This is a genomic window from Draconibacterium mangrovi (genome assembly GCF_010586825.1).
In the GTDB taxonomy this organism is placed as follows: Bacteria; Bacteroidota; Bacteroidia; order Bacteroidales; family Prolixibacteraceae; genus Draconibacterium; species Draconibacterium mangrovi.
Genome location: NZ_JAAAGB010000016.1, coordinates 1 through 57671 on the forward strand (window position 1 = coordinate 1; position 57671 = coordinate 57671).

Genomic DNA, 57671 nt, shown 5'->3' on the forward strand with positions numbered 1-57671 from the left:
TTTTTGCAGTTGTTAAAAGAAAGACTCCATTTGTCCCTTTACACCAACATCTGTAATTTTTTATAATTCTGTTGTTTTTATCTTAGAATTCGGCAGGCAGAAAGTTCAATCGATTTGGAGGCGTTTCAAAATTATAATCCACCTGATTTTCCTATGGGGGTAAAATTCGTGAACTCTCCTTAGTCCAACCAGAACGACGGGGTGAAAAGTACCAGTACCGAATAAATTTCCAAACGGCCAATTACCATTAGCGCGGTTAAGAAATATTTGGCTCCGGCAGGTAAATGCAGGAAGTTGCTTACCGGGCCAACGGTGCCAAATCCCGGACCTATGCCAGCCATACTGGTTGCTACGGCACCAAACGAGGTTTTCAGGTCGTTGGTCCACAACATCATAATCATGGTGCCAATTATCAGGATGAGGTAGTAAAAAAGAACAAAAGTGAATACCCGATTTATAAGCTCGGGGCGTACCACATTTTTGTTGTAATGCACCACACGCACTACGGTGTTTGACGCAAAATATTCTTTATACAGGGTACGTATATGCCTAAAAACAACCAGGTGACGAATAACTTTTACGCCTCCACCGGTTGATCCCGACGATGCCCCGATCAACATCAGAATGGCAATTATGCCAATGGATTGTAATGGCCATTGCAAATAATCGGCTGTGGCAAAACCTGTTGCTGTTATAATGGAAATCACCTGGAAAAAGGCATGACGGAAAGCCGGCTCAAATCCCATATCCTGGTGATGGAAGAAAAGTGACAGGGTAATGATTGTTCCGGCAACCAATATAATTTTTAAATACAATCGCAGTTCTTCATTTTTAAAAGCGGTTTTAAAATCGCCGCGCAACCAAAAAACGTGAACTACAAAGTTGATTCCCGAAAGCAGCATAAAAATGGTGACTGTGTATTGGATAAATGGCGAGAAGCTGGCCAGACTGTCGTTTTTGGTGGAGAAACCGCCGGTGGCAATGGTTGCAAACGAATGGCAAATCGCATCGAAAAGTGTCATTCCGCCCATCCATAAAATAATGGTTTCGGCAAAGGTTAGCCCCATGTAAATCAGCCATAACCGGCGTGCCACTTTGCGTATTCGTGTCGATACTTTTTCGGTAGCCACACTCGACACTTCGGAGTAAAACAGGTAAATCCCGTTAATCTTCAGAAATGGCATAATAGCCACCACTAAAACAATAATACCCATTCCACCGATCCAGTGCGTTTCGGCTCGCCAAAATAAAACACTTTTGGGCAGGGCTTCAATGTCGGCCAAAATCGACGACCCGGTTGTTGTAAATCCTGAAATCGACTCGAAAAAAGCGTTGGTAAAATTCGGGATACTGCCGGTTAGCAAATAGGGGAGTGTACCCACCAAGGCCATTACCACCCAGGCAAGCGTAACAATAATAAAACTCTCGCGCAAAGAAGGTTCTACCTGCCGTTGTTTTTTTGTAAGCAGGTTTAAAACAACCCCTAAAATCAATGTGATTAGAAAAGTGTGCGACAGGTCGGTAAAAACGCTCTCTTTGTAAATAAATGAGACAATAAGCGCAAAAAGCATAAAAAGACTTTCGAACGTAATTACGATCGAAATGATGTGTAAAATTAAAGCGATATTTATTTTCAGGTGCTTCATTTATTCCAAAATGGTATTTAATAGTGGCAATGAATTGTAAAGTTGCTGCTTTACATTATTAAGTTTCATTCTTAAAATGCGAGTTACATTCGAATTAAATGTGTTGCGATAGCTGTATAAATTTACAAAATGAAATAGTGATAAGCCAATCGAAATCTTTGGATCATCTTCGGGATATTGCAGCAACCCGAAATTTTATGAGATACAAGCGGGTGGAGGGAGATTGGTATGAAGAATAAGAATATTCTTAAAAACTGCAGTTATTGCTCTTTTGCCTAAACTGTTCAAACTTTTCGGGAAGGTTCCGGATGTTGTGTTTTTTACTGAAAATGCAAGTGTTTTGTGGTCGTTATCTTCCTGATTTTCGAGTAAGGATTCGCACAAATCAAAATCTGATGACACAATACATTCAATTTCTGTTGTGTCAGCTTCTGCGGAAAAAGCAATGTCTTTTTTTACAAAAGTATTGTCTCCCGTTATCTGTAATATCCCTGTCAGAAAATAAATTAAAAGCAGTATGAATAATGCTCTCAAAACTTCGCTTTTAAAATTATACGGCAAATTTAGATTCTCTTTTCCAGTTGTGCTATCCTACCGTTGTAATAGTGCTGAAAATTGAGGTTTATTTAACTCCGCTTTGATAACGTTGCATTGTTTACAGTGTGTAAGTGGAGTATTTTTTTACTTCGCGCGCCAATTCACGTGCTTTGCCATCGGTAATCTGGTTTAGTCGTTCCCAAAATTTCGGGCCGTGATTTTTAACTTCGGTATGCACCAACTCGTGCAGCAAAATATAGTCGATCAGTTTAACGGGCAGTTTCATCATTTGCAAATTCAGGCTGATGTTGTTTTTTGATGAGCAACTTCCCCAGTTACGCCGGTTATCGCGTATGGTAACTTTGTAGTACTTAAAGCCGTATTTTTTTGCCAGATCAGAAATTCGTGCCGGAAGCAAACGTTTGGCTTCGTGGCGGTAAATAGCGGTTACAATCTCATCGATAAAGGCGATGGAATCTTCATTTTCAAAATCAGAAACCGAAATAGTTATAACATCACCTTTTCGTTTGGCATCGTTTTTTTCGCCCTGAACGATGCGAATTTTATGCAGCTTTGTTTCAATCTCGGTGCCCGGAGTTATTGCGGTTGAGCGGGCTTTCATCTTTTCCTGCTGTTTTAAGACCCACTTTTCGTTTTTCACCACAAAAGCCATTGCTTCCTTAGGTTTGATAAAAAAAGGAAAAGAAACCAGCACCGATTTGTCGGGTTTTACGCTAAGTTTAATATTTTTAGATCGCAGGTTTTGAGAAAATGTTACCTTGCCTATATGTTTCAATTGAACTACTTGGCTTGCCATATGTTATTGTTAAAAATAAAAAATCAAAGATATCAATCATGGGAAATAAAAAGATGGAGGTATTCGTAAACCTCACAAAAAAAGATATGGTTGTTTCGGTTGAAGAAAAAATTCTTCCTGAAAGCCTGGTGTTCGAATCGTTAAATCCGTTTCCCGGGTATTACCATAATCTGCCAACCGATCCGGGGTCGATGTACATTTACCTGGTAATGGATAAGAACCATCCGTTGGAGGTGATTTTAAGGGCAACGCAAACCATTGAAAAAAAATACGACTGGAATTTTGATGCTGGAAAGGCATACTTATCAATCGGATCAACTTTGCTCGATGCAATTCGTATTAAACATTTACCATCGCTTGATTTGTTGGTGAAAATTCAGGAAGCTTATGTGGATCAGGGAATTACTTTCCTGATGAAAAAGAAATTAAAAGGTAAGCTGGAAGCCAATGTTAAGATCGTTAAATTTCTTGAACTGGAAAAACTAGCCGACGGTATATTTCTGAATACTCAGGATCCTACTTTTGCTTATATTGAAGTGCCTAAATATTTAAGTTCTGAGGAATTTACAAAAGTGTCGATGGACGTAAAATATAACTGGCAGGGACACGAATTTGATGCCGCCAGCGCGTCGTTTTATCTTGGTGGCGTGCTTTTTGAAGCTGTCCGTATTTTCTCTGATAAAATGGATGTAGAATATTTAAGTGCTATCAAAAAATTATATGCAGAAAAGATCGATTAGTAACTTAATTTAAAATAATAGAAGGCAGCAGAATTTGTGCTGCCTTTTTTTGTGTCTGCATTTTTGTACATTTGGTTAACTTTGTATAAAACTGGAACCATTATGGATAACAGATCCCGATTATTTGTTTTTAGCCTTCTGGCAATTCTGGCGAGCGCACTGTTTGCCTGTAAAGGAAATTCAGACAAATCAGAAATTAAAACTGAAGTTGTTAATCGTGGCCCGGTGGTGGCTTCGTTTAAATGCCAGGGAAGTGTGCGTGCTGCCAATGTTGTGTCGGTGCTAAATCTTTTGCGAAACTCGGTGGTTGCCGTACATAAAATGCCCGGCGAGCGGGTTGAAAAAGGGGAGCTTATTATGCAGCTCAACAAAACACAGATACAGGACGAAATTGCCGATCTGAATAACCAGATACAACAAAAAGAAAATGCCCTTGAGAAAAACCGCCTAAATGTAAAAAGCGTTCAGCTTGATCTTAACCAGGGCGAAGAGGCAAAAAAGGCACGTGTTCTGAATATGCAACATTCGCTTGAGCAGCAGGAAAAACTGTTGGAAGCCGGCGGAACATCGCAGGCAAGAGTCGATCAAATAAAGCAAAACCTGTTGCTGGCCGAGCAGGATTTAAATAACCAGGCAGAAAAGAATTTGATACGATTGCAACAACTGGAAATGGATGAGCGCAACCTGGCCTTGCAAATACAAGGGTATAAAAAGAACCTGGCAACACAACGCGCTATTTTGCAAAAAACGGATGTAAAAGCACCGGTTTCGGGCATTCTATTGGAAATTGCCGGAAACGTGGGCGATTATGTTGCACTCGATCAGGCGCTGTTAAAAATTGCTGATGAAAGTGCCTCGAAAATTGTTGGAACTGCCGGCAAAAATAAACTCAGTTTAATTCAGTCCGGGGGAGAGGTAGAAGTGACCGTAAACAATGAGAAGTTTATGGGAACTATCGGCCAGGTTTACGACGATGAAAATTCGGAGTCGGTATCGTTTGATGTTTTTGTTGCCGAAAATGATCAGCAAAAACTTAAAGGAGCTGAAAATGTTGAACTACTGGTAAAAGCCAACGACAAAGAAAATGTACTTCGAATTCGAAAATTGCCGGGAATGACCTTATCGCAACATTTCGATGTTTTGCTTCAAAAACAAGATGAGGTTATACGCACCGAAATTGTTTTGGGAACCATTGGTAAGGATTACTGCGAAATTATTTCAGGCGTTGAAGAGGGAGACGTTATCCTGGTAGAAGATCCTTCTACCGCTCAGGTCCAATAAAACCTTATCCTTTCTTAATGGGAATAAAAAATATCGGCAAGCTGAATGAATAGCAACTTACCGATATTTTTTATAGAAAAAGGTGATAGTAAGGATTATTTTATCAATCCCCGGTCTTTGTACTTTTGAATAAAAGCCTGATCCAGTTCCTCCGAATCTTTGTATTGCACACGCAAATCCTGTAACTTTTTCGTCAAAGCTGTAACTACATCCGCATACTCCGGATCATCGTATACATTATTCAATTCCAGCGGATCATTTTTGCGGTCGTATAATTCCCACTCGTCAACATCGTAGTAAAAGTGCGCCAGCTTAAATTCGGTGGTTACAATTCCGTAGTGGCGTTTCACCATATGGAAACCCGGATATTCGTAATAATGGTAATAAACCGCGTCGCGGGTCCAGGCAGCAGTGTCGCCAGCCAGCAGCGGCATCAGGCTTTCGCCCTGCATATCCGACGGTGCTTCAATGCCGGCAGCCTCCAGAAAAGTTTGTGCAAAATCGAGGTTCTGCACCATTTCATCCGATACCGATCCCGGAGCAATTTTTCCCGGCCACTTTACCAAAAGCGGTGTTTTAAACGATTCGTTGTAAATAAAACGTTTATCGAACCAGCCGTGTTCTCCCAGATAAAATCCCTGGTCGGAAGTATAAACAACAATGGTGTTTTCATCCAGACCTTGCTCTTTCAGATGATCGAGCAACCGACCAACATTCTCGTCAACCGATGCAATACAGCCCAGGTAATCCTGCATGTAACGCTGGTATTTCCAACGCATGAAAGCCGAGTCGTTCATCGTTGGGTATAGTTTTGCAAACTCCTCGTTTATCGGGCCATAAACAGCATTCCAACTGGCTTTTTGTTCCTCGGTAAAACGGGCATATTTGCTTTTGAATACATTAAATCCCCATTCTGACATTTCCGTAACGCCAAGTTCTTTGGCCAACTCCGGGTAAATTTTATTATCGGCCGAAACCGTCATGTGTTTTAGCAGATTCATTTCAGCTTCTTTGGCTGCCGATCCTCTTCCTTTATAATCATCGAATAAGGTTTCCGGTTCGGGGAAAGTTTTTTGGGTAAACTCTTTATAATGACGTTCGGCCGGGAACCACTCGCGATGAGGTGCCTTGTGCAAATACATCAGCAAAAAGGGCTTATCGTCTTGCCGGCGGTTATCCATCCAGTCGATTGTTAGATCGGTGATTACGTCGGTTACATAACCCTGAATCGTCGTATCGCCGGTGTTGGTAATAAAATCGGGATTGTAATAATCGCCCTGGTCAGGAAGGATTTTAAACTCATCAAAACCTTTTGGATTGTTTCCGAAATGCAGCTTGCCAAACATAGCGGTTTGATAGCCGGCATTCTGCAATAGTTGCGGGAAAGTTACATTGGTTGTGTCGAATGGAAAGTTATTATCGATCTTTCCGTGAATGTGCGTGTGTTTTCCGGTAAGAATGGTTGCCCGCGACGGAGCACAAATCGAGTTGGAAACACAGGCATTGGTAAACAGCATTCCTTCGTCGGCAATCCGGTCGATATTTGGCGTTTGTATCAATTTGTCGTCGTAGGCACTAATGGCCTGGTACGCATGATCGTCGCTCATGATAAAAATAATATTCGGACGCTGCGGTGTACTTTCTTTTTGCGAGCAGGCTCCTAACAGGAGAACAAATGCAAAAAGAACTATGACATAAAAACTTCTCATTTTAGTTGGTTTAGGTTTTTATTGCAATGTAAATTTTGTTGCCAGCGAGGCGTTTGAATCACCTCCAACATAAATTTCAAATTCACCGGGTTCGGCATAAAACGAAAGGTCGGAATGATAAAATGCCAGATCAGCAGCACGAAGTGTAAATACAACTTCTTTTGTGTCTCCTTTTGGAATAAATACTTTTTTGAAACCTTTGAGCAGTCGTAAAGGTGGAGTTATCGAAGCAACCACATCTCGTACATACAGTTGCACCACTTCTTCTCCATCATAATCGCCGGTATTTGTAACCGAAACGGAAATCTTTATATCATCAACATTGCTTAATGTGGATTTGTCCAGCACTAAATTTTTGTATTCGAAGTTGGTATAACTCAAGCCATAGCCAAATGGGAAAAGAGGAGAGTTGGGCGCATCCAGATAGTTCGATTTAAATTTCTGAAAAGTATCGCCATCCTGCGGGCGACCTGTATTTTTTATGCTGTAATAAATTGGCACCTGGCCAACATTTACAGGGAAAGTCGCCGTTAATTTTCCCGAAGGATTGTAATCGCCAAACAGAACGTCGGGCAGCGCATTCCCGCCTTCAACACCGGCATGCCACATTTGGAGGAAAGCATCAGCCAGTTCCACTTCTTCAGCAATCTCCATCGGACGGCCACTCATATTTACAACAACCAGCGGTTTGCCTGTTTTTGCCAGTTCCTGCAACAATTTCTTTTGACTTGGCGGCATGGTAATATCCGTGCGGCTTGAAGATTCTCCTGTCATTTCTGTGGCCTCTCCAACAACAGCAACAATTACATCAGCCTTTTGCGACACTGCAACAGCTTCGCGCAACATGGTTTCAGGCGAACGTTCGTCGATAAAAATTTTGGGGCCAAACACATTTATTTTTTTTGCAAACTCAGGATCGTTGCAAATATTAGCACCTTTTGCATGAAGAATATTCACGTTGTCACCAACCACATTCTGAAAGCCTTCCAAAACGGTAACCGCCAGATTAAAGTCTCCTGTTGGCGCCCATGTTCCGAGCATGTTGCTGCGGCTGTCAACCAGCGGGCCGACCAAAGCCACAGTTCCTGATTTTTTTAGTGGCAGCAACTGGTTTTCGTTTTTCAATAGTACCATCGAACTGGCCGCAGCTTCTCTGGCGACCTTGCGATGTTCTGCGGTTAAAATATCGTTTTCAGGGCGGGATTTGTCGAAGTAACGATACGGATCTTCAAATAGGCCCAGTTTGTATTTCGCTTCCAGAACCCTGCGGCACGCTGTATTAATGTCTTCCTCGGTAACCTTTCCTTCTTTCAGCGATTTTTCAAGCGTAGTGAGAAATCCTTCTCCCACCATGTCCATATCCAAACCGGCTTTTAATGCGAGGGCCGAAACCGCCTGCAAATCGCCCAAGCCGTGAGCGATCATTTCATTTACCGAAGTATAATCGGAAACCACAAAACCATCAAATCCCCACATGTCACGCAATACGGTGGTCAGTAACCACCTGTTTCCACTGGCGGGCACGCCGTCAACATCGTTAAACGACGACATTACACAACCAACTCCGGCATCGATAGCGGCTTTGTAAGGAGGGAAATATTCGTTGAACATCCGCAGGTGACTCATATCAACAGAATTGTAATCGCGGCCGGCTTCGGCAGCTCCGTATAAAGCAAAATGTTTTACGGTTGCCATCATTGTTGTTGTCGCTGTCAGGTCGTTTTGCTGATAGCCATTAACCATTGCTCTTGCAATTTCAGAACCCAAAAACGGATCTTCACCTGCTCCTTCAGAAATTCGTCCCCAACGGGGATCGCGCGATACATCAACCATAGGCGAGAAGTTCCAGAAAATACCGTCGGCAGTAGCTTCTTTGGCAGCAATCTGTGCCGTTTTTTCTATTAATTCCATATCCCAGGTACTGGCTAATCCCAAAGGTAGCGGGAAGGTGGTTTTGTAACCATGAATCACATCCGACCCAAAGATCATCGGAATGCCAAGTCGGCTTTCTTCTACCGCCAATTGCTGCGCCTGACGCGTTTTTTCAGGTCCGTAAACACCAAAAATACCGCCGACTTTTCCGGTTTTTATCTTCTCCTCAACACCGGTACTAACCACCGATCCGGTGGGAATTCCACCACCCGGCGTGACCAGGTTCAGCTGACCAATTTTTTCCTGGATGGTCATTTTTTCCATCAAATCGGAAACAAAAACATCCATTTCAGAATCACCTGAGTTGCTCGTCGGTGTTCCACATCCTGCAAATAAAAATAGTACTGCAACAAATGATAAAAAGCGTGACATATCTAACCAATTTTATAGTTTCTAATCAATTTTAACGGGTTCCGTTTGTTCCGAAATTCCATTTTCGTTGAATGCTTCAATCGAAAAATAGTAGGGCGTATCGCGATCGAGACAGCGCATAAAATGCTCGTTAGTGTCGTAAAGCTGCCACGACTGGTAGAGTTTATCGGGAGCAATTCCCCAGCGGATATTGTATCCCTGCGCACCTTTTACAGGTTTCCACGAGAAAGAAATATCGCGGCGGTCATCTTGGCGTGTTATCTCAAAATCTTTTACTCCGGCAGGTTTCTTACCGAGCCCCAAACCAAATACCCGAATCTCGCTCATGGCGAAGTTATTTCCCGGAACCTCGATGTTTTTATAACGGACAAATTTTGCTTCCACCGGCTGATTCAGAACAATGTATGCATTTGGTGCATCTTTGTAAGTGTTGCTGCGGTCAACAACGGTTTGCCAGTTACTTCCGTCTGTTGAAGCTTCGATTATAAAACGATGCCGCAACCCTTCGGTGCGCGTGTAAATACCTGATTCATAATCATGGAAATTCAATTGAAAAGCATAAATATTTCCGGGATTCAACATATCAATACTTATCCATTGTTTATCGTCGTTGGCTTCAGCCACCCAAAATGTTTTCGGGTTTTCATCGGTCAACACATTGGCGGTAATTTCTCCTTTATCGTTTTTTTCGAGGGGTAATTCATGTACCTCAACCTCATCGTTATTTGAGGTAAATTTCATAATCTGTTGCAACGACGATGAAACGGTAACTTTTCCTTTGTACGACAATAACATCCAGCCGCAATGCTCGCCGGCTTTTGTGGGATGATCGGGGCCAAAACGTGGGTAATCGCCATAGGCTGTGTTAGAGTGCATCAGTCCTTCGTCATCAAAATAAGTTGGGAACATGCACAGACGGCGTTCCCATTGTGCATTAGAAGCCAAGGCCATAGTCGCAAAATGCCAGTATTGCCCGTTGGTTTGTTTTACCGTAATTCCGTGGCCCGCACCGTTGGTAAAACCGCCGGGTTTAAAACTCATCGGGTTATTTTTCATATACGAGAACGGCCCCAGTGGCGAATCGCCAACGTAAACGCCATCGGCGTAAACATTAAATTGAGTACCGGGTGCTGCATATTGCAGGTAATATTTTCCGTTGTGTTTGGTCATCGAGGCACCTTCCATATAACCTTCTTTTAAGGTTGGGTGAAAGTTGTTCTCGCCAAAACGTTCCCAGCCGTGCTCTTCTTCCACCAGGTTTATCAGGTCTTTTTTTACTCCCGTTTCCAGGAAACGATCATCTTTATTCAACTCTTTTACCCGAATCGGATGCAAATTCGACGAGCCCCAGTACAGATAGGTTTTTCCGTCGTCATCAATAAAAAGTTCCGAATCCTGAATATTATTAGAAATGGATGGGGTAGGTGTCCATTTGCCACTTTTCGGATCGTCGGTATAAAGAATACTTCCGTAGCCTGCCGGATCGCCTGCAAAATACACCAGCGAATCTTTGTAATTGAAAGCGGTAGGAGCGTTGCATCCTTCAAAAAACCACTGCTGAGGTTTTATAAAATCCCAGTGCACCAGGTCGGATGAATGCCAGTAACCAAAGGAGCGGGTAACAAACATATAGTATTCACCACGGAACTCAATTACTGCCGGATCGGCACCCGAACGATAAGAAATATTTCGGGCCGAATTGTAAACCATGTAGGTGTAATCGATATCAAGCGGATTACAGTAGGTATTTGGAACAATAGTTTGTGCCTGACCGCCGCTGATTATAAGCAGGGCAAATAAAGTTGTTCCTATGAGTTTTTTTAAGGTTTGCATTGCTTCTTAATCTATCTGTTACGGTGTTTCAAATCCCAACTTTGTTAGCCCTGCCTGCACATCTTCATTTCTCATAAATAAATCCCACAAAAGGCCACTTCGGTAATTTTCAATCATCACCGGAATTGGGCCCTGGTCGATGGCCAGATAACGAGGCAAATACCAATTTTCTGTTTGGCTGTATGCATCGTAAGGCCCATATTTTCCAACCAGTGAATCGGCATCCAGGTACAGGTATTTCAGAAATTGCATTGATTCTTTTGGCGTATATGGAAACGATGAAAGTGCTGCGGTTGGAGAAATCACTCCCAGGTCGGCATCTCCGGGACGATGACCTGCATAACCGCGCATGGAATAACTTGAAGTAAATCCCCATTGATTTTCGCCATAACCTTCGTAATTTTTCGGATTATCCAATGCATAACGATAATGAATTGTGGCATGATTTACATTCAGTTTCCAGTAGTCGGCGTATTTATCTTTTAGCCCTTTCGGATTCAGTCCAAGGTATGAATAATGTGCCCAAAACAGTGGCCCGATCGGATCGTCGTTGTGTTCGTAAAAGTTAAGTACGGTACTTAGTCCGTAGTAAATGGTGTCTTTTGCAATGTCTCCTTTAAGCGCCCAGCCTTTGTCGTAAACGGCCGGCGAAATTGGATGCGTTGGCGACGAAGCCGCCAGAACATACATAATCAGGCACTCGTTATAACCACCCACCGGAAAATTCATATCCCAGCCATAATTGGGCGACCAGTGCCAGTACAACACATCTTTTCCCTGCGTATACCAGTCCCATTCCACGTCTTCCCACAGTTGCTGAATATCGGCAACCAGCTGCTGTTCGGCTTCATTTCCACCTTTATAATATTCGGCAACTGCCAATAATCCCTGAATCATAAAAGCTGTTTCCACCAAATCGCCGCCATCATCTTTTTTGCTGAACGGCTTTACTTTACCTGTTGGTCCGTCGAGCCAGTGTGGCCACGCACCGTGAAAACGATCGGCTTTCCCGAGGTACTCCACAATTCGCTGAAAACGTTCAAGCGCCTGCTCGCGTGTGATAAATCCGCGTTCGATACCTACCAAAATGGCCATCACTCCAAAACCGGAACCGCCAAGTGTTACCACATTCTGATCGTTTTGCGGATATACATTATCCATGTGGATACGTTCGCGTGCCATTCCTGAAACCGGTTCTGCACCGTCCCAGAAATACTGAAAGGTCTGGTATTGCACCAAATTCAGCAAAGAGTCTTCAAGTGAATTTTTGGCTTCCTGTATCTCTTCAACTGATTTTTTGCTTCCGGTTTGGCACCCCGAAAAAACAATTGTAGAAATCAATGCCATTAATAGTATTGGAAATATTATCTTCTTCATGTTAGTATGTAAAATCAAGTTTTGTCAATCCGGATTTAACTTCGGGACATGACATAAACAGATCCCAAAGCAGGTTGGTCCGGTAATTTTCAATCATTACTACAATCGGCCCCTGATCGATGGCCAGGAAGGAGTTGGCCACCCAGCCGTTGGTAAAATCAAAAGCGTCGTAGAATCCATATTCTCCCCACAATTTATCTCCAAGCGTGTAGTAGAAATAGCGCAAAGCTTCCATCGATTCTTCATGTGTGTAAGGCATCGACGACAGCGCTGCGGTAGGTGTAAGAACGCCCCGGTCGTTGTTTGGCGAGTGTGCCGAATAGCCCGAATAACCGTCGCTGGCCGTAAGTCCCCAGCATTCATCGGAATAGGCCACATAGTTTTGCGGATTATCTGCGCAGTAAGCCTGATTTATTTTTGTGTGCCTTACATTTTGCTCCCAGTAGTTGGCATACTGATCGGAAAGATTTCGCGGATCGAGCCCGAGGAAAGAATAGTGTGAAAAGAACAACGGTCCACCCATGTCGCCGCGCAATGGTAAAGTATAACCGTAATACGAATTGTTACCGGTGTTCATCATGTCGCCATCACGCGCCCAGCCTTTGGTGTATACGTCTTTGCTTATGGTGTGCGTTGGCGACGAAGCAGCCAGAACATAAATAATAAGTGCTTCGTTCCATCCTCTTATTTTCATATTCATTATCCAGTCGTTATTGGCCGACCAGTGCCAGTACAACACATCTTGTCCGCCTTGTGTGTACCAATCCCATTCGATGGTTTCCCAAAGCGTGTTGATCTTATCGATCAGAGATGATTCCTGCGAATTACCGGCATTCAGGTATTGACGCACGGTCAGTAAGCCCTGCATCATAAATGCTGTTTCAACCAGGTCGCCACCATCGTCGTTTGTGCTGAACGGAATGGTTTTTCCGGTTTCGCCGTTAAGCCAGTGTGCCCACACTCCGTGAAAACGATCGGCGTTGGTTAAAAAGTCGACAATAGTTTCCAGTCTGTCGATTCCTTGCTGGCGGGTAATAAATCCGCGTTCGATACCCACCAGTATCGACATTACGCCAAAACCGGAACCGCCTGTGGTAACCGTATTTCCCGAAGTGTTTCGTTCGCGTGCCAATCCGCTTACCGGATGCGCGAAATCCCAGAAATATTTAAATGTTTGCTTTTGTACCAGCGTTAGGAGTTCTTCGTCAGAAATTACAGGGAATTTTGGAGTGGTATCGGCTTGTGTGTAAAAGTTCAGTTCCAGCCCTTCGAATGGCTTTCCAATACGATTTTCAATGTCGGATGAAATGGCAAAAACGGTTTTACTAAAACCTTCCATTTCCTGCGAAATCTCAACAGAAATTGTTTTTTCGTCTACCTGATTAAATGTTGATGCTACCGACGTTCCATTACTGGAATATGATGAATAAAGGGAAATGTCGTCTTTCGAAACGGCTGAATTAAATTGCAGCCGGATGACAGGTTTGCGGTTGATGTTTAAAATTCGCGACAGCGGATTGTAGGCCACATCATCGATCTGCACACTTTCCAAAACCAATGATGATGTAAGTGTGGAAAAGGTATACGATTGCCCTTTAAAAGGCTCTTCGTTTGCCCCTTTCAATCCGGATGAGATTGTTAAGGTATAAGTTGCATTTTCATCCAGATCCTGATGATCGATTTTTACCAGCTGATTATTGTTGAAGTAAGAAAAAGTTAAAGCCAGGGGATTGTTGGCTGCAACGAATAAATTAATGCTTGCTTCAGCATACATTGTATTTACTGCTGTGTTAAAACGAATCTCAATCGTTTCGTCGATGGCCACATTCTTATTCTCGCCACTTGCGGTAAGTGCCGTTTCGCCAATGTAGGCGTAAGATATTGCCAAATCCTCACCTGGTTTTTCTACTTCAGAATCATCTTTGCTGCAGGAAACGATCGTTACTGTAAGCAACAAGAGGAATAATAATTTATGGAAAATTCGCATCAATATATGCAGATAAGCGTGTTGTTAAAATTCAAAAAAAAATTTAAATTGACCCACTGCATATCACAGTGGGCCAATTCTTAAACTACCTTGTATTACTCTATAAACCGTCCTGCATCATTAAAGCAACTTCTTCAGCAGAAAGTGCTTTTTTGAATAAGTACAGTTCGTCCATTAAACTTTCGTCCGACTTGTGATTCCATCCGTTAAAACGTGGCGATCCCGACATGATAGAAAGCAAGTCGCAGCCGGTCCAGTCGATGCCTGAGAAAGCACCTTGTTTTACTTCAACACCATCAATGTAAACGCGCGCTTCGGTACCCGAAATGGCAAATGCCATGTGTACCCAGTTGCCTGTTGTTGGATCAACATCGGCAGCCGCGCCGCCATCGAACCACGAATCGGCAGTTCCATTACCGGCATTTAGTTTAAAACGTTGCATGCCACTGGCATTTTCACGGAAGAAGCGGAAACCACTTGTTCTGTCATTTTGCGCATCAGGATTAGCGGTATCTTCCGGTCCCATAACTAAAATACCTGCGCGGTCAGGAGTTGCATTTATATTCATCCAGAAACTGGCACTGAATTCTTCTCCCTGGATGTCAACATCGGCAGTTGAAAAAGTAAGATAAGCATCAGTGGCTCCCTGGTAGGCATCACCATCAACACCACCACCGTAATCCAATAAAGGATTACCAACAACAGTTGCATCTTCGCTGCTAATGGCTTCTTTAAAATCTCCGTTAAAATCCATATAGAAAGAAGCCTGCTCTTTCAGCATTATAGTGTGGATTTCCTCCTGCGTAAGCGCTGTATTGAAAATACGTAATTCATCCATTAAACTTCCATCAGAAAGATGGTTCCAGCCTGTCCAGTTTGGAGCACCCGACATAATTGAGATTACATTGCAATCAGTCCAGTCAATTCCACCGAAGTCTCCTTCTTTTACCAATTCTCCATTGATATAAACTTCTGCGCTCGTTTCTGAAATACTAAAAGCAAAGTGTGTCCACTCGCCGGTATTTGGTTCAACATCGGCAGCTGCACCACCATCGAACCAGCTATCAGCAGTTCCGTTTCCGGCATTAAGCTTAAAACGTTGAGTTGCACCAGAGTTACTGGCTTCGCGGAAGAAACGGAATCCTTTTGAACGGTCGTTATTGTTGTCGGCTGGAGGAGCTACTACAAGAATTCCTGCTCTGTCCATGCTGTTATCAACTTTCAGCCAGAAACTTGCACTAACTTCAGTTGCTCCCTGCAGAATTGTTGTAGGGAATGTAAGGTACGAATCAGCAGCGCCGCTATAAGCGGTTCCTTTCTGAATACCGTCAGCAAATGTAGGATTTCCCACTTTTGTTGCCAGTTGAAGGCTGTTCATTTCGCGGAATTCGTTATTAAACGGCATGTAGAAAATTTCACCTTCGTATTGTGGTACGTATGGTGGCGACTTGGCAAAGTTTACTGTTGCGGTTGTTGTTTTTCCATCCAGGTCGGTGGCTGTTATGCTTAATACGTGCGAGCCTGTTGTAACATTATCGTATGTATAAGTTCGCATTGCTACGCGGTAATCCATAAACTCCGAATAGCTGGCAATTTCAGCACCGTCGATATTTACCTTAATGGATCCGATTTCAATATCGTCCCGCACTTCAAAATCAATATCTACCGAAGCAATAGCATCGTTGGTCTGAATTTCGTAACCTTCGGGCGGAAAGTTAATCGTAACCTGTGGAGCTGTTTCATCTGCTCCCGGATCTACAGCCGATATTCCATCGATGTAGTTTTGATCGCATGCATTGAAGGCAAACAGTATCAATGCAAGTATAAATAATTTATTATAAGTCTTCATGTTATATCGTTTTAGTCAATTCCTTCTTCCAATTGTGGTAATTCAGCAACCTGATCGGCCGGAAATGGCAAATAGGCTTTGTCCATCGTAAATGTTCTGCCACCATACGAAAGGGCACTTGTGTTTTCCGTACGCACCATATCGTAATAGCGGGTACCCCATTCCATTGCCAATTCGGCAAATTTTTCATCCAGTACATCCTGAGTTGTAACGCCTGACAAGTTGGTTAATCCGGCACGTGCGCGAACCATGTTCACTGCATCGTCGGCACTCATTGAAATACTGCTTGATGCACCACGGGTAATCGCTTCGGCGTACATCAGCAACATTTCTGAATAGCGGATAACGATAAAGTTTTTGTTACTTCCGTAAGATGTTCTTCCGGGAACCAGTTCAGTAGAAGGCTGGCTATGTTTTCCACTCACAAAATACATGCGGGCGTTGTTGTTAAAAATATCACCTTCGCGGTTGGTATTGGTAATCCACTCAGGAATTGTACCATAGTCATTTCTCAACTCGGTAATTCCGTCGGGAGTGAAAATAACACTGGTTTCCAGACGTACACTCTCGCCTCTGTCGAGCATAAATTCGATGTATTTCAGTGTGGGCTCATAAAATCCCCAACCTGCTCCGGCACCGGTAACAACGGGTGTCCATCCGCCAATACCAAATGGGGCAAACAGGAAACCAAAACGGTCGCCTTCTCCCTGGTTGAAATCAGAATACTGGAATTCCATGATATTCTCGTCATCCAATTTACCGGCCTTTTTGAATAGGTGATAAAAGTCGTCGGCTAACTTGAACTCGCCCGAGTTGATAATTTGCGACGTTGCATTTACAACGCCCTGATAATCTTTCATTTCCTGGTAAGCCAAAGCCTGAATTGCATAAGCAGTGTAAGTGGTCATACCTCCAGGAATATCAGATCGTTTGTTTGGATGCATATCCGGTAGGTTTGGAATTGCATCGGTCATTTCGTCAACAATATACTGCATAACCTGTGCTTTGTTACTCACCGGTGTATTCTGGATATTATCCAGCTGGTCGATAACGATACAACCTCCAAAAGTTCGTGCAATGTTAAGGTATAGGTAAGCACGCATTACACGACATTCGGCAATGTACTGATCGGCCATAGCATTGTTCCCCGATGCTTCGCGGTACTTATTGATCTCGTCGATTGCAGTAAATGCATTTACAATGTCGTTGTAGTGTTGTTGCCACACCGAGTTTGGATTCCAGTGACTGGCCTGGTACATGTAATTGTCCTGTTCCTGCATAGGAACCTGGTCGCCGGCAGCATTTACATCGTCGCCTCTGATTCCCAGTGTTAATGGCTCTTCCCATGCGCGGGTGTACAAACCCTGGTAAGCTCCCAGTAATGGTAAAATCATATTTTCGCCAATGGTGTAATCTACGTCGCTGGTAAACGATTCGTTTTCAAATGGCTGGTCCAGTTTGTCGGTACATCCAATTCCCGACACCAATAACAGCCCGCTTAATAGTACGGGTGTAAAATATTTTATTAATAGTTTCTTCTTCATGTCTTAAAGTGTTTAGAATTTTAGATTTACCCCAATTGTATAAACGGCCGGAACCGGATAAAACTGGCGGTCGATACCGTTGTTAACTTCAGGATTGAATCCGTTGTATTTAAATACAGTAAGCGGCTTTTCAGCAGTTACAAAAACTCTTGCATCGGGCATTCCTGCACCAAACAGCTTTTTGCCATCAATGTTGTACGCCAGCTGAATATTCTGGATGCGGAAGAAGTTTCCGTCTTCAACCAGGTAATCGCTAAAGTTCTGGTTCCATCCGCGACGGAGTGCTGAAGCCGATGGATATTTGTTTGATGTGCCTTCGCCTGTCCAAAGTCCGTTGGCCAAATCAGCATCGATGTTGGTGTCGTTTGTCCAGATGATCTCACCACGTTTGCGGTTAAGAATTTTATTACCTGTCTGGCCCATAATGTTCATTGAGAATTCGAAATCCTTGTAGTTTAGCCCGATAAATCCACCGTAAGAGAATGTTGGAATGTACGAGCCAAGGAATACTTTGTCGTCGTCGTTGATCACATCGTCGTTGTTCTGATCGACAAACCTGAAATCGCCCGGAACCAGTGAATTGTCAACGGCTACCGGATCAGCATTAATTTCAGCCTCATTTTGGTAAATTCCTGCTACTTCGTAACCATAGAATGAAAGCAATGGCTCGCCAACCTGAGAACGTTGTCTGAACTCGGCCTGACCTCCGTTAATGTAGGTTTGTCCGTAAAGGTCGCGAACTTCGTTTTTCAGTGTTGAAATGTTCACACCAAGGTTGTAGCTAAAATCTTTGTTAATTTCGTTTCTCCAGCCTACTGCAAGTTCCAACCCTGAGTTACGGATGGTACCAACGTTACGCAAAACGCTTCCCGATTGCAATTTCAAACTTACCGGGATAGCAGCATCTTCCGTGTCGCGGATAAAGTAGTCGGCATCAATGGTTAACCGATTACCAAACAATTCGGCGTTCAAACCAACATTGGTTCCGGTAACGGTTTCCCAACCCAAATAACCAAATGTACTTGTTGTTGTTGTTCCGTCAACCTGCATATCGTCGATTGCCAAATATACCGGGTTGGTAGTGTTTGCTCCATCCTGGCGGGCAATTTTATCGTTACCCAGTTTTCCCCAGCCACCTCTTAATTTCAGGTAGTCGAGAAAACCAACATTTTCCATAAAACTCTCTTCGGTAACTACCCATCCTAAACCAAAGGCAGGGAAAGTTCCCCATTTTTCCTGGTACTTTTGTGTTCCTTCCTGGCGGATAGTGAAATAAGCAATGTACTTATTATCGTAGTTGTACGAAACACGTCCGAAATAGGAAACACCGTACAGGCGCTCTCCGTTATCGCCAACTTGTTTTGATGACTCCGACTGCGACTGGTTGATGTACCAGGCATTCTCATTCAGCGGAATATCTTCGGCCGAACCGCCCAAATAATCATACCACTCATGGCGGTACGACATACCGGCCATTGCGGTAATATTGTGGTCGCCAAAACTGTCGGTGTATGTTAATGTGTTATCAAAGAATTGATTTACATTGGTAGTTCGCGATGATGAAATGGAAGATAAAGTTCTTCGCGTCGAATTAGTGATGTAATATGGCAATCCAACACTGCGAGCTTTCAGGAACATCATTGAAGAATTGTATGCACTTTTAAACGTCAACAGATTTGGAAGGATGTCAACCTCGGCGTAAATACCGGCAAGTACTTTTCTGATGTCTTGACGAGAATCGTTATAAGCAAGATTTAAAAACGGGTTTTGCGATCCGCGATAATCCAATAACTGTGCACTTGAATAATTACTGGGGTAATCAATTCCTTGTGCTACCAATTCATCGTAATTCTGTTGGTCGTATACCGGTAAAATCGGTACAGCATGGTAAGCACTAAACCAGGCTGCATCGTCGGCAATGTATCGGGTTCCGTTACTTACATTAAAGTTGACCCCGGTTTTTAACCATTTGTTTGCCTGGTGATCGATTGATGCACGAATATTCATTCTTTTGTACGAATCGTTGGCTTCCAACAAACCTTCCTGATCGTAGTAATTCACTCCCATTGAATAAGAAGTTTTGTCATTTCCACCCAGAACTGAAACCGAGTGGTTTTGCTGGCGGGCATGCGATTTCATAATCTCTGCATACCAGTCGGTATTTACATTTGGTACGTTAGGGTTCACGCGGCTACGGCCATAACGCTGCATGGCATTTTCCACAAAGCTGATGTCGGCAGCCGATCCGGTTTGATAAACGTAATCAACAAATTGTTCGGCGTTGGCCATTTGCATTACGTTTTGCGGAACCTGAATACCATAGTATCCTTCGTAGGTAATACTGGTTTGTGTGTTTAACGAACCTTTTTTTGTGGTGATAAGTACCACACCGTTTGCTGCCCTAACTCCATAAATTGCCGATGCCGATGCATCTTTCAAAACCGATAAGGTTTCGATATCCGATGGGTTAAGGAAATCGATGTTGTCGAAATACATTCCGTCAACAACATACAAAGGTGATGAATTACTGCTTCCCGGAAATGATCCGATACCGCGAATACGTACTGTTGGTGAACTGCCGGGCGATCCGGAATTCACAATTTGTACCCCGGCAACTTTCCCTTGCAACGACTGCATAGCCTGTCCGGCAGGCGTTTTTACCAGCTCGTCTGATTTCAGTGTGGAAATTGAAGAGGTAAGATCGGCCTTTTTCATCGAACCGTAACCAACCACAACCACTTCCTCAAGGCCAACTACATCTTCCTGTAATTGAATGTTGACGGTACCTGATTGCTGAGGTTTTATTTCCTGTGATAAAAAACCAATGTAACTAAAAACTACATTGGCTCCCTGTTTAACCGACAAAGTATAATTGCCGTCAATGTCTGTAACAACTCCGTTAGTTGTTCCTTTTTCCAAAACGGATACTCCCGGAAGAGTTATTCCGTTTGGATCAACCACCGAGCCGGAGATAGAAATTCTATCTTGCGCAAATAGGGTTGAAAACGAAAAAAGGAGAAATACAATAAAGAATGTTTTTCGCATAACTTTAAAATTTGAATTAGTTTGACCTCAAAGTTACGGTGACAGCATGGCGGAAAACAATCAAATAAATACACTATTGATACTTTCGGCGAAAGTGAATCGCTTTAAGAACCTCATCATTACCTCATCCTGTATTTGAGACAGTAATTGTAAGTGTTTGTAAAACAGTGCTTAAAATGATGGTGTGTTTATGAATTCTTTTTATTTTTTTATACATTTAATTTTATTTATTTCGTAAAAAATGGGGTTTGGAGTAGAAACCAGAGGAATAACATCCATTTATCATCTGTTCAATCATTAACATTCGATGCTAAGAATCGGAACAAAATCGATCATAGGCACCATCTTTTTGGTTATTTGGGCTATTACTTCACTGGCTTTGCAAGAGGAAACGGGGGTGGTAAAATTTGACCAAACCATCTATAAAGGAGCCCGGCAAAACTGGGGCGTTAGTATTGCCAACAACGGTATCGTTTATTTTGCTAATCATTCGGGTCTTCTTTCGTTCGACGGAACCAACTGGACAATGAATCGATTGCCCAACAATACAATTGTACGCTCGGTAAAAGCCGTTGACGACTCGGTTGTTTATACCGGCGGATACATGGAGTTGGGTTTTTGGAAAGCAACTCCAACAGGTGAACTTGTCTACAAGTCGCTGAACTCGAAAGCGGTAGAGTTTTACGAAGCAAATCCCAATCTGGAGTTTTGGAACATTGCGGTAAAAGACGATTATGTTTATTTTCAATCGTTTGGCAATATACTTACCTATCACAACGACAGTATATATTCTTTGCACCTTGGTGGTGGTATTTCTGTAATGAATCAGGTAAACGATCGTGTTTTGGTGGCGATCAGGAACAATGGAATTTGGGAAGTTGAAAACGATGAGGTAAAACGAATAATTTTCGATGATGCGCTGATCGGCACAACGGTTAAATTTATTATCTCCGGGAATAATGAAAACCTGCTGATTGGTACAGCCGACAGAGGAATTTTTCTTTGGGATGGAAGTGTGCTGAAACAATGGAACGATGACTGGACCTCGTATTTTATCGAGAACGAATTAAACAGGGCCTGCCGAACCAAAAACGGACAATATATTATTGGTTCGCTGGTTGACGGAATTGTAGTGTTTGACCGGTTTGGAAAACTGATTACAAAAGTAAATTCGAGAAATGGGCTTCCGAACAACACGGTGCTAGGCATCGCAACCGACGAACGGGGGAATACCTGGCTGGCACTCGATATTGGAATTGGTTTTGTTGCCGACAATCCCAACAAAAGTTTTGTAGTTAAAAAGTTACCGGGCGCGGGTGCTATCTACTCAACGGCCATTTTCGAGAACAAACTTTACCTCGGCACGAACCAAGGTTTATTTGAAGGATCGCTTGATTTGGATAATGATGATATTAAACTTCTTCAGGGCACACAGGATCAGATTTGGGATCTGAAAGTAATTGATGACGAACTTTTAATCGGGCACAACCAGGGAAGTTTTGCACTTAAGAATGGAATAAAAAGAGTAATCTCATCAGAAGGAGGAGCATTCAATTTTGTACAGGATCCATTTCATCCGGGCTTGATTCTGCAATCGACCTACAACCGCATAATTGTATACAACAAAAACATCGAGGGAATTGAGTTTCGAAACTACATCGAGGATTTTGGTAACCTGATCCGTTATATTGAATTCGATCATTTAGGAAATATCTGGGCCAGCCACATGCACCGCGGAATATTTAAAATTCAGGTGGATGAAGAGCGTACAAAAGCTGTGGACGAACCTGAATATTTCGGAGAGGAGACTTTTGGAAAAGACCATTCAATCCATGTTTTTAAAATTGAAAAACGCATTGTATTTACTACCGGCGAAAAGTTATATACCTTCGATGATCTTACCAATACCATTTTGCCGTACGATTCATTAAACGCCAGTTTGGGAAAGTATGCAGCAGCCAACCGGATAATAAAAGCACCCAATAATTATTATTGGTTTATCGAACCAACATCAATTGGTCTGTTCTCTATTGTACAAACCGATGTTAAACTGATTAAAGAGTTTCCAACGTCGTTGTTTAACGATCCGTTGCTGGTTGAAGGTTTCGAGAATATACTTCCGGTAAATCAATACACCGGTATTTTGTGCCTTCAAAACGGTCTGGCTTTTCTTGATGCTTCGGTAAGCGACTCTTCCACAAGCAGGGTTGGACGGTACGCGCCAGAGGTGAGAACCATTGAGCTGCAAAGCAATGGCGGGAGATCGGTATTTTTGCCACTTAACACCAATGAATCCGAGATTAAAAACACGCTGAACAACGTAAAATTCCGCTTTTCTTTTCCTATGCTTAATGAATTTCCGGTATCGTACAAGTATTTTTTACGGGGCTTACATCAGGGCTGGTCGGAAAGTGTGACCGACCCCGAATTTCAGTTTGAAAGGTTACCACGCGGAGAATACCAGTTACAGGTAAAAGCTGTTGATATCTGGGGTAACGAAAGTCAGCTTTACACCTTCAATTTTAAAATTCTGCCACCACTGTTGGCTACCAAACTGGCCATATTTCTGTATATGTTTATTTTAATCGGAGCACTTTTGCTATTCCGGCGGTGGGGGATAAAACAAACTCAAAAGAAAGAGCAGTTGCAACACGAAAAACGCGAGCGGGAACTCATTCGCCTGCGAAACGATAAACTGCGTAGCGAAGTGCGGTTTAAAAGTAAAGAGCTGGCAAACTCTACCATGGCTATTATTCGTAAAAACGAGTTTCTGATCGACCTGAAAAACATTATACGGAAACAAAAAGAAGAGCTGGGATCGCGTTACCCCGACAAGTATTTTAATTACCTGAACAACAAAATTGACGAAAATATATCGAGCCGAGACGACCGCCAGATTTTTGAAAACAATTTTGAGCGGGCACATGAACAGTTCTTCCATAAGATGAAGGACAAATATCCCGATCTTACATCGAGCGACCTGCAATTGTGTGCTTATCTGAGAATGAATTTATCGTCGAAAGAAATTGCACCGCTGCTTGGAATTTCCATCCGTGGCGTTGAAAACCATCGTTACAAATTAAGGAAAAGGCTCAACCTCCAACCTGAAGATTCGCTTACTGATGTGATGCTTTCTGTGTAACATTTAATCTTTTGCAAAGAGGTGTTAAATCACGGCCTCGCAGACGAAAAATTGTATTGGTAATAATAACAAAGGAGCAATCCTTTCGAATTGCTCCTTTGTTGTGGAGAATACCGGAGTCGAACCGGTGACCTTCCCGAATGCTTTCGGGACGCTCTAGCCAACTGAGTTAATCAGAAATTGAATGTATTTTCTGCTTTTCTTTTGCTTAATCTCATATTCCCGTTGTGTTGCAGAAGGACGTTCTTCAAACTCTTCAGAATAAACTAATTTCCAAGGAATTCCTGATTTTGTTGATGGTGTCCTGCTCCAATTATGTTGTTGTAATCGCTCTTCTACATTTTGGGTGCTTCCAATATAATATTTCCCATTTTTTTCGCTCTGCAAAATATACATGTAATAGGCCATATCATGTTTTTTGATTAGAATAAAAGATACAAAAAAGGAGCAATCCTTTCGAATTGCTCCTTTGCTGTGGAGAATACCGGAGTCGAACCGGTGACCTCTTGACTGCCAGTCAAGCGCTCTAGCCAACTGAGCTAATCCCCCAAAACGTGGCTGCAAATATAAAAATATTTTTCAGAATCAATCAAATATTTTTTTTGGTAAAGTTTTTGCTGTTATTAAATATAACTGCAGAAAACAAGAAGCCGGCGTTCTTTGATTTATTTAACAATCCAATAAAATTAGAACCCATGAAATCTAAAAAAACAAAGAAAGCTGATCTTGAAAGTAAAAAAGCTACGTTGTTCCTGATAGGTTTGGTAGTTGCGCTTGGTTTTACATTGTTTGCATTCGAGTGGAAACAACCTGCACGAAAAGTAATGATTGTTCAGGGAAACAGAGATTATATGCCACCCGAAGACCTGGTGATTCCACGTACACCACCTGAAAAAGCTAAGCCCGAAAAACCAATATTTAAAGTGCCGGTTTTTGAAGTTATTGAAGACGGTAAAAAGATAGAGGAAGAATTAATATGGGAAGGAGAGGATCCCTACGAGCCGGTAGTAATTGATCTTGGAGGCATTTTGGATCAGGGGGAAGATCCGGGAGAAGAAGATTTAAGTGCAATTTTAAACTTTGCTGAAACAATGCCCGAATTTCCGGGAGGACAGGCTGCTTTGTTGAGCTTTTTATCGAAAAATGTTAAGTACCCGTCAATCGCACAGGAAAATGGAATTAAAGGCAAGGTATTTGTGACCTTTGTAGTTGATGAAAATGGGGACATTTATAACGTTGCACTGGCACGCGGAGTCGACGCATCACTTGACCGTGAAGCAATTCGCGTAGTGAAATCGATGCCTCGGTGGAAGCCGGGGAAACAGGGCAATAAGGCGGTAAAAGTGCGCTATACAGTACCCATTAATTTTATATTACAATAGAAAATTGAAATGAATTTAAAATTCACTTGCATGTGAAGATTATTTTTTATCTTTAAGCCCCGATTTTGAAGGGCAAATAAATCAAATAAAACAAATAAAATAGTTAAGTATGGAACTTAAAAAAACACCAAAAGCTGATCTGGAAGCCAAAAAGAATATGTTTTGGCTGATTGGATTAGTTGTCGCGTTGGGGCTTTCGCTTCTGGCTTTTGAGTGGACTACAAAACCATCAAAGGCTGCTGACCTTGGTCAGATCCAAACTGCGGAAGTTGAAGAAGAGATCATCCCTATTACTCGTGAGCAAGAGGTTAAACCACCTCCACCACCTCCACCACCACAAGTTATCGAGGTGCTGAACATTGTTGACGATGATGTAGAAATTGAAGACGAGTTGCAAATTGAAGATACAGAGGCCGACGATGAAACTGTAATCGACGTTGCTCCTGTTATCGAAACAGCAGCTGAAGAAGAAGAGGAAGAAGCTCAGGTATTCTTTATCGTAGAAGATATGCCGGAATTCCCGGGTGGAGACCTTGCATTGCGTAAGTATATTGCCAATGCTATTAAGTATCCTGTAATTGCACAGGAAAACGGTATTCAAGGTAAAGTATATGTAACTTTCGTTGTAAGTAAAACAGGAAAAGTTACCGATGCCAAAATCGCAAGGGGAGTTGACCCTTCGTTGGATAAAGAAGCACTTCGTGTGGTAAATGCGCTTCCTGCATGGAAGCCAGGTAAACAGCGAGGAAAACCAGTTAATGTATCGTACACGGTACCAATTAACTTCGTGTTGCAGTAACAAATAAAAAACAATATTTTTGCACTCCTGTTTCTTTAGAAGCAGGAGTTTTTTTTTGACTAAAATAAAGTAAATGATAGAAACAGCACCTATAACAGAAAAAGCGGTTATTGTGGGACTGATCAACCAGGATCAGGATGAACGTCAGGCAAAAGAGTACCTCGACGAATTGGAGTTTTTGGCCGATACTGCGGGTGCGCAAGTATTAAAAAAATTCACCCAAAAACTGGATATCCCGAATAAAGCCACATTTGTTGGCCCGGGAAAACTCGACGAGATTAATCAATACATAAAAGTAGTTGAAGCCGATACTGTAATTTTCGACGACGAGCTGACACCTACACAATTACGAAATATTGAACGTGAATTGGAGTGTAAAATTCTCGATCGTACCAACCTGATTCTCGATATTTTTGCAAAACGGGCAAAAACGGCTCACGCAAAAACACAGGTTGAGTTAGCGCAGTACCAGTATTTACTCCCGCGATTAACACGAATGTGGACTCACCTCGAGCGTCAGCGTGGTGGTATTGGTATGCGTGGCCCGGGTGAGACCCAGATAGAAACCGACCGCCGGATTATTCTCGATAAAATCAGCCGCCTAAAAACACAGCTGGAGAAGATCGACAAACAAAAAGCTACCCAGCGCAAAAACCGTGGGAAAATGGTACGCGTGGCTTTGGTGGGGTATACCAACGTTGGTAAATCAACCATTATGAATATGATGGCCAAGTCGGAAGTGTTTGCCGAGAATAAACTTTTTGCAACACTCGATACTACGGTACGAAAAGTGGTGATCGAAAACCTGCCTTTCCTTTTGGCCGATACAGTTGGATTTATCCGTAAACTACCACACGGTTTGGTTGAGTCGTTTAAATCAACACTCGACGAGGTTCGCGAGGCAGATATTTTGCTACACATTGTTGATATTTCGCATCCGGGATTTGAAGAGCAGATTGAAACGGTTGACACTACTTTGGAAGAAATCGATGCAGGCGATAAACCAACGTTCTATATCTTCAATAAGATTGATGCTTTTACCTACGAGGAAAAAGATGAGGATGATCTTTCGCCACGTACAAAAGATAATTTCACCCTGGAAGAGTGGAAAAGCTCGTGGATGGCAAAAAGTAACACGCCGGCCTTATTCATTTCAGCAAAAGACAAAACGAACATCGAAGAGTTTAAGGTTGAACTTTACGAAAAGGTAAAAGGAATTCATTCGCAACGTTTTCCGTATAACGATTTCCTGTATAATGAAGATTGGACAAAGGGGATTCAGGAATAAACAGAGTGGTTTTAATACTATGCCTAAGATTACAAGAGTAGTTACTATGGTTTCTAGTTTAATATCAAGTCTTTAGTTACAGTTACGTCATTCCGAACTTGTTTCGGAATCCCTGTTTATTAAAGAGATGCTGATCCGTCAGCTGACGGACAGCATGACGTATCGACGTTATTTGATTGATTTAACACTAGTAATGACAATGAATGTGGCGTGATTTATCCGGTCTGAAATCAACAATCGTTAATCGAAATTCAGCATTCAGTTTCTTCGTCCATTTCAACTTTCTTGATAACCGACTTGTCGAGGCAGTTTTCCAGCATTTCAATGCTGGTTAAACGCCGAAGCGGGTGTTTCATTTTCGGGGCAATTTCAACCAGCGGAACAAGGACAAAACGACGTTCGTGAATGCGCGGATGAGGAACGATCAGATCTTTCGACTCCATAAACTCGTCGTTAAAATACAGGATGTCAATATCCATTTCGCGCGACGAGTAGCGTTCGTTGCCACGTTTTCTGCCAAAATCGGCTTCCATTTCGTGGATGCGCCACAGCAATTCTTCCGCCTCAAGTTTGGTTTCAATAACTACAACCTGGTTCCAGAACGGATCCTCGCAATGAAAACCCCACGGCGGAGTTTCATAAACGGATGACTTTTGGATTATTTTACCTAATTTTAAGTCAATCAGTTCGTGGGCGCGTTTAAAATTTTTATGCTTGTCGCCAATATTTCCGCCTATTCCAAGAAACACCTTGTTCATTGTATCTTATATTTGTAATTCCTTGATCAAACTTGTACTCATTCACTAAAATAGAACATTAATTAAATTACAAAAATATGAAAGAATTCTTCAAATACGTATTAGCGACCATTGTTGGTTTCCTGGCCATATCGTTAATTGGTATTTTTCTGATGTTTATCGTTTTTGGGGCCATTATTGCCTCGGCCGATAAAGAGATTACGGTAACCGACCAATCGATGCTGGTTATTGACTTGAGCAAGAGCATTGTAGACCGCGCGCCAAACGATCCTTTTGAAGATCTTGAACTTCCCGGAATTTTTAGTTCGATAAAAACAATTGGGCTGGATGATATTAGCGAGTCGTTAAAGAAAGCCGCCAACGATGATCGTATAAAAGGTGTTTACCTGAAACTGTCGGTAACAAACGGAGGTTTTGCTTCGGTTGAAGAGATCCGAAATGATTTGATCGCTTTTAAAGACAGTTGTGATAAACCGATTTATGCCGTTGCCGATCAAATGATATTAGACCAAAAAGGTTATTATGTGGCAACAGTTGCCGACCAGATTGTTTTACACCCTGAAGTTTTTCTCGATTTTCGTGGATTGAGCAGCGAACTGATGTTTTACAAAAATGCTCTCGAAAAACTGGGAGTTGAAATGCAGATCATTCGTGGCCCGAACAACAAATTTAAATCGGCAGTTGAGCCTTATATGCTGGATAAAATGAGCGAGGAAAATCGCGAGCAGCGCCTGGTTTACATGAATAGTTTGTGGAATCATATGCTGAAAGGAATTTCGGAGAAGCGTAATATTTCGGTAGAAAAACTAAATGAACTGGCCGACGAAGCACAAACCTACAAGAAAGCCCAAAATATGGTGGAGAATGGTTTGATCGATGCTGCAAAATACCGCGATGAAGTGCTTGATGATATGCGCGAAATTACCGGAATTGAAGGAACAGAAGGAATTCCGGTGGTGAGTGTGAAAGACTATGTTAAGGTTCCGGTGAAAGGACAAAGCAAAAAATACAGTCGAAACAAAGTTGCTGTTATTTATGCCAGTGGCGAGATTGGAACTACTGTAAGTGCCGACGAAGGAATTAACGGCGATAAGCTGGGTAAGGAAATTCGTAAAGTGCGTCAGGACAGCTCATATAAGGCAATTGTTTTGCGTGTAAATTCTCCGGGTGGAGCTGTGTTCGATTCTGAAACAATTTGGCGCGAAGTGAAACTGGCTGCCGAAGAAAAGACATTGGTAGTATCGTTTGGAGATGTCGCAGCATCAGGTGGTTATTATATTTCGTGTCCGGCCGATAAAATTGTTGCCAGTCCGAATACAATCACTGGTTCGATCGGTATTTTTGGTCAGATTCCAAACTTTGGCGAACTGATGAACGACAAGCTTGGAATTACTACCGATGAAGTTGGAACCAACGAACATTCGAATTTTGTTTCGTTAATGCGCCCAATGACTCCGTACGAAAAACAACGCATGACAAATTATATTTCTATTGGTTACGATACTTTCTTGTCGCATGTATCTGATGGCCGTGGCATGACAAAAGAAGACGTGGACAATATTGGACAGGGTCGTGTTTGGAGTGGCGAAAATGCAAAAGAAATTGGTTTGATCGATGAACTCGGAGGTCTGGAAGACGCTATAAAACTTGCCGTTGAAATGGAAGGTTTGGACGACTACAGAACCGTTTCTTTGCCTGCATTGTCAAGTCCGTTTGAAGAAATGTTTAAGCTGGGCGGAAACGTAAAAGCACGTATTCTGAAAAGCGAATTAGGTGAAAAATACCGTTATTACGAGCACCTGAAAAAAGCAACAGAAATGAGTGGGATTTACGCTCGTATGCCTTACGATATTTATCTGAATTAAGATTCTACAACAATAAAATTGAAGGATGCGCCAATACTAATGGTGCATCCTTTTTTGTTATCTTAGCCACCTATTTTGAAGAACATTTATGGCAAAAATCTTATTATATCCTCTGTCCTGGTTATACGGAATAGTTGTTTATCTGCGTAACCGGGCTTACGATCTTAAAATCTTGAACTCGAGGGAGTTTGATGTGCCCGTGATTTCGATTGGTAATATTACTGTTGGAGGTACCGGAAAAACGCCGCATGTTGAATACCTGGTAAGTTTATTAAAAGAGAAGTACGAGGTGGCAACTTTAAGCCGCGGGTACAAACGTAAAACAAAAGGTTTTCGTTTGGTTGAAACCAATTCAACGGCACAGGAAGTGGGCGATGAGCCGCTGCAGATAAAAAACAAATTTCCGGAGGCTACCGTTTCGGTGTGCGAAAACCGGGTTTCGGGGGTGGAAAAATTGCTGGAAGGTAACAACGAAAAAACGCCTGACGTGGTGTTGCTCGACGATGCTTTTCAGCACCGCAGGATTTCTCCGGGGATAAATATTTTATTGATCGACTACAATCGTCAGATCAAAAACGATTCGTTACTGCCGGTTGGTCGTTTGCGCGAAGGTGTTTCTCAAATGCGCCGGGCAAATATTATTATTTTCACTAAATGCCCCGAGGAAGTAACGCCAATTATGCGCCGCATTTTACAAAGTGATGTGAATTTATTACCCTACCAGAGTTTGTATTTTACACGCCTGGTTTATGGTACGCTGCAGCCGGTGTTCGATGCTCCTGAAATTGATGAAACAAGCTATAAAGACGTAGCCTGTCACATGTTGGTGGTTACCGGAATTGCCTCGCCAAAACAAATGCATTCCTTTATTCGTAAGATGGGAACACACATGGAAACATTAACTTTTTCCGATCATCACTCGTACAGTATGGCCGATATTCGTGAGATCGAGAAAAAGTTCAGTGAAATAAAATCAGAAAGAAAATTGATTGTAACAACCGAAAAGGATGCCATGCGTTTTAAAGACATCAGTGAGATAAGCGATGAACTAAAAAATGCCATGTATTATCTGCCGGTAAAAATTGATTTCCTTGAAGAAGAAAAAAAGTCGTTTAATAAGAAGATATTAAATTATGTTGGAGAAAATAAAAGCAACCGCGAACTTCATAAAAGAAAAAATTCAGGCAAGTCCTGAGGTGGGAATTATTTTGGGTACCGGTCTTGGCGGGCTGGTAAACGAAATCGAGATAATCGATTCTATTCCGTACACCGATATTCCAAACTTTCCGGTGTCGACTGTTGATGGGCATGCCGGACGGTTGATTTACGGAAAACTGGGTGATAAAGAAGTGCTGGCCATGCAGGGCCGCTTTCATTATTACGAAGGTTACGACATGAAAGAAGTGACTTTCCCGGTACGTGTTATGAAGTTTGTAGGGATAAAAAATCTTTTTGTATCGAATGCCAGCGGTGGTTTAAATCCCGATTGGCATGTTGGCGAAATTGTACTGCTTACCGATCACATTAACTTTTTCCCGGAGCATCCTTTGCGCGGAAAAAACATGAATGAACTTGGGCCGCGTTTCCCCGATATGAGCAAACCTTACAGTCAGCGCCTGCGCAACAAAGCCAAATTAATTGCGCTGCAAAATAACATCGATGTAAAAGAAGGAGTTTATGTTGGCGTATCAGGACCAACTTTCGAAACGCCTGCCGAATATAAGATGTTCCGCATTTTGGGTGGCGACATTGTGGGGATGTCAACTGTGCCTGAGGTTATTGTGGCCCGCCACATGGATATGCGTGTTTTTGGAATTTCGATTGTTACCGACAGCGGAGTCCCCGGCGAGATTGTAGAAATTTCGCACGAGGAAGTGCAGGAAGTTGCCATGAAAGCTGAACCCAAAATGACGCTTATTATGCGCGACCTCATAAAAAGTATTTAGTACATTTGGGTGATGTAGATTATCGATAACCGGAAAAACAATAATTATGAAGTATACCGTTTTATTTCTTTTAGCAGTATTGTTGCTGTTTAGCTGTTCGGAAACAAAAACAAAACAGGCCGAGCTGGTGCTCGACACCCAGTCGACACTTGGCGAAGGTGCGATCTGGAATTATAAAATCGGAGAACTGATGTGGGTCGACATTAAAAAGGAAATTCTGAACATTTATAATCCTGCTACCGGTTACAACAAAGAAATGTTTACGGGGCAAATGATCGGAACTGTAGTGCCCACAGAAAGTGGCAATGCACTGGTTGCTTTGCAAAACGGAATTTATCATTTTAATCTGGAAACCGGGGCGAAAAAATTGTTGGTTCATCCCGAAGCCGATTTGCCCGATAACCGTTTTAACGACGGGAAATGTGATCCCTCGGGACGGTTTTGGGCTGGAACAATTAGCTTGAGTGGCGACAAGGAAGTGGCTGCTTTGTATCGTTTCGATCCGGATACCACAATTCATAAAATGGTGGATAAGGTGAGCATTTCGAACGGGATTGTTTGGTCGGCCGATAAAACAAAAATGTACTACATCGATACGCCTACGCAAAAAGTTATGGCCTACGATTACGACGATGCCACCGGCGAAATCTCAAACCCGGAGGTTGCCGTAAACGTACCTCGTGAAATGGGATCGCCCGATGGAATGACAATCGATGAAAACGATAACCTGTGGGTAGCTCTTTGGGGCGGCTCGGCAGTGGGATGCTGGAATCCTGCTACCGGCGAGCTGATCGACAAAATTGAAGTTCCGGCCAAAAATATTACCTCGTGTGCTTTTGGCGACGAAGATATGGGAACTCTTTACATCACTTCGGCGAGGGAAGCAACCAGCGACGAGGATCTGGAAAAATGGCCACATGCGGGAGGTGTTTTTAAATACCGCCCGGGAGTGAAAGGTGTGCAGGCTTTTTATTTCAACGACGAAACTAGCACGATATGAACCTCCTGGTACTTGCGCTTGCTCCTGTGGTAATTATTGCAGCTTATATTTATTTCCGCGATAAATATGAAAAAGAGCCTTTGCGTTTGTTGTTATTTGCTTTGCTGGCAGGAGGATTAACCGTAATCCCTATCTTATTTCTCGAACGTTTTTTAGACCGCTTTACGCTGCAGTTCCCGTGGTTGTTTGCCGCAGCGTGGAAAGCATTTGCCGTTGCCGCTTTTTCGGAAGAGCTGTTTAAATACCTGGCTTTGTATCTCCTGATCTGGAAAAGCCCTGAGTTCAACGAAAAGTTCGACGGCATTGTTTATGCCGTTTATGTTTCGCTGGGATTTGCCGCCGTTGAGAATGTGCTTTATGTAATGGATGGCGGCTTAACTACTGGAATTGTACGGGCAGTAACCGCTGTTCCGGCACACGCAATTTTTGGAATAACTATGGGCTTTTATTTTGGGCTGGCAAAGTTTTACGAAAAACAAGGTCAAAGCCTGAAACAGAAGGCGCTGCTGTTTCCCATTCTGCTGCATGGCATTTACGATTTTATTCTTTTCACCGAGATTGGCTGGCTAACCATTGTTTTTGTGGGTTTTGTGGTGTACCTCTACATTTCGGGATTAAAACGTTTGCGCGAATTGTCGAGACAGTCGATATACAACACCAACTACGATTTGTTAAATGAAAAACTGAGTAACACAAAACCATGAATATTCCGACTTTTACCGACGTTGAAAAAGCACACGAAATCGTACAAAAATATGCGCACCGAACACCGGTTTTGTCATCGGTGAGCATTAACAGTATTGTTGGTACCGAGCTGTTTTTTAAATGCGAGAACCTGCAAAAAGTTGGTGCTTTTAAATTTCGCGGGGCGTGTAATGCGGTGTTTTCGCTCAGTGAAGAAGATGCACAGAAAGGAGTGGCCACACATTCATCGGGTAATCATGCGGCAGCGTTGGCGCTGGCAGCCCGTATGCGCGGAATAGCTGCGCATATTGTGATGCCTGAAAACTCGCCCGAAATAAAAAAGAAAGCCGTTGCCGGGTACGGTGCAAAAATTACCTTTTGCAAACCTACGCTACAAGCTCGCGAAAGTACGCTGGCACAAGTCATTTCCGAAACCGGAGCCACGGAAATACACCCCTACAATAATTTTCATGTGATTGCCGGGCAGGGGACCGCTGCCAAAGAATTGATTGAAGACCAAGGCGATTTTGATGTAATTATGGCACCCGTTGGTGGTGGCGGACTGTTGAGTGGAACAGCTATTTCAAGCAAACATTTGCTGCCAGGTTGTAAAGTAATTGCTGCCGAACCTGCAGGAGCAGACGATGCTTATCGTTCGTTTCATTCGAAAGGTTGGATACCTTCCGAAAATCCGAAAACAATTGCCGATGGTTTGCTAACCTCATTGGGCGAACGGAATTTTGCCATTATTTTAGAGAAGGTAGATGATATTGTTACGGTTTCCGAAGAAGGCATCGTGGAGGCGATGCGTATGATCTGGGAGCGTATGAAAATTATTATCGAACCATCGTCGGCAGTGCCACTGGCTGCTATTATCGAAAAGAAAGTGGATGTGCAGGGCAAAAAGGTTGGTATTATCCTTTCGGGCGGTAACCTGGATTTAGGGAAGTTACCGTTTTGAAATTTTATGATACTTCGTTGCAGCCAGAACCTGTAGGCGAACTACAGCTCCATTCTTCGTTAAGATTTTTAGCGAGGGGCACATAATAATCCCCAAGGGGCACAAAGCAAAAATGCAGGGGCACAGGCTGCGCCCCATGGGGCACGTTCTGTTAAAATGAGGGGAGATTTATGGAAGGCAAAAGTAAAAAGTAAAAAGTTGAGCGAAGGGAATTGAAAATCGGTCAAAGCCAAATCCCGACCGAAGCGTCGGGGGTAAAAGTTGAGGGGAAATGTTCTGAAAGCGATATCAAGCATCCGGTTGCAAGTCACGAGTTACGAGTCGCGAGACACGAGTATCCAGCATCAAGTATCCAGAATCCCGCATCTCTTCTTAAAACATCGGACTAATAATATGCGCCAACGATTCGCGGACCTTATCAAAGAGTGGTCGTTTGCGCCATTCCCGGTAACGTACCTCGCGGCAATGCTGCAAATCGGACAAAAAGTGTTGTTCGAGTTCGCTGGTGAATTCTTTTTGGTAGATAAAAGCATTGGCTTCAAAATTGGTTTCGAAACTACGGAAGTCGAAATTACTGGTTCCAACGCTCGCTATACTATCGTCGACCAACAGATATTTGCTGTGAATAAATCCTTTCTGGTAAAAATAAATGCGTACTCCTGCTTCCAGTAGCTCTTCAACATACGAAAACGAGCACCATCTCGAGAGCGAAGCATCCGATTTTTCGGGAATAATAATACGCACATCAACCTGGCTGAGCGCTGCGGTTTTTAGTGCCGTTTTTAACTCTGGTGGAGGCATCAGGTAGGGCGTAACAATGTGAATTCTTTTTCGCGCTGTTGTAATAGCAGCAAAAAAGCCCTGTTCAATACTTTTCCAGCTGTAATCGGGGCCACTTGCCGATATCTGCACCGGAACACCCGGAGCATCGGAAAGAGGAGGGAAATAGCGGTAGCCGTAAAGGTTTTGTTTGGTAATAAAATACCAGTCGGCAGCAAAAATTACCTGTAGGGTGGTGGCTGCATCGCCACCAATTTGAAGGTGCGTGTCGCGCCAGTGGCCCAGTCCTTTCATTCCCTCAATGTAGCGGTCGGCAATGTTTATACCGCCAATAAAGCCCGTTTTCCCATCAATAACAATAATCTTTCGGTGGTTGCGGTAATTCACCCGCGATGTAAACCGGGGAAAACGAACTTCCATAAAAGGATAAATTTCGATATCGTTAGCCTGCAATTCCCTAAAAAACTTCCGGGTCAGTCCCCAGCTGCCCACATCGTCAACAATAATGCGAACTTCAACTCCTTCCTTCCGCTTTTTTATAAGAATATCCTTTATTCGATTCCCGATCTTATCGTCGGCAAAAATGTAATATTCCATGTGAATATGGTGCCTGGCTTTTTCAATGGCCTCAATAATTCTGTCAAAAGTTTGTTGTCCGTCTACCAGCAAATGCAGTTTGTTCCCGGTGGTGAGCAACGAGTCGGAATTATTTAGTAAAAGCCGGATGATTGTTGCCTGGTGGTGCAATCCGGCCAACGAAATAAGTTTGTTTTGCTCGATGTTTTTTAACTGCTCGGCACTCAGGCGACGCATGGCTTTCAGGCTTTTTATGCCACGCCGCGAAAACATTTTTCGTTTGCGGTACTCCTGTCCGAAAACGAGGTAGAAAATCATTCCAAAAATGGGGATCAGAATCAGTACTAATATCCATGCCGCTGTTTTAAATGGCGATCGTTTTTCTAAAATGATCATCAGTGCAACGGGAATTGCCGTAATAAGAAAGATCAGATAAAACCAGTTCCAGAATTGACTCCAATCAGACATATTTTGTTTATTTGTACTCGTAAATTTCTAAATTTATTTGAGTAAAAACAATATTTGCTTCATATTCGTAGTTAAAGGTAGCGATGAAAAAAACAAAATACATATTACTGTGGATATTCGTTGGGGGAGCCGTGTTTTTGTATGCCTGTTCGGGTGCAAAACAAGTTGCTGAAAGCCAGAATTCAAGTGTTGAGGTAACGGGCAAAGACAGTGTAGAGTATGATGTGGAAACATTTAATGCGAGTTTCGATATTTGGTATCAACGGCAAAATACACCCGCCAGCTATCGGTCGCAAGCATATTACGAAAACTGGAACCGGCAATATGTAAGTGCGTGGAATGCGAAATGTGCATCACCGTCGCCAAACTGGAATTTTGAACCTGTTGTTGGTTACGACCCGACCGAGGATTACGGTTTTGAAATGAACCACAAATTGTTCTACTACTTTATGTACGTGGAAAATGTGCTGAAAAAGAAGATCATTCCCGGAGGCCCGCACGTGGTGCTTAAGTAGCCGTATTTCGGTAAACTACCAGTTTATCTTTCCCAAATAATTCCGATTGCCCTGTAATTCCGGGTGGCGTAGGTGCTTTTATACCCTTGCCAAAATTGGTGTGCCCGGTGTAAACATGTGCTTCGTCCCACAACCCTGAATCGATAAAAGTTTTAAGAACTTGCTCTCCTCCTTCAACAATCAGCGAGAGTATATTCTTTTGATGAAGCACTTCAATAATTTGCGGAAGAAGCTGATCGTTGAAATCAATTTTTATGTATTCAGTGTTTTTGTAGCGATGGTTTTCAAGCCCGTTAAAAACGATTGTTTCGGTTGAATTGTCGAACAAGTTCAGTTTTTTGTCCAAACGCAACTGGCGGTCGAGCACAATGCGCAATGGGTTTTTTCCTTTTATCAGCCGTACGGTTAGCGACGGATTATCTTTCTCTGCCGTGTTGGTGCCCACCAGAATCGCATCCTCCTCTGCCCGCATTTGATGAACCCGCAACAGTGCCCGCGGCCCGGTAATCCATGTTGGTTCTCCGTAGTCTTCGGCACTTCGGTCTTTATCAATAAAACCATCAGAAGTTTGCGCCCATTTCAGCAAAATGTAAGGGCGTTTTTTTTGGTGAAAAGTAAAAAAGCGCCGGTTCAACTCGTCACACTCGCTTTTCAGAATACCTGTTATTACTTCAATACCTGCATTTTTTAGTCTTTCAATTCCTTTTCCGGCCACTTTGGCAAACGGGTCAATACTGCCAATTACCACCCGCGGAATTTGTTTCTGAATGATCAGATCGGAGCAAGGTGGCGTTAAGCCGTAATGTGCACAAGGTTCCAGCGAAACATAAATGGTGCTTTCTTTTAGTTTCGCTGCATCGGTAACCGAGTTTATGGCGTTTACTTCGGCGTGTGCCTGCCCGTGTTTCTGGTGAAATCCTTCACCGATAATCCGGTCGGAATGTACGATAACACAACCTACCATCGGGTTGGGCGAAACATGTCCGGCACCCATTCGGGCCAGCTCGATACAGCGAGCCATATATTTTTCTTCGGTTGTCATTTTCAAGGAAAGACTAAATTTGCACCAACAAAAGTACACAATGCAGAAAACTATTCAATATATCCGGGCAGAATTGGCGCCGTTTTATCCTGAAACCGAAATTTCCGGATTTATACAAATGATTATGAATAGCGTGTTGGGTTTGTCGTACACGCAAATGATTCTGGAAAAAGACCGGGTGTTGGAAAGCTCTGAAACCGATCAGATAAAAGCGATAGTTGAACGGCTTAAAACTCACGAACCCATTCAATACATTCTGGGTGTTGCCGAATTTTACGGATTGGAGTTGAACGTTCAACCAGGCGTTTTAATTCCGCGGACTGAAACCGAGGAGTTGGTCGATTGGATCTGTAAAACAAAAATTCCAGCGTCGGCAAAAATACTGGATATTGGAACCGGAAGTGGTTGTATTTCGCTGGCTTTAAAAAATGAACTGCCCGCCGCTGCGGTCATGACTGTTGATGTGTCGGAAAAGGCTTTATCGATTGCTACTGAAAATGCGAAAAAAAATGGGCTTGATGTTTCATTTGAACACACCGATATATTAAAATGGCACGAACGTTCGTGGCCGCAATTTGATGTTATCGTTAGCAATCCGCCCTATGTAATGGAATGCGAAAAAAAGCAGATGGAGGCCAATGTGTTGGAGTACGAGCCCGGGCTGGCTTTGTTTGTAAGCGATACTGATCCGCTGATCTTCTACCGTACTATTGCACAGTTTGCTTTAAAACAGTTAAACGAAAATGGCTACCTGTTTTTTGAGATCAATGAAAACCTGGGAGACGAAATGGTGGCGCTGGTTAAGCAGTTGGGATTTAAGTCGATAGAATTACGTCGCGATTTAAACGGTAAAAACCGCATGCTCCGATGTCAAAAATAAATGGTTGCTGCATCATGAAAATGAATTTTTAGCGTTAATTATTGCAAACGATTTTTTATTTTGCAGTTAACTAAATCAACATTTTGAGAAAAGCACTCCGTAACATATTGTTTCTTGTCAATAGTCTTTTGGCGCTGGCCCTCGCGGGATCGTACCTTTCGGTGTATATTCCGCCCGATAAGTATTGGTTGCCGTCGTTATTCGGGATGGCTTATCCGTTTTTGCTGGGTGGCAATCTCCTGTTTATTGTTCTCTGGATTTTATTTAAACCACGTTACGCCTTGTTGTCGGTGGCAATGGTGTTGATTGGCTGGGGCTATTTTACGCGTTTTATGCAGCTGAAAGGCAAAAGCAGCGAAGAGGCAAATATTAGGGTTTTATCGTACAACGTAAAACATTTTGTGGCCGACACCAGCCGAACACAGAGAGAAAATGCAACAAAGATCATTTCATTTTTAGCCGATCAAAACGCCGATATTATTTGTTTGCAAGAAGCCCGATTGCGGAAGAACAATATTTTCAATCTCGCCCAAACAGTACAAGACCTGGAATCGATAAAACACTACCAGTTTGCGCGTTCGAGCACAAGTTATGGTTCGGTAACCATGACCCGCTATCCGATTTTAAACATGGGCGAAATACGATTTGAAAATTCCAGAAATATTACCATTTACACCGATGTTTTGATCGATTCGGATACGGTTCGTATTTTCAATATTCATTTGCAATCGTATCATATCGACCCGACTAAATATTCGATTATTGAATCGCCGGGAATAAACGAGGAAAAAGACATTGAGGAAGTGAAAGAAATGGGAGCGAAATTTAAAGAGGCCTTTCAGTTGCGTGCTAAGCAGGTGCGCGAAATTCGTAAATACATCGATGAGTCGCCACATAACGTAATTGTTTGCGGCGATTTTAACGATACGCCGGTTTCTTTTTCGTACCATACTTTAGCCGATGGTTTAACCGATGCTTTTGTTAGTTCGGGGCAGGGAATAGGACGCACTTACATTGGAAAGTTGCCTTCGTTTCGTATTGATTATATTTTGCACGGCGATGGGTTTGAGTCGTACAATTTTGAGACGCTCGATTACCGAATGTCCGATCATTTGCCAATAAGCTGCAGTTTGTTAAAGAAAGACTAATAATCGGTAAGAAGCTGAAGTGCTATTTGTTTGTCGGTTTTAAGCTGCTCTACTAAGGCATCAACACCTGAGAATTTCTGTTCTTCTCTGATTTTGTTGATAAAAATCAGCGTTATATCGTTGCCATACATATCGCCCGAAAAATCAAAAATGTTCACTTCAATACTTCGGTTGTCGGCATTGTTATTAAAGGTAGGGCGCGTGCCAATATTCAGCATGCCTTTATACTGCTTGTCTTCAATTTCAACTAAAACAGCATAAACGCCGTAGCCCGGAATAATTTTGTATTTATCCGAAGCCTCAATGTTTGCAGTGGGGAAACCCAGTTTGCGGCCCAGTTGCATGCCTTTTACAACGGTTCCGTGCAAAGTGAATTCGTAGCCCAGGTATTGGTTGGCCTTTTTTATGTCGCCTGATTGTAATGCCGCCCTTATTTTTGTAGAACTCACTTTTTCGGCCTCTACCGACAATGCATCGGTTTTTTTAACCGTAAAATTGTTCTTCTCAGCACATGCCTGCAGGTATTCGTAGCCACCCTCACGATTTTTGCCAAAGCGGTGGTCGTAGCCCACAACCAAACAACGGGTGCCAATTTTATTCACCAGAATGTCTTTTACAAAGTCAGTGTACGAAAGCTCCGCAAATTCTTTGTTAAAAGGATAAATGATCAGGTGATCGACGCCAAACTTTTCGAACAACTTAATTTTCTCTTCTTTGGTTGTCAGCAAACGAAGGCTTTTTTCGTTGGGTGAGGTTACAACCCGGGGGTGAGGGTAAAAGGTAAATATCACCGTTTCTCCATTAATTTCACTGGCCAGTTGTTTTAATTCTTCAATAACCGATTGATGTCCTTTGTGCAACCCATCGAAAGTGCCGATGGTTACTACAGGGTTGGTTGCATTAAAATCGTCGAGCGAATAATGGATCTTCACTGGTTTTGTATAAAATGTTTTGCGCTACAAACCTATTGAAAATTTTAAAGCTATTAAAGTCGGTGCACCGAATCGAGGTAAAATTATACGCTGAGGAATGCCTTTTTTAACGATTTTGCAGAAAATCCTATAAAATCGGTTGCTTTGTTTATGCTTTTGTAATTGCCTTACTATTCAATTGGAACGATAAAAATTGTTATTTTCTTTGATTGCTATTTTCGATGTATGCAAAATTGTTAATTTTACGGCCTTTATACAATACGGGCATCTTTGGAAATAACTTAAGTTTGAAACCAATTTGCACGTTTACGATACCTTTTGGTAGATTATCATTAATCAGATTAAAAAAACATGACGTACAGAGTTTTATTTTTTTTAATAGCTGCCCTGCTAGTATTGGGTGGGTGTAAGAAAGAAAAGGAGTTTACAATCCGTGGTAAAATTACGCACGCCGAAGATCAGACTATTGTTCTGGAGGAATTGCACACCAGTACGCTAAAAAAGATAGCAGAAACAAAAATCAATAAAAAAGGTGAATTCGAAATTTCGGCAATGACCGGAATTCCTACATTTTACCTTCTGAAACTTAACGATCAGAGTTTTATCACATTACTTGTTGATTCGGCAGAAACGGTTACCGTTGAAGCTGACGCTGCTAATTTCGATCGGGAATACCATGTTGATGGTTCGCCTGGTTCTGTTCAGGTGAAATTACTGGATTCGAAATTAAAAGAAACCCGCCATAAATTGGATTCAATAAGATCGTTAGATAATTTGTATAAAGGAAATCCGGAGTATGATAGTGCACGACCACGCTGGGCTGAAGAATACGATAAAATTGTTCAGGAGCAAATAGATTTTTCTACAAATTTTGTTCGAGAGAATCCTTTTTCAATGGCCAGTGTTCTGGCGCTTTATCAAAAGTTTGGCACTGATGATCCATCATTTATTGTTCGTGATTTGCAGGTAATGAAAACGGCTGCTTCGGCTTTAAATTCGATTTACCCAAAATCAGAACAGGTTCAGGCACTTTATAACAATACATTGCAGATTGTTCGTGAAAAGCAGTCGGCCGATATGAAAAAGTTTATTCAGGAACAAGGCGATAATAGTCCTGATATTGTTTTGCCAAATCCTGATGGAAATGAAGTTGCCCTGTCGTCGTTACGTGGCAAAGTTGTTTTATTGCAGTTTTGGGCGGCGGTTGATCGTGCTTCGCGAATTCAAAACCCGGTGTTGGTTGAAGCTTACAATAAATACAAACGTAAAGGTTTCGAAATTTACCAGGTTAGTGTAGATGATAATCGTGCCGAGTGGGTGGATGCTATCGACCAGGATAAATTGACCTGGATTAATGTTGGCGATATGGCAGGAAGTAAAATGGCTGCGGCTGTTTACAATGTACAAAGCGTTCCGTTTAACTATTTGCTGAACGAAGAAGGCGAAATTGTTGCCAAAAACCTTAAAGGGCCGGCTTTGGATAAAGCTCTGGCTCAACTTCTCGACTAGTATAAAACCGGTAATTTGACACAAAAACGGAAAATATATTTCATCTCCGATGTGCATCTTGGTGCTCCGGCGTTAACTAACAACCGGAAGCGTGAGTTATTATTCGCATCCTGGCTCGACGATATTAGCGATGATGTTGACGAGCTGTACCTGATGGGAGATATCTTCGATTTCTGGTACGAATACAAAAAAGTTGTTCCACGCGGATTTACACGTATTTTAGGCCGGCTTGCCGATCTTACCGACAAAGGGATTCCGGTACATTTTTTTACCGGAAACCACGATATGTGGGTGTACGATTACCTGGCCGAAGAAACGGGAATTAATGTTCATCACGATTATATAATACGCGAAATACACGGGAAGCGGTTTTTTCTAGCTCACGGCGATGGGCTCGATGCATCGGATAAAGGATATATTTTTCTGAAAAAGATATTTACCAATACTACCATGCGATGGCTTTTCTCGAGGTTGCACCCGAATTTTGCATTTAAGATTGCACATAAATGGTCTGCATCCAGTAGGTTATCAAATGCGGATTATGACGAAGATTTTATGGCAAATAAAGATGGAATGTATAAATTTGCCGCGGATTTTTTACAGACAAATCCTATTGATTATTTTATAATGGGCCATCGGCATAAGCTGGTAAACGAAAAAATGAACGAAAATACCCGGTTTATTATACTTGGCGACTGGATAAAAGCGTTTTCATATGGTGTGTTCGATGGCGAGAATTTTGAATTAAAGACATATAAAGACGAAGCGAAAGCTTAACAGCGAATTATGGCAAAGCAAATATATACTAGAATTATTGGTACCGGAAGTGCGCTTCCATCTCAAATAATTAAGAATACACATTTCTTGAAGAATGAGTTTTATACTCCGTCGAAGAAAAAGATTGAGGATAAAAGTAATGAGGAGATTATTCACAAGTTTCAGGAGATTACCAATATTGAAGAGCGACGCTACATTGCCGACGATTTGGTGACTTCAGATCTTGCGGCTATGGCAGTAGAAGACGCTTGCAAGTCGGCCGGAATTTCAATGGAAAGTCTCGACTTTATAATCGTTGGACATAATTTTGGCGATATCCTGCACGGAAATGTGCGCACCGATGTTTTGCCAAGTTTGGCCAACAAGGTGAAAATGAAACTGCACATAAAAAATCCAACATGCATTTGCCATGATGTGGTTTCGGGCTGCCCGGGATGGACACAGGGAATGATTACCGCCGACGCCTACATAAAAAGTGGCTTTGGAAAAAGAGGTGTTGTAGTTGGTGCCGATGTGCTGTCACGTATTTCCGATCCGCACGATCGTGATTCGATGATTTATGCCGACGGAGCAGGAGCAACAGTTGTTGAAGCTATTGAAAGTGAAGAACCTGTTGGAATTCTGTCTCACTCGAGCCGGTCTGATTCAGTTAAATATGCCAATCTGCTTACTTTGGGCGAATCGGACAATCCTGATTACGAAAGCGATGAGTTATTTATAAAAATGTCCGGACATAAATTGTATGTTTATGCCATTACAACCGTTCCCGGTGTGGTAAAAGACAGCATTGAAAAAGCAGGACTGGAATTAGAAGACATAAAAAAGATTTTTATCCATCAGGCAAACGAAAAAATGGATGAAGCAATTTTATCCGGTGTCTTAAAGTTGTACGGTAAAAAGGAAGCGCCTGAAGGAATTATGCCAATGAGTATCCGCGAATTGGGAAATTCTTCAACCGCTACTGTGCCAACTCTTCTTGATTTGGTATTAAAAGGAAAAATGGAAGGGCACGAAGTGAATGAAGGAGATTACACCATTCTTTGTTCGGTGGGTGCAGGAATGAACATCAATTCCATTGTTTATAAGTGGTAAGCGACACACTCTATTATATTTAAAAACCGATTAGTTGTTTGACGGATCGGTTTTTTTGTGCCTCGTTTTTACCAGTTTATCGGTTCCAGCCCTTTTGAAACCAGAAACTCGTTGGTGCGGCTAAAATGTTTGTTGCCAAAAAATCCGCGGCTTGCTGAAAGTGGCGACGGATGCACCGATGTGAGCACGAAATGTTTCTCCTGATCGATAAACTTACTTTTGCTTATCGCATAGTTTCCCCACAGCAGAAAAACCACATTTTCTTTCTCCTTGTTTATTTTTTCGATTACGGCATCGGTAAATTGTTCCCAACCCTTTTTTTGGTGCGAAGCTGCCTGGTGTGCACGAACCGTTAAGGTGGCATTTAACAACAAAACGCCTTGACGCGCCCAATCGGTTAAATCTCCGGTTTCGGGAATGGGTTTGCCCAGATCGCTGTTTAGTTCTTTAAAAATATTACGCAAACTTGGAGGAAAAGGAATACCGTCGTTCACCGAAAAACAAAGGCCGTGTGCCTGCCCCGGTCCGTGGTAAGGATCCTGACCGATGATAACCACTTTCAGCTTTTCAAACGGACATTGGTCAAAAGCATTAAAAATGAGTTTGCCGGGAGGATAAATACGCTGCGTATTATATTCTTCGCGAACAAACGCGCTTAACTCCGTAAAATAATCCTTTTCAAACTCTTCGTTTAACTGTTTTTTCCAGCCTTTTTCAATTTTAACCTCCATAAAAATCGTGTAATTTTCTCCTAAAAATAGAAAAATTAACTGCCCTAAAAATTCAATAAACTATTTTTTCGCCTCACGCCTTGGGCTTCTTTGCATTTTTGTATTTTTAGGATTCAAACAAAATCAAAATGGAAATTATTTATCTGGTTGCAGGAGTGGTAGTTGGTGGAATTGTTGCATTTCTTCTCCTGAAATTGAAAGCGCAAAGTGGGCAGGCCGATGCAGGGAAATTACTTTTTGAAAAGGAAAGTGAGTTTTTAACACAAAAGGCTGAAATTGAAAAACAGGGGCTGGTTTGGCAGGAGCGTTACAATGCGCTAAAAAACGAAGCCGATGAATGGAAAGCAGAATTACAGGCTTACCGCGAAGAAAATAAAGCCTTAAATGTGCGTCTGGAAAATGCTAAAGTGCAGTTTAAAAATCAGGAAGAGAAATTATCCGAGCAGAAAGAGGAACTGGAAAAGATACAGAAAAAACTAACGGTTGAGTTTGAAAACGTAGCCAATAAAATTCTGGAGAAGAACAGCGAGAAATTTACTGCAGCCAATCAGAAAAATATTAGTGAGGTACTAAATCCGTTAAAGGAGAAAATTCAACTTTTCGAGAAAAAAGTAGATGACACCTATAAGCAAGGTTTAAAAGATCAAACTGATTTAAAAGCAGAGCTGAAAAAACTGTATGATCTGAACAACAAAATAAGCGAAGAAGCCAACAACCTGACCAAAGCCCTAAAAGGCGATGTGAAAAAGCAAGGAAACTGGGGCGAAGTTGTTTTGGAACGAATTCTCGAACGATCGGGATTGAATGAAGGAGAACAAGGCTACCAAAAACAGTTTAGCGATATGACAGAGGAGGGCAAACGCATTCAGCCCGACATTGTGATCAACCTGCCGGATAACAAACACATAATTGTCGACTCGAAAGTTTCGATGATTGCCTATGAACGAGCCGTTAATGCCGAAAACGATGAGGATAGAGTGAAGTTCGTAAAAGAGCATCTTTTAAGTTTGAGAACTCACATTAAAGGCCTGAGCGAAAAACACTATCAAACGGCGAGTAAGTTAAATTCACCCGATTTTGTGCTGTTGTTTATTCCTATAGAAGCTTCGTTTAGTGTTGCTATTCAGGAAGACCATGAATTGTTTTCGTATGCCTGGGATCAGAAAGTGGTGATTGTAAGTCCGTCGACTTTGCTGGCAACTTTGCGTACCATTTCATCCATCTGGCAGCAGGAAAACCAGACCCGAAATGCCATTGAGATTGCTAAACAGGGTGGTGCGCTTTACGATAAATTTGTGGGTTTTATTATTGATATGGAAAACATTGGTAAAAACCTGTTAACCACTCAGAAGACCTACGAATCGGCGGTAAATAAATTGCATACCGGTGCCGGCAACCTGGTGCGTCGTGCAGAGAACATTAAAAAGCTGGGGGCAAAAGCTACCAAAGAATTACCGCAAAAAATGCTGGAGGAGTAGTGCTTTCTTGAAGATTACAAGGAGTTACACAGAACATCCAATTTCGTAATGGCGGAGCTCTAAGTCATCCGCCATCCGCAATTTCATTAACGGAAAAAGGTGATTTCCAATGAAGAAACCACCTAATGAATGTGTGACTTATTTAACGAATAAGTCGTGCAGTCATAAACGTATAAGTACGAAATAGGTTTACCCTGGGGAATATTTTAGAATGATTCTACGGACTAGTAATTAAACGTAACTGCCTGTCCGTAATTTGGATGAATGATCCGACTGTTGTCGTACACCTTCAACCCATTTACAAAAGTGCTTACTACCTGATTCGAAAACTCAGTTCGCTCAAATGGCGCCCACCCACATTTGTATAGAATATTCTCTGGTGCAACAATCCAGTTTTTATTCGGATCAACCAAAACAAGGTCGGCAAAATAGCCTTCGCGAATGTAGCCTCGTTTGTTTACGCGGAAAAGATCGGCCGGTGCATGGCACATTTTTTCAATTACTTTTTCTACTGAAATAAATCCTTTTTTGCTTAGTTCGAGCATGGCAACCAACGAGTGCTGAACCAACGGTCCGCCGGACGGAGCATTAAAGTAAGAGTTATTCTTTTCCTCCAATGTATGCGGTGCGTGGTCGGTGGCAATTACATCAATTTTATCGGCTAGCAAGGCTTCCCAAAGTGCTACTTTATCTTTTTCGCATTTTACTGAAGGATTCCATTTTATGCGTGTTCCGTAATCGATATAGTCGCGCTCGTCGAACCACAGGTGATGAACACAAACTTCGGCTGTAATTTTTTTATCGCTTACTTTTCCCGGCGAGAAAAGACTCATTTCTTTTGCCGACGAAAGGTGCAGAATATGCAAACGTGTATCAAATTTAGAGGCCAGTTCAACCGCTTTCGACGACGATTTATAACAAGCTTCGTCGCTTCGAATGTGGCAGTGGCGCGAAATAGGAACGTTTTCGCCGTAACGCTGACGTGCAACTTCGATGTTGGCTTTTATGGTTGCTTCGTCTTCGCAGTGGGTAGCAACCAAAGTTGGAGCATTTTTAAAAATCTCAGATAAGGTTGCATCGTCGTCAACCAACATATTTCCGGTTGAAGAGCCCATAAAAACTTTTATACCGCATACTTTTGTCGGATCGGTTTTCAGCACTTCCTGCAAATTGTCGTTGGTGGCACCCATGTAAAACGAATAGTTAACTGCCGATACTTCAGCAGCCCGATCGAATTTTTTCTGCAATTCTTCTTGCGTAACGGCTTGTGGATTGGTGTTGGGCATTTCCATATAGGTAGTAACTCCGCCGGCAGCGGCAGCTTTACTTTCAGTTGCTATTTCTCCTTTGTGGGTTAAGCCCGGCTCGCGAAAGTGTACCTGGTCGTCAATTACTCCGGGTATCAACAAAAGCCCTGTCGCATCAATAACTTCGGTGTGACTGGTATCAAAATCGGCGGGGACAGTGTGAGGAAAGACTTTTTCTATTTTTTCACCATCAATTAAAACACTTCCTTTAAATTTTAATCCCTCGTTTACTATCGTTGCGTCTTTAATCAGCGTTTTCATTTCCCCTCGATTTTTGATTTATAACAAAGTTACTAAAATACGCCGAGACCCTTCTTGTCTGCACGCCACGAAATTCAGCAACCTTTTGTCAAACGTTGTTTGTAGCTCATTGTTCACATTCGGGAGAGAATTGTGCACAATAAAAAAGACTGCACCTGGCAGCCTTTTTTTATCCTTATCAATTATCGTTAATCCTTAATTTGTTCGCTCGTATTTTCGAAAGTAGCTGTGTAATTTCATTTTCAAAACGCCCCAAAGTGCTTCGTTAAAAATACCACCGCTCATTTTCGACGTCCCTTCCTGGCGGTCGGTAAACACAATCGACACTTCTTTGATATTAAAGCCAAATTTGTGGGCTGTAAATTTCATTTCAATCTGGAACCCGTAACCAATCAGTTTTATTTCATCAAGGTCGATGGTTTCCAGCACTTCCCGTTTCCAGCATACAAATCCCGCGGTGGTGTCGCGCACATTCATGCCGGTAACAATACGCACATACATCGAAGCAAAATACGACATCAGTACACGGCCAAGGGGCCAGTTTACGACATTTATTCCTGTAATATAGCGCGAGCCAACAGCCACATCTGCACCATCATCAATGGCACCAAAAAGTTTTAGCAGATCATCGGGATTGTGCGAAAAATCGCAGTCCATTTCGCAAATAGCTTCGTAATCTCTTTCAAGTGCCCATTTGAAACCCGCAATATAAGCTGTGCCCAAACCCAATTTTCCTTTTCTTTCCAGAATATGGAGTTGCTCCGGGAATTCATCCATAAGGACTTTTACAATGTCAGCTGTTCCATCAGGCGAATTATCTTCTACAATCAGCAAATGAAAAGGCTTTTCCAAAGAAAATACCTTGCGGATCATCTTTTCAACGTTTTCCTTTTCGTTATAGGTTGGAATGATTACTAAATTCTTTGACACTTTTCCGGAGTATTTGAATATAGTAACGAAAATACGGTTTTTGGATGAATTCTAAATCGTTTAGTAATCAATAATACATATGGAGTATTGATGAGTGTTTGATAAAATATATGGCAGATGGCTTTCTAAAAGATGCCAAAAGATTAACAAAGTGTTAAAATGATTCAAAAGGAATGTAAAAGCTTACAGATATCTATTTTATTAGTGAAATTTGTTGTCGTTGAATAGGTGTATAATAGCTTTTCTATGGAAATTAAATGCAGAAAGGGCGGTGAAGAATGTTATGGTCTGAGTGAAATGACTTTGCTTTTTGATATAAGTCAGCGATTGATTCAGAGCAAACAATTCAAAAATGACTTGAATACCATTGTAAAAATGGTGGCAGAGTACCTTGGTGCCGAACGCTGTTTTTTAACCATTTTAAATCGCGAGGACGAACATATTTATATGGAAGCCGCCTATGGTGTAAATACCAGCCAGCAGGCTCGGGCAAAGTATAAATTGGGCGAAGGAATTATTGGGAAAGTGGTTGAAATGGCTCGGCCTGTTGTGGTTGAAAAGATATCTAAATCATCGTTGTTTTTGAACCGAACAAACCAGGAATTATACAAAGACGGTAAAGAACTAACCTTTGTGTGTGTGCCGGTTATTGATGAAGGTAGAGTTACCGGAACATTGAGTTTTGCCCGCGTTTATAATCCGTATATCAGTGTTGATGAGGGTACACGGCTACTGTCGATTATTGGTTCGATGGTGATACGTGCCACCTTACACCGCCAGGAGCGGCTGGAAGAACTGGAGACGCTTAAGCAAAAAAACCTGGAGTTGGAAAGCAAGATTTCAGGGCAAAAGCATGTGAATATGATTGGGAATTCGGGGAAAATGCGCGATGTGTTTTCGCTGGTTCAAATGGTGGGGAAAACCAGTTCAACCGTTCTTATTCGTGGAGAAAGTGGTGTGGGTAAGGAACTGGTGGCCGATGCCATTCACGAAGCCAGTACCCGAAAAGGAAAAAACTTTATAAAAGTAAACTGCTCCGCCCTGCCCGAATCGCTGATTGAGAGTGAATTGTTCGGACACGAAAAAGGAGCGTTTACCGGAGCCGATGCACAACGCAAAGGCCGTTTTGAGTTGGCCAACGGCGGCACTATTTTCCTGGATGAGATTGGCGATATCCCGTTGTCGACCCAGGTAAAACTTTTGAGGATGATCCAGCAGCGCGAATTTGAGCGGGTAGGAGGTACGCAAACCATAAAGTCGGACGTGCGGATTATCTGTGCTACCAACCGGAAACTAGAAGAAATGATCGAAAACGAAGAGTTTCGCGAAGATTTGTATTACCGGATTAATGTTTTTCCGATTTATATTCCATCGTTACGCGAGCGCCGCGATGATATTCCGCAGCTGGTTGATCATTTTATTGGCAAATTCAACAAAGAGAACCAGACAAAAATTAAACGAATTACCACTTCTGCACTCGATATGCTGATGGTTTACAAATGGCCGGGTAACATTCGGGAGCTGGAAAACTGTATTGAGCGGGCCTGTATTTTAAGTACCGACAATGTGATTCACAGTTATAATTTACCACCGTCGTTGCAAACAGCTCATTCGTCGAATACCAGCTCGAAAGGCGGCATGATGTATACCGTTGAGCAGGTGGAGAAACAATTGATTCGCGATGCACTAACATCAACAAAAGGAAATATTACCAAAGCTGCCGAGGAGCTGCGAATAACCGAACGGATGCTGGGCACGCGCCTGAAAAAGTACGAAATTGATGCGTGGAGGTACAAAGTTTAATGCAATATTAGAATAGTTGAGGATTAGAATGTTGGAATGCGATAATGCATATTTTTAACTATTATTGCATTGAAGCATTTAATCATTAATGCATTGTAGATGGAAAAAAAACTCATTCAGGTTGATTTGCAGAATCCCGTTCATTGCGAGCAGGTAGTTCATCTTTTAAATGATTACATGGAAGATGAAATGGGAATTCGCGAATCGATGCCCGATGGACTTGGCCCAAAAATTATTGAAGGCCTGAGACGGCATTCGGCATACATGGGTTTTTTTGTTTGTATTGGCGACGATTTTGCCGGGCTGGCCAATTGTAACCTGAATTTTTCGACATGGAAAGCCAGTCCGCTAATTAATATCCACGATTTAATTGTGTCGCCCGATTTCCGGCAGCAGGGAGTTGGTCTGTTTCTGCTAAAAGGCATTGAAAAATATGCGGAAGAAAACGGATACTGCAGAATAAACCTTGAAGTGCGCCACGATAATTTTAAAGCCCAAAACCTTTACCGCAAGGCCGGATTTAAAGAATGCGAGCCCAATAATTTTTTCTGGGAAAACAAGCTTTAGGAGTGTTCGAATGTTAGGTATTGGAATATTAGAATGGCGTAATTCCGGATTCTAAAAATTTGTAAATCTTTTTACTTTTTACTTTTGCCTTTTCACTTTTGCCTTGAAAACAGTAGCGGTTTTACGATATATTGTTAACTGCAAAGAGGGCCACTTTTTTGAAAAAATGCATCTCTTTGCACTTACAAGCGGGTATTTTTGCAAGAAAACACTGCCCTTTGCAATTATAATCATACATTTTTTCAAAAAAACCGTGCCCTTTGCATACAAAGAGATGCGTTTGGGTAAAAAAATGCTGCCCTTTAACTGCAACAATATACATTCTCGGAAGAAGGGAAGACATAAATAAAAAAGGGCCATCCGTTTCCGAATGACCCCCTTGTTGAATTTATTTTTTGCTTTTTTATTTCCAGCCACCGCCAAGTGCGCGATACAACGATACCACAGCATTTAACTGCTGCACCTTGTCGTTAACATCGCTCAGTTGTGCGTTAAGCAAACTTTGTTGTGCATTTAAAACTTCGGTGTAAGTTGCCGAGCCGTAAACCAGCAATTCTTTAGTGTAATCAACCGATTTCTCGAGTGCATCCAGTTGTTTGTTACGCAGCTCGATCTTTTGCATCGACGCGTCGTACATGCTAAGTGCATCGTTCACTTCGGCACCGGCATTTAGCAAAGTACTTTTAAAGTTTAGCAGCGCCTCTTCCTGTTGTGCTTTGGCTACTTCCAAACGTGTTTTGTTGGCCCGTTTATTAAAAATGGGTTGAACCAAACCACCCACAAAATTGGCGGCAAACGATGCCGGATCAAACAGATCTTCAATCGCCAGCGACTCTAAACCTGCATGTGCCGTAAGTGTAACCGATGGGTAAAAGTAGGCTTTGGCACTGTTGGTCATGTGGTAGGCACTAATCACACTGTATTCCGCCTGCATCACGTCGGGGCGTTTATCCAAAAGTTCGGCCGGCACACCAACTTCCAACAGTTTGTGCGCTTGCTGACTTTCCAGTTTTCCGCGTTCCACATCTCCCGGAGTTCTACCCAACAGAATACAAAGTGTATTTTCGTTTTCTCTTATTTGCTGCTCAATATCCGGAATGGTAACTTCAGCTGCATAACGTGCAGCCTCACTTTGTACAACTGCTGCACCGGTTACACTTCCACTTTCTTTTAGTGCTTTCATGGTTTCAACCAGTTCTGCACTGTTTTTTACCGTTTCTTTTGTAATTGCCAGGTTGGCATCCAATGCCAACAAAGTGTAGTACACCGACGCAATATTGGCAACCAAACGTGTTTGTACTGCTTTGTGCGCAGCGTCGGTGGCCAGGTAGTTGGCGTAAGCCGATTTTTTTGCATTGTTCAGTTTTCCCCAAAAGTCGATTTCCCAACTACTTTGCAAAGCAATTTGCTCAGCATTGTAGTGATCGGGACCATTCGGACTGGTAGACTCTGAATTCTTTACGTAAGTGTAGCCTGCTTGCCCTGATAATGAAGGTGCCAGTGCTGCTTTGCTTTGTAAGAAATTCGACTCGGCAGCAACAACACGCTGAACCGCAGCCTGCAAATCAAAGTTGTTTCTCAATCCTTCGGCAATTAAACTGTCGAGCATCGGATCGTTAAACAGGTTTTGCCAGCTTTCGTTTGCCAGGTTGCTTTCGGCGGTCTCGGCCTCACCGTATAATCCGTCGGTTAAATCCTGGCTGCGCTGGTATTGATTGGTCGTACTACACGAGACGATCAATACCGAAACAACGGCAATAAGTAGTATATTTTTTATTGAATTTGTCTTCATATCTAATCTTTTCTAGCGGATTAACCCAAACTGTTCATTTCTGAAATTTCTTGTTCTTCCTTTGGTTTTTTCACTTTTTCTTCCAAAATCTGGAAAACCACAAACATAGCCGGAATAACCAAAATACCTATCATAGTACCGATAAACAGACCTCCCACAGCACCGGTTCCGATGGAGCGGTTACCGTTTGCGCCAACTCCGGTTCCGATAACCAACGGAATCAAACCAACAATGAATGCAAACGAAGTCATTAAAATCGGGCGAAGTCGGGCAGTGGCACCTTCAACGGCGGACTCAATAATCGACATGCCTGATTCCCGTCGTTGTCGGGCAAACTCTACAATAAGAATTGCATTCTTCGCCAGAAGCCCGATAAGCATTACCAGCGAAATTTGCAGGTAAATGTTGTTCTCAACACCTAAAATGCGGGCGAAGATAAACGCACCGGCAATACCAATTGGCAACGACACAATAATCGAAAGTGGCATAATATAACTCTCGTACTGGGCAGCCAGCAGGAAGTACACAAAAATCAAACTCAAAATAAAGATGATGATGGTTTGATTACCGGCATTGATTTCCTCGCGGGTGATTCCCGAGAATTCGTAGTCGTAACCGGTTGGAAGAAGATCGGCTGCCACTTCGCGAACAGCATCAATAGCGTCACCCGAACTATAACCCGTATTTGGACTTCCGTTTACTGTAATGGCGGTGTACATATTAAAACGGTTAATCGTTTCAGGTCCGTAAACCCGTGTTAGCGTAATGAATTCCGAAATTGGAGCCATTTCGCCGGTGCCGGTACGTACTTTAATATTATTTAAGTCTTCAGGATTTCCACGGTATTTTCCTTCCGACTGTACCATTACACGGTATTGTTTACCAAAACGGTTAAAGTCGGAGGCGTAATATCCACCTATGTATCCTTGCATAGCCGAAAGAACGGAGCTCACTTCCAAACCTGAGCGCATACATCTTGCAGCGTCAACATCAATACGGTATTGCGGGAAATTAGTGTTAAATGCGGTACGTGCATATTGAATTTCCGGACGTTGATTTAAGGCGCCAAGGAAAGTATTGGCCACTTTTTCAAAGTCGTGAATGTCGCCACCGGTTTTGTCTTCCAATTGTAATTCGAAACCGCCGGTAACACTAAATCCTGGGACCATTGGTGGCGAGAAGATAATAATACGGGCACCTTTAATTTGCGAAGTAAGCATGTACAGTTTTTGCACAATGCTGTTCAGATCCTGTCCTTCGCCTTTTCGTTCGTCGAAAGGTTTTAATCCTGCAATGACCATCGCGTAAGGCGATCCCTGACCTCCCATAAATGAGAATCCGGTAATTGCTGTTCTACCATTAATTTCCGGTACTGTAGCCAGTATCTCGTCTATCTGTTTTGTAACCTCTGCTGTTCTTTCTCCCGAAGAAGCTGGTGGCATCGCGATATCAACAAACATACGGCCAGTATCTTCCGCAGGAACAAATCCTGTTGACGTTGTTTTCATCAGGTAACCCAGCACGGCAACAAAAACCAAGATCATTGTTCCGGCGAGTAATTTCTTATTAATAAAGAAGTGGGTTACTTTTTTATATTTCCCGGTCATACTTTCAAATGCCGTGTTAAAAGCAACATAAAAGCGTTTCATTACCCCTTTCTGTTCTTTTTCCTCTTCGCTATGCGGTTTTAGGAATATTGCACAGAGGGCAGGACTCAGGGTAAGCGCGTTAATTGCTGAAAGTATAATGGCTACGGTAAGTGTAATACCAAATTGTTTGTAGAATACTCCGGTGGTTCCGGTTATAAATGTTACCGGAACAAACACTGCTGCCATAACCAGGGTAATAGAAACAATAGCTGTTGAAATTTCATTCATCGCCGAAATTGCAGCGTTCTTGGCACTTCGCGCCCCGGAGTCGAGTTTGGCATGCACCGCTTCCACCACCACAATGGCATCGTCGACCACAATACCGATGGCAAGCACCAGCGCAAACAGCGTTAACAGGTTAATGGTAAATCCAAACAAGTTGAGGAAGAAGAAAGTACCAATAATTGATACCGGAACGGCGATTGCCGGAATAAGTGTTGCCCTGAAATTTTGCAGGAACACAAAAACAACGATAAATACCAGGATAAACGCCTCGAGCAAAGTGTGTAATACTTTTTCGATGGAGGCATCGAGGAATTCGTTGGTATTCATGAGCTCCATATACTCAACTCCCGGAGGAAACGCTTTGGATGCTTCTTCCAGTGTGCGTTCGATTTCAAGAATTACTTCGCGGGCATTTGATCCGGCTGATTGAAAGATGGCCATACTAATACCCGGTTGGCCCTGGGTTTGTGTCATTGCCGTGTAATCCAGCGAACCAAATTCAACACGGGCAACATCACCAAGCCGCAATATATTTCCGTCTTCATCCGATTTTATTACAATATTCTCGAACTCTTCGGGCTGTGTTAGTTTACCGCGGTAACGGATCACGTACTCAAAACTCTGACCGTTTTCGCTACCAAATCGACCGGGAGCGGCTTCAAGGTTTTGTGCATTCAATGCACCCACAACATCGGCAGGTATTAAGCTGTAAGTCGACATAATATCCGGTTTTAACCAAATACGCATCGAGTAGTCTTTTCGCCCGAATACCATTGCTTCACCTACACCATTAATACGTTGCACTTGTGGCAGCAGGTTAATTTTCGAATAGTTCTGCAGGAAAGTTTCGTCGTATCTTCCGTCTTTACTGTACAGCGAAAATACCATTAACATGTTGTTCTGGCGTTTTGCTGTAAGCACTCCCGCACGCGTAACCTCTGAAGGTAACAGCGAGTTGGCACGTGCCACACGGTTCTGAACGTTAACGGCTGCCATATCCGGATCGGTTCCTTGTTTAAAGTACACCGAAATCGTGGCCGATCCGTTGTTACTTGCTGTTGAACTCATGTAAATCATGTCTTCAACACCGTTAATCTGTTCTTCAAGCGGAATAACCACACTATTCAATACTGTTTGTGCATCGGCACCGGTGTAGTTAGCCGATACCCGGATTGTTGGCGGAGCAATATCGGGATATTGCTCGATGGGTAAAGTGGTAATTCCCAGCACACCGAGAATAACCAGTATGATTGAAATAACCGTTGAAAGTACCGGCCTTTCTATAAATTTTCTAAACATAACTGTTGTCTTCTAAATTATTAATTATTCGAAGGTTCATTGCTGTTGGCTACAGCTTGTCCGGCTAACCTGGGTTTAATTTGCATGCCGTCGCGGAGGGTTGTAATTCCTTCAACCACAATTTTATCTCCGGCTTTAAGTCCTGAGGTAACCACAAAAACGTCTTTCAAATCTCCGGCAATTACCTGAATTTCGGTATTTACAACTTTGTTCTCGCTGTTCGTTACGTATACAAAATGTTTTCCCTGAATTTCGTAACTGGCCGGTTGCGGCACCAGCAAAACATCTTTCAGGTAATTCGGCAAACGAATATTTCCGCTTCCACCCGAGCGAAGGTTTCCTTCTGCATTAGGGAACGAAGCACGCATATTAATAGCACCGGTTTGCGGATCAACAATTCCGCTGGCAATTTCAATTTTACCTTTTTGCGGGTAAACCGATTGATCGGGTAAAACCAGGTCAACTTCCGGTAGATTTGCCAGCTTCTCGCCGGTGGTAGCACCTTCCAGATTTTTAATGAGTTGTAAAAATGCTTTTTCATTGATCGAAAAATAAGCACGCATACTTGATGTATTCGAAACTGTTGTAAGCGGTTGTGTAACCGAGCTGCTTACCAAACTTCCAACACGGTATGGGAAAGTACCGATAAATCCGTCTGTTGGGCTGCTTATCATGGTATACTCGAGGTTGGCTTTTGCATTGGCTAAATTTGCTTGTGCCTGCGCCAGTTGTGCTTCGGCTGATTGCAAATTGGTTTTTACTGATTCGAGCTGAAATTCGCTGATAATGTTTTTCTCTACCAACGGCTCGGTTTTCTCCAGTTCGATTTTTGCAGTGGCTACCTGTGATTCGGCAACTTTAATCTGCGCCTCGGCCGAACGTACCTGTGCACGAATATCGTTGGCATTTAATTGAAAAAGAACCTGACCTTTTTTTACATAGTCGCCTTCGTCAACAAAAATTTTCTCGATGTAACCTGCAACTCTCGGGCGGATCTCAACGGTTTGTTCCCCTTCGAGTGTTGCCGGGAAAACCTGGTAAAGAGTAATGTTTTGTGGCGTAATTTCCTGAACCAGGTACTCGCCAACCTGTCCGCCCATCATTGGGTTACTTCCCTGTTGTTTATTCGAACAGGAAGAAAAAAGTAAAAGAATGGCTACCGACGCCACGCTTGTAAATTGTGCAATTGTTTTCATGTTTTCGTATCTATAATTTTTGATTTCTATTACAATGTTTTAGCAGCACATCAGGCAATCTTTAAAACCTGTGTTTAACTGTATTTTTGCGATCACATTCTCGAAATTTGTGAGCTCTTCCTGCGAAATTCCATCTAAAAGTTCTGTTGAAACTTCTACTGATTTCGCTTTTAGTAACTCAAATATTTCAATCCCTGCCTTCGTTAGTTGTAAATGTTTT

General features: G+C 42.5%; 44 protein-coding genes and 2 tRNA genes (1 of these 46 running past the window's edge). 21 read left to right on the plus strand and 25 right to left on the minus strand.

Going from position 1 to position 57671, the window contains the following annotated elements; translation table 11 throughout:
- Positions 1-179 precede the first annotated feature (179 nt).
- The 3 genes from G4420_RS21955 to G4420_RS21965 form a co-directional block, all read right to left on the minus strand.
- Entirely contained in the window at positions 180-1646 is a 1467-nt protein-coding gene (locus tag G4420_RS21955) for a TrkH family potassium uptake protein (protein WP_246241725.1), read from the minus strand.
- A 195-nt stretch (positions 1647-1841) separates the two neighbouring features.
- Positions 1842-2180, minus strand: coding sequence for a hypothetical protein (locus G4420_RS21960; RefSeq protein WP_163326099.1), 339 nt, complete (start codon positions 2178-2180; stop codon positions 1842-1844).
- A 121-nt stretch (positions 2181-2301) separates the two neighbouring features.
- On the minus strand, positions 2302-3000 hold the full coding sequence (locus tag G4420_RS21965) for a M48 family metallopeptidase (RefSeq protein ID WP_163326100.1): 699 nt from the start codon (positions 2998-3000) through the stop codon (positions 2302-2304).
- Between the two features lie 38 nt (positions 3001-3038).
- On the opposite strand from G4420_RS21965, the gene G4420_RS21970 reads away from it, so the two are divergent.
- Together G4420_RS21970 and G4420_RS21975 are read left to right on the plus strand one after the other, a co-directional pair.
- Positions 3039-3740 carry a hypothetical protein gene (locus G4420_RS21970; RefSeq protein ID WP_163326101.1) on the plus strand — a complete coding sequence of 234 codons (702 nt, stop codon included), beginning with the start codon at positions 3039-3041 and terminating at the stop codon, positions 3738-3740.
- Between the two features lie 102 nt (positions 3741-3842).
- Entirely contained in the window at positions 3843-5021 is a 1179-nt protein-coding gene (locus tag G4420_RS21975; RefSeq protein WP_163326102.1) for an efflux RND transporter periplasmic adaptor subunit, read from the plus strand.
- Positions 5022-5116: 95 nt separating this feature from the next.
- On the opposite strand, the gene G4420_RS21980 is transcribed toward G4420_RS21975, so the two are convergent.
- The 8 genes from G4420_RS21980 to G4420_RS22015 form a co-directional block, all read right to left on the minus strand.
- A complete protein-coding gene (locus tag G4420_RS21980) occupies positions 5117-6730 on the minus strand; it encodes a sulfatase family protein (RefSeq protein WP_163326103.1) in 1614 nt (537 codons plus the stop codon).
- Between the two features lie 18 nt (positions 6731-6748).
- Positions 6749-9034, minus strand: coding sequence for a beta-glucosidase BglX (gene bglX, locus G4420_RS21985; protein WP_163326104.1), 2286 nt, complete (start codon positions 9032-9034; stop codon positions 6749-6751).
- A gap of 21 nt (positions 9035-9055) precedes the next feature.
- Positions 9056-10867, minus strand: coding sequence for a family 43 glycosylhydrolase (locus tag G4420_RS21990; RefSeq protein WP_163326105.1), 1812 nt, complete (start codon positions 10865-10867; stop codon positions 9056-9058).
- 18 nt (positions 10868-10885) lie between these two features.
- Positions 10886-12244 carry a glucoamylase family protein gene (locus G4420_RS21995; protein ID WP_163326106.1) on the minus strand — a complete coding sequence of 453 codons (1359 nt, stop codon included), beginning with the start codon at positions 12242-12244 and terminating at the stop codon, positions 10886-10888.
- A 1-nt stretch (position 12245) separates the two neighbouring features.
- Complete coding sequence (locus tag G4420_RS22000; protein ID WP_246241726.1) at positions 12246-14201, minus strand: glucoamylase family protein; 1956 nt, start codon at positions 14199-14201, stop codon at positions 12246-12248.
- Positions 14202-14331: 130 nt separating this feature from the next.
- The gene (locus tag G4420_RS22005) at positions 14332-16080 is read right to left on the minus strand and encodes a LamG domain-containing protein (protein ID WP_163326107.1); all 1749 of its coding nucleotides are present in this window, start codon (positions 16078-16080) and stop codon (positions 14332-14334) included.
- A gap of 11 nt (positions 16081-16091) precedes the next feature.
- Complete coding sequence (locus G4420_RS22010; protein ID WP_163326108.1) at positions 16092-17624, minus strand: RagB/SusD family nutrient uptake outer membrane protein; 1533 nt, start codon at positions 17622-17624, stop codon at positions 16092-16094.
- A 12-nt stretch (positions 17625-17636) separates the two neighbouring features.
- On the minus strand, positions 17637-20669 hold the full coding sequence (locus G4420_RS22015) for a SusC/RagA family TonB-linked outer membrane protein (RefSeq protein WP_163326109.1): 3033 nt from the start codon (positions 20667-20669) through the stop codon (positions 17637-17639).
- A 307-nt stretch (positions 20670-20976) separates the two neighbouring features.
- On the opposite strand from G4420_RS22015, the gene G4420_RS22020 reads away from it, so the two are divergent.
- Complete coding sequence (locus tag G4420_RS22020) at positions 20977-23811, plus strand: helix-turn-helix and ligand-binding sensor domain-containing protein (RefSeq protein WP_163326110.1); 2835 nt, start codon at positions 20977-20979, stop codon at positions 23809-23811.
- Positions 23812-23915: 104 nt separating this feature from the next.
- On the opposite strand, the gene G4420_RS22025 is transcribed toward G4420_RS22020, so the two are convergent.
- From G4420_RS22025 to G4420_RS22035, 3 genes are all read right to left on the minus strand, one after another.
- Positions 23916-23985: transfer RNA gene (locus G4420_RS22025), tRNA-Ala, on the minus strand.
- On the minus strand, positions 23968-24219 hold the full coding sequence (locus G4420_RS22030) for a GIY-YIG nuclease family protein (RefSeq protein WP_163326111.1): 252 nt from the start codon (positions 24217-24219) through the stop codon (positions 23968-23970). The genes G4420_RS22025 and G4420_RS22030 overlap by 18 nt, the downstream gene beginning before the upstream one ends.
- A gap of 67 nt (positions 24220-24286) precedes the next feature.
- Positions 24287-24360, minus strand: a tRNA-Ala gene (locus tag G4420_RS22035).
- A 146-nt stretch (positions 24361-24506) separates the two neighbouring features.
- On the opposite strand from G4420_RS22035, the gene G4420_RS22040 reads away from it, so the two are divergent.
- The 3 genes from G4420_RS22040 to hflX all read left to right on the plus strand — a co-directional run bounded on the left by G4420_RS22040 (position 24507) and on the right by hflX (position 27280).
- Complete coding sequence (locus tag G4420_RS22040) at positions 24507-25193, plus strand: energy transducer TonB (RefSeq protein WP_163326112.1); 687 nt, start codon at positions 24507-24509, stop codon at positions 25191-25193.
- A 109-nt stretch (positions 25194-25302) separates the two neighbouring features.
- Entirely contained in the window at positions 25303-25992 is a 690-nt protein-coding gene (locus G4420_RS22045) for an energy transducer TonB (protein WP_163326113.1), read from the plus strand.
- Positions 25993-26065: 73 nt separating this feature from the next.
- Complete coding sequence (gene hflX / locus G4420_RS22050) at positions 26066-27280, plus strand: GTPase HflX (RefSeq protein ID WP_163326114.1); 1215 nt, start codon at positions 26066-26068, stop codon at positions 27278-27280.
- Between the two features lie 251 nt (positions 27281-27531).
- On the opposite strand, the gene folK is transcribed toward hflX, so the two are convergent.
- Entirely contained in the window at positions 27532-28038 is a 507-nt protein-coding gene (gene folK, locus G4420_RS22055) for a 2-amino-4-hydroxy-6-hydroxymethyldihydropteridine diphosphokinase (protein WP_163326115.1), read from the minus strand.
- Between the two features lie 77 nt (positions 28039-28115).
- Here folK and sppA point away from each other — a divergent pair, with 77 nt between their 5' ends.
- The 6 genes from sppA to G4420_RS22085 all read left to right on the plus strand — a co-directional run bounded on the left by sppA (position 28116) and on the right by G4420_RS22085 (position 34494).
- The gene (gene sppA, locus G4420_RS22060) at positions 28116-29903 is read left to right on the plus strand and encodes a signal peptide peptidase SppA (RefSeq protein ID WP_163326116.1); all 1788 of its coding nucleotides are present in this window, start codon (positions 28116-28118) and stop codon (positions 29901-29903) included.
- Between the two features lie 88 nt (positions 29904-29991).
- Entirely contained in the window at positions 29992-31098 is a 1107-nt protein-coding gene (gene lpxK, locus G4420_RS22065; RefSeq protein WP_163326117.1) for a tetraacyldisaccharide 4'-kinase, read from the plus strand.
- The gene (locus G4420_RS22070; protein ID WP_163326118.1) at positions 31037-31849 is read left to right on the plus strand and encodes a purine-nucleoside phosphorylase; all 813 of its coding nucleotides are present in this window, start codon (positions 31037-31039) and stop codon (positions 31847-31849) included. Before lpxK ends, G4420_RS22070 begins: the two co-directional genes overlap by 62 nt.
- Positions 31850-31895: 46 nt before the next feature.
- A complete protein-coding gene (locus G4420_RS22075; RefSeq protein ID WP_163326119.1) occupies positions 31896-32849 on the plus strand; it encodes an SMP-30/gluconolactonase/LRE family protein in 954 nt (317 codons plus the stop codon).
- Complete coding sequence (locus G4420_RS22080) at positions 32846-33553, plus strand: PrsW family glutamic-type intramembrane protease (RefSeq protein WP_163326120.1); 708 nt, start codon at positions 32846-32848, stop codon at positions 33551-33553. The genes G4420_RS22075 and G4420_RS22080 overlap by 4 nt, the downstream gene beginning before the upstream one ends.
- Positions 33550-34494: a pyridoxal-phosphate dependent enzyme gene (locus G4420_RS22085; RefSeq protein WP_163326121.1), complete on the plus strand. Its 945-nt coding sequence runs from the start codon at positions 33550-33552 to the stop codon at positions 34492-34494. Before G4420_RS22080 ends, G4420_RS22085 begins: the two co-directional genes overlap by 4 nt.
- A gap of 372 nt (positions 34495-34866) precedes the next feature.
- Here the strand turns inward: G4420_RS22085 and cls are convergent, their stop codons facing one another.
- Complete coding sequence (gene cls, locus G4420_RS22090) at positions 34867-36318, minus strand: cardiolipin synthase (RefSeq protein WP_163326122.1); 1452 nt, start codon at positions 36316-36318, stop codon at positions 34867-34869.
- 83 nt (positions 36319-36401) lie between these two features.
- Between cls and G4420_RS22095 the strand changes: the two genes are divergently transcribed.
- A complete protein-coding gene (locus G4420_RS22095; protein WP_163326123.1) occupies positions 36402-36833 on the plus strand; it encodes a DUF6146 family protein in 432 nt (143 codons plus the stop codon).
- Here the strand turns inward: G4420_RS22095 and ribD are convergent.
- Positions 36826-37875, minus strand: a complete 1050-nt coding sequence (ribD, locus tag G4420_RS22100) for a bifunctional diaminohydroxyphosphoribosylaminopyrimidine deaminase/5-amino-6-(5-phosphoribosylamino)uracil reductase RibD (protein ID WP_163326124.1) — start codon at positions 37873-37875, stop codon at positions 36826-36828. The two genes, G4420_RS22095 and ribD, sit on opposite strands and share 8 nt — an antisense overlap.
- Positions 37876-37915: 40 nt before the next feature.
- Here ribD and prmC point away from each other — a divergent pair, with 40 nt between their 5' ends.
- Positions 37916-38755: a peptide chain release factor N(5)-glutamine methyltransferase gene (prmC, locus tag G4420_RS22105; RefSeq protein WP_163326125.1), complete on the plus strand. Its 840-nt coding sequence runs from the start codon at positions 37916-37918 to the stop codon at positions 38753-38755.
- 83 nt (positions 38756-38838) lie between these two features.
- Positions 38839-39903 (plus strand): endonuclease/exonuclease/phosphatase family protein, encoded by a 1065-nt coding sequence (locus tag G4420_RS22110; protein ID WP_163326126.1) that lies wholly within the window; start codon positions 38839-38841, stop codon positions 39901-39903.
- Here the strand turns inward: G4420_RS22110 and G4420_RS22115 are convergent.
- On the minus strand, positions 39900-40835 hold the full coding sequence (locus G4420_RS22115; protein WP_163326127.1) for a bifunctional riboflavin kinase/FAD synthetase: 936 nt from the start codon (positions 40833-40835) through the stop codon (positions 39900-39902). The two genes, G4420_RS22110 and G4420_RS22115, sit on opposite strands and share 4 nt — an antisense overlap.
- Positions 40836-41186: 351 nt before the next feature.
- On the opposite strand from G4420_RS22115, the gene G4420_RS22120 reads away from it, so the two are divergent.
- The 3 genes from G4420_RS22120 to G4420_RS22130 are packed head-to-tail and all read left to right on the plus strand — an operon-like array spanning position 41187 to position 44213.
- Positions 41187-42344: a TlpA disulfide reductase family protein gene (locus G4420_RS22120; protein ID WP_163326128.1), complete on the plus strand. Its 1158-nt coding sequence runs from the start codon at positions 41187-41189 to the stop codon at positions 42342-42344.
- A 15-nt stretch (positions 42345-42359) separates the two neighbouring features.
- Positions 42360-43121, plus strand: coding sequence for a UDP-2,3-diacylglucosamine diphosphatase (locus G4420_RS22125; RefSeq protein ID WP_163326129.1), 762 nt, complete (start codon positions 42360-42362; stop codon positions 43119-43121).
- Between the two features lie 9 nt (positions 43122-43130).
- On the plus strand, positions 43131-44213 hold the full coding sequence (locus tag G4420_RS22130) for a 3-oxoacyl-ACP synthase III family protein (RefSeq protein ID WP_163326130.1): 1083 nt from the start codon (positions 43131-43133) through the stop codon (positions 44211-44213).
- Positions 44214-44281: 68 nt separating this feature from the next.
- Here the strand turns inward: G4420_RS22130 and ung are convergent, their stop codons facing one another.
- Positions 44282-44944, minus strand: coding sequence for a uracil-DNA glycosylase (ung, locus tag G4420_RS22135; RefSeq protein ID WP_163326131.1), 663 nt, complete (start codon positions 44942-44944; stop codon positions 44282-44284).
- A 128-nt stretch (positions 44945-45072) separates the two neighbouring features.
- Here ung and rmuC point away from each other — a divergent pair, with 128 nt between their 5' ends.
- Positions 45073-46422, plus strand: coding sequence for a DNA recombination protein RmuC (rmuC, locus tag G4420_RS22140; protein ID WP_163326132.1), 1350 nt, complete (start codon positions 45073-45075; stop codon positions 46420-46422).
- 224 nt (positions 46423-46646) lie between these two features.
- Here the strand turns inward: rmuC and G4420_RS22145 are convergent, their stop codons facing one another.
- Together G4420_RS22145 and G4420_RS22150 are read right to left on the minus strand one after the other, a co-directional pair.
- Complete coding sequence (locus tag G4420_RS22145) at positions 46647-47990, minus strand: dihydroorotase (protein ID WP_163326133.1); 1344 nt, start codon at positions 47988-47990, stop codon at positions 46647-46649.
- 195 nt (positions 47991-48185) lie between these two features.
- Positions 48186-48920 carry a polyprenol monophosphomannose synthase gene (locus G4420_RS22150; RefSeq protein WP_163326134.1) on the minus strand — a complete coding sequence of 245 codons (735 nt, stop codon included), beginning with the start codon at positions 48918-48920 and terminating at the stop codon, positions 48186-48188.
- 246 nt (positions 48921-49166) lie between these two features.
- On the opposite strand from G4420_RS22150, the gene G4420_RS22155 reads away from it, so the two are divergent.
- Positions 49167-50723, plus strand: a complete 1557-nt coding sequence (locus G4420_RS22155) for a sigma-54-dependent Fis family transcriptional regulator (RefSeq protein WP_163326135.1) — start codon at positions 49167-49169, stop codon at positions 50721-50723.
- Positions 50724-50822: 99 nt separating this feature from the next.
- Entirely contained in the window at positions 50823-51290 is a 468-nt protein-coding gene (locus G4420_RS22160; RefSeq protein ID WP_163326136.1) for a GNAT family N-acetyltransferase, read from the plus strand.
- Between the two features lie 403 nt (positions 51291-51693).
- Here the strand turns inward: G4420_RS22160 and G4420_RS22165 are convergent, their stop codons facing one another.
- The 4 genes in view from G4420_RS22165 to G4420_RS22180 are tightly spaced (at most 39 nt apart) and all read right to left on the minus strand, a layout consistent with a single transcriptional unit that may run on beyond the window.
- Positions 51694-53082, minus strand: coding sequence for an efflux transporter outer membrane subunit (locus G4420_RS22165; RefSeq protein ID WP_163326137.1), 1389 nt, complete (start codon positions 53080-53082; stop codon positions 51694-51696).
- A 20-nt stretch (positions 53083-53102) separates the two neighbouring features.
- Positions 53103-56255 (minus strand): efflux RND transporter permease subunit, encoded by a 3153-nt coding sequence (locus G4420_RS22170; protein WP_163326138.1) that lies wholly within the window; start codon positions 56253-56255, stop codon positions 53103-53105.
- A gap of 20 nt (positions 56256-56275) precedes the next feature.
- The gene (locus G4420_RS22175; RefSeq protein ID WP_163326139.1) at positions 56276-57451 is read right to left on the minus strand and encodes an efflux RND transporter periplasmic adaptor subunit; all 1176 of its coding nucleotides are present in this window, start codon (positions 57449-57451) and stop codon (positions 56276-56278) included.
- A 39-nt stretch (positions 57452-57490) separates the two neighbouring features.
- Positions 57491-57671, minus strand: the 3' portion of a protein-coding gene (locus G4420_RS22180; RefSeq protein WP_163326140.1) for a MarR family winged helix-turn-helix transcriptional regulator. It continues 269 nt past the right edge of the window; only the last 181 of its 450 coding nucleotides appear in the window; its start codon lies off the right edge, out of view; the stop codon is at positions 57491-57493.

What these genes read in the sequence shown, in the direction of transcription:
- rmuC (WP_163326132.1), top strand. Translation starts at nt 45,073, where the DNA reads ATGGAAATTATTTATCTGGTTGCAGGAGTGGTAGTTGGTGGAATTGTT.
- ribD (WP_163326124.1), bottom strand. Translation starts at nt 37,875, where the DNA reads ATGACAACCGAAGAAAAATATATGGCTCGCTGTATCGAGCTGGCCCGA.
- G4420_RS22005 (WP_163326107.1), bottom strand. Translation starts at nt 16,080, where the DNA reads ATGAAGACTTATAATAAATTATTTATACTTGCATTGATACTGTTTGCC.
- G4420_RS22045 (WP_163326113.1), top strand. Translation starts at nt 25,303, where the DNA reads ATGGAACTTAAAAAAACACCAAAAGCTGATCTGGAAGCCAAAAAGAAT.
- G4420_RS21990 (WP_163326105.1), bottom strand. Translation starts at nt 10,867, where the DNA reads ATGCAAACCTTAAAAAAACTCATAGGAACAACTTTATTTGCCCTGCTT.
- hflX (WP_163326114.1), top strand. Translation starts at nt 26,066, where the DNA reads ATGATAGAAACAGCACCTATAACAGAAAAAGCGGTTATTGTGGGACTG.
- G4420_RS22075 (WP_163326119.1), top strand. Translation starts at nt 31,896, where the DNA reads ATGAAGTATACCGTTTTATTTCTTTTAGCAGTATTGTTGCTGTTTAGC.
- G4420_RS22080 (WP_163326120.1), top strand. Translation starts at nt 32,846, where the DNA reads ATGAACCTCCTGGTACTTGCGCTTGCTCCTGTGGTAATTATTGCAGCT.
- ung (WP_163326131.1), bottom strand. Translation starts at nt 44,944, where the DNA reads ATGGAGGTTAAAATTGAAAAAGGCTGGAAAAAACAGTTAAACGAAGAG.
- G4420_RS22030 (WP_163326111.1), bottom strand. Translation starts at nt 24,219, where the DNA reads ATGGCCTATTACATGTATATTTTGCAGAGCGAAAAAAATGGGAAATAT.
- prmC (WP_163326125.1), top strand. Translation starts at nt 37,916, where the DNA reads ATGCAGAAAACTATTCAATATATCCGGGCAGAATTGGCGCCGTTTTAT.
- G4420_RS21970 (WP_163326101.1), top strand. Translation starts at nt 3,039, where the DNA reads ATGGGAAATAAAAAGATGGAGGTATTCGTAAACCTCACAAAAAAAGAT.
- folK (WP_163326115.1), bottom strand. Translation starts at nt 28,038, where the DNA reads ATGAACAAGGTGTTTCTTGGAATAGGCGGAAATATTGGCGACAAGCAT.
- G4420_RS21965 (WP_163326100.1), bottom strand. Translation starts at nt 3,000, where the DNA reads ATGGCAAGCCAAGTAGTTCAATTGAAACATATAGGCAAGGTAACATTT.
- G4420_RS21975 (WP_163326102.1), top strand. Translation starts at nt 3,843, where the DNA reads ATGGATAACAGATCCCGATTATTTGTTTTTAGCCTTCTGGCAATTCTG.
- G4420_RS22120 (WP_163326128.1), top strand. Translation starts at nt 41,187, where the DNA reads ATGACGTACAGAGTTTTATTTTTTTTAATAGCTGCCCTGCTAGTATTG.
- G4420_RS22130 (WP_163326130.1), top strand. Translation starts at nt 43,131, where the DNA reads ATGGCAAAGCAAATATATACTAGAATTATTGGTACCGGAAGTGCGCTT.
- G4420_RS22155 (WP_163326135.1), top strand. Translation starts at nt 49,167, where the DNA reads ATGGAAATTAAATGCAGAAAGGGCGGTGAAGAATGTTATGGTCTGAGT.
- G4420_RS22145 (WP_163326133.1), bottom strand. Translation starts at nt 47,990, where the DNA reads ATGAAAACGCTGATTAAAGACGCAACGATAGTAAACGAGGGATTAAAA.
- cls (WP_163326122.1), bottom strand. Translation starts at nt 36,318, where the DNA reads ATGTCTGATTGGAGTCAATTCTGGAACTGGTTTTATCTGATCTTTCTT.
- lpxK (WP_163326117.1), top strand. Translation starts at nt 29,992, where the DNA reads ATGGCAAAAATCTTATTATATCCTCTGTCCTGGTTATACGGAATAGTT.
- G4420_RS21955 (WP_246241725.1), bottom strand. Translation starts at nt 1,646, where the DNA reads ATGAAGCACCTGAAAATAAATATCGCTTTAATTTTACACATCATTTCG.
- G4420_RS22040 (WP_163326112.1), top strand. Translation starts at nt 24,507, where the DNA reads ATGAAATCTAAAAAAACAAAGAAAGCTGATCTTGAAAGTAAAAAAGCT.
- G4420_RS21980 (WP_163326103.1), bottom strand. Translation starts at nt 6,730, where the DNA reads ATGAGAAGTTTTTATGTCATAGTTCTTTTTGCATTTGTTCTCCTGTTA.
- G4420_RS22160 (WP_163326136.1), top strand. Translation starts at nt 50,823, where the DNA reads ATGGAAAAAAAACTCATTCAGGTTGATTTGCAGAATCCCGTTCATTGC.
- G4420_RS22015 (WP_163326109.1), bottom strand. Translation starts at nt 20,669, where the DNA reads ATGCGAAAAACATTCTTTATTGTATTTCTCCTTTTTTCGTTTTCAACC.
- G4420_RS22095 (WP_163326123.1), top strand. Translation starts at nt 36,402, where the DNA reads ATGAAAAAAACAAAATACATATTACTGTGGATATTCGTTGGGGGAGCC.
- sppA (WP_163326116.1), top strand. Translation starts at nt 28,116, where the DNA reads ATGAAAGAATTCTTCAAATACGTATTAGCGACCATTGTTGGTTTCCTG.
- G4420_RS22010 (WP_163326108.1), bottom strand. Translation starts at nt 17,624, where the DNA reads ATGAAGAAGAAACTATTAATAAAATATTTTACACCCGTACTATTAAGC.
- G4420_RS22175 (WP_163326139.1), bottom strand. Translation starts at nt 57,451, where the DNA reads ATGAAAACAATTGCACAATTTACAAGCGTGGCGTCGGTAGCCATTCTT.
- bglX (WP_163326104.1), bottom strand. Translation starts at nt 9,034, where the DNA reads ATGTCACGCTTTTTATCATTTGTTGCAGTACTATTTTTATTTGCAGGA.
- G4420_RS22020 (WP_163326110.1), top strand. Translation starts at nt 20,977, where the DNA reads ATGCTAAGAATCGGAACAAAATCGATCATAGGCACCATCTTTTTGGTT.
- G4420_RS22170 (WP_163326138.1), bottom strand. Translation starts at nt 56,255, where the DNA reads ATGTTTAGAAAATTTATAGAAAGGCCGGTACTTTCAACGGTTATTTCA.
- G4420_RS22085 (WP_163326121.1), top strand. Translation starts at nt 33,550, where the DNA reads ATGAATATTCCGACTTTTACCGACGTTGAAAAAGCACACGAAATCGTA.
- G4420_RS22070 (WP_163326118.1), top strand. Translation starts at nt 31,037, where the DNA reads ATGTTGGAGAAAATAAAAGCAACCGCGAACTTCATAAAAGAAAAAATT.
- G4420_RS21995 (WP_163326106.1), bottom strand. Translation starts at nt 12,244, where the DNA reads ATGAAGAAGATAATATTTCCAATACTATTAATGGCATTGATTTCTACA.
- G4420_RS22165 (WP_163326137.1), bottom strand. Translation starts at nt 53,082, where the DNA reads ATGAAGACAAATTCAATAAAAAATATACTACTTATTGCCGTTGTTTCG.